Source organism: Streptomyces sp. B8-7 (assembly GCF_058833805.1).
This window is the reverse complement of record NZ_JBYRRL010000005.1, coordinates 1-57,671: the sequence shown is the minus strand read 5'-3', so window position 1 is coordinate 57,671 and position 57,671 is coordinate 1. Positions and strand designations below refer to the sequence as shown.

Genomic DNA, 57,671 nt, shown 5'->3' with positions numbered 1-57,671 from the left:
TTGTCGATCTCCTCGCGGTGCAGCAGCAGCTTGCGCTTGCGGCGCGCGGAGTGGTTGGTCCAGCTGCCCTGGCTGTACTCGGGGATGTGGGCGTTGTGCAGCCAGGCCTCGCCCCCGTCGATCTGGACGAAGCCGTCGACCAGCGAGGCCCGGCCCTGGCGCAGCGACTTCACCTCGGTGCCGGAGAGCACCAGACCGGCCTCGTAGGTGTCGATGATCGCGTAGTCGTGCCGGGCCTTCTTGTTCTGCGCGACGATCTTGCGCTTGCCGCCCTTCTCGCCGTCCTTGGCCTTGGCGGCCGTCCCGCCCCGCTTGGGCTGGGACTCCTTCGGTACGTACATTCCCTTGCTCATAGTGCCGTCCATTTTCGCACTACGGAGGGGGTCGGCGGGAAGCCGTTTTCCCCGCGGGCGCCCCGCTCAGCGGCCGAGTCCGGTCAGCACCGTCTCCGCGCGCCGCAGGGCCTCCGCGTCGGCCTCCAGGTCCGGGGTGATGCCGCGCCCGTCGACGGCGCGTCCGGCGGGGGTGCGGTAGTGGCCGACGGTGAGTTCGGCGACGGAGCCGTCGGGCAGCCGGCTCGGCATCTGCACCGAGCCCTTGCCGAACGTGCGGGCGCCGACCACGACGGCCCGGCCGCGGTCCTGGAGCGCGCCGGTGACCAGTTCGGCCGCGCTCATGGTGCCGCCGTCGACGAGGGCGACCAGGGGGCGCTCGGTGTCGCCGCCGGTGCGGGCGTGCAGCGCGCGCTGCTCGCCCTCGACGTCGTAGGTGGCGACCAAGCCGCCGTCGAGGAACGCGGAGGCCGCGGTGACGGCCTCGGTGACCAGGCCCCCGGAGTTGCCGCGCAGGTCGAGGACGATCCCGGCGCCGTCCCGGGCCCGCCGCACGGCGTCGCGCACGCTCTGGCCGGAGCCCTTGGTGAACGCCGCGACCTTGATCATGGTGACGCCGCCGCGCAGGTCCCGCACGGTCACCGGTTCGGTGGACAGGCTCGCCCGGCGCAGGGTCACGGTCCACGCGCGCGCGCCGCGCTCCAGGCCGAGCCGTACGGGCGTGCCGACGGCCGTGTCACCGGCGTCGCCGCGCAGCAGCGAGAGGACCTCGGTGACGGGGCGGCCCGCCACGGTGCGGCCGTCGACGCTGCGCAGCCGGTCGCCCTCCCGGACCCCGGAGGCCTCCGCGGGCGAGCCGGGGCTCACCGCGGCGACCTCGATGCGCCCGTCCCGTCCGCGGCGCGCCGACAGTCCGACGCCGGTGTAGCGCCCGTCCAGTGCCTCGGTGAACTCCCGGTACTCGCCCTCGGAGTAGACGGCTCCCCACCGGTCGCCGCTGCGGCTCACGGCGCGTTCGGCGGCCTCCATGGGGGACTTGCCGTCGGCCATGGCCTCGGCGGCCGCCTCGGCGACCTCCTCGCGGTGCACGGACGCGGCGGTGGTGCGGGTGGCGTCGGGGGCGGGTTCGCGCGCCCCGGCGCCGGGCAGCGACCCGGTGGCCGCCCCGGCGGCGAGCACACCGGCGAACATCAACGTCAGGGCGGCCCCGCGGCCGATGCGGCGGGGCTGACAGAACAGGTCACGACCTGACATGGCGGTGAGTCTAGGACAACGGAAAGGGCCGTACGGCCGCTTGACCGTACGGCCCTCGGGGCGTGTGTCACACCTTCAGGTACTTGCGCAACGCGAAGAATGCGGCAAGGGACGGCATCAGGAGGCTGGTGACGAGGATGAGCGGGAGGGTGCCGATCACGGAGTCCCAGCCGATGAAGTTGATCAGGTCGAGCTTCTCGGACAGGGCCAGGCCGTGGTCGATGATGAAGTAGCGGGCGGCGACCAGGAAGCTGCAGGCGACGACGCCGCCGATCAGTCCGGCCACCGCGGCCTCGGCGATGAACGGCGCCTGGATGTAGAAGCCCGAGGCGCCGACCAGCCGCATGATCCCGGTCTCACGCCGGCGGCTGAACGCCGAGACGCGCACCGTGTTGACGATCAGCATCAGCGCCACCACCAGCATCAGCGCCATGATCGCCCGCGCGGCCCAGTTCATGCCGTTGAGCAGTCCGAAGAGGTTGTCGAGGATGCCCTTCTGGTCCTGCACGGACTGCACGCCGTCGCGTCCGTCGAAGGCGGTGGCGACGACCTCGTACTTCTCCGGGTCCTTGAGCTTGATGCGGTAGGACTCCTGCATCTGGTCCGGCGTGAGGGAGCTGGCCAGCGGCGAGTCGCCGAACTGCTCCTTGTAGTGCTTGTACGCCTCGTCCTGCGACTCGTACGCCACCTTCTCGACCACGGACATCTCGTCGAGGTCGGCGAGGATGGACTTCTTCTGGTCCTTGGTGACCGCGCCCTTGGCGCAGTTGGGGTCGGACTCGGCGTCGCTCTTGTTGCAGAGGAAGACGGAGACGTTGACCTTGTCGTACCAGTAGCCCTTCATGCTGGTGACCTGGTCGCTCATCAGCAGGGAGCAGCCGAACAGGGCCAGGGACAGGGCGACGGACACGACGACGGCGAAGGTCATCGTCAGATTGCGGCGGAGACCCACACCGATCTCCGACAGTACGAACTGGGCGCGCATGGCGTCTGGTCAAGCCTTTCCGTGGATCCGGTCGTCAGTGCTGGTAGCCGTAGACGCCGCGCGCCTGGTCGCGGACGAGGCGGCCCTTCTCCAGCTCGATGACGCGCTTGCGCATCTGGTCCACGATGTTCTGGTCGTGCGTCGCCATCACCACGGTGGTGCCGGTCCGGTTGATCCGGTCCAGCAGCTTCATGATGCCGACGGAGGTCTGCGGGTCGAGGTTGCCGGTGGGCTCGTCCGCGATGAGCAGCTTGGGCCGGTTCACGAAGGCGCGGGCGATGGCGACGCGCTGCTGCTCACCGCCGGACAGCTCGCCGGGCCGCCGGTCCTCCTTGCCGCCCAGCCCGACGAGTTCGAGCACCTGCGGCACGGACTTGCGGATCTCGCCGCGGGACTTGCCGATGACCTCCTGGGCGAAGGCGACGTTCTCCGCCACGGTCTTGTTCGGCAGCAGCCGGAAGTCCTGGAAGACCGTCCCCAGCTGGCGGCGCATGTGCGGCACCTTCCAGTTGGACAGGCGCGCGAGGTCCTTGCCCAGCACGTGCACGTGCCCGTGGCTGGCCCGCTCCTCGCGGAGGATCAGCCGCAGGAAGGTGGACTTGCCGGAGCCGGAGGAGCCGACGAGGAAGACGAACTCGCCCTTCTCCACTTCCAGGGACACATCCCTGAGTGCGGGGTGGCCCTGCTTGGGGTAGACCTTGGAGACGTTGTCGAATCGGATCACGGGTGCACCACGGGTCGCCGGGGGTAGATGTGCGTGACCATACGCGAACCGGGAGCGCACGCGCAGTCGCCGCCCGTGGAAGCGCGTAGCTTGTGCGGTTTTGCGCGTATCCCGGTGCCCCGTGGGCAGTCGCCCCGGGGACGGCCGCACGGCCGGGAGGCCTCCCGAGCAGGCGGCGGGCACGGCGGAACCGGCCGGCGGGCGCCGCGGGGGTGCCCGGCGCCGCGACCGGGAGGGCTCACCGGCTCACGCCGGCCCGGCCCGGCCCGGCACGGCACGGCACGACACCGGGGAACGGCCGGGCACGGGCGGGCAGCCGGCGGGCACGGGCGGGCAGCGGGCGGGCACGGACGGTAGCCGTGCGGGGCGGAAACGGCCCGGCCGGGCCGATCCGGCGCACCCCGGGACGGAACCTGGCACAGTGGAGGGGGAACGTTTCCCACCCCTCGGGGCGTTCTTGAGACAGCAACCGGCACGAGGAGGGCAAGCGCATGACGTACGACCGGCTGGTGTGCGCGAACTGTGCCGCCCCCGTCGCGGAGGGCCGCTGCCCGGTCTGCCGGGCCAACCGCCAACGTCTCCAGCAGGAGAACTTCCTCGCCGGTCTGAACCCGACGGCGCTGATCGCCCTGCTGGCCGTCCTGGTCGCGGCCGTGGCCCTGCTGGCCGCCCACCAGACCGCGTGACGGGCACGTGAGCACCCACCGCACCGCGTGAGGGCCCTGGGCACCGAGGCCCGTCGGCCCCCGCACCTCAGGCAGGGCGACGGAGACGACGGAGAGGCCCGGAGCAGTCGCTCCGGGCCTCTTCTCGTGCGTCGCGGGCTGCGGCCGCTCAGGCGGTGGCGCCGCCCCGGCCGCCGGCGAGGCGCGGCAGCACGCGGAAGCCGATGCCACCGGCGATCATCGTCGCGGCGCCGACCAGCAGGAACGTGATCTGCGCGGCACCCGCACCGGTCTCGGCGAGCTCGTCGCCGCCGCCCTGGGCTGCCGCACCGGAACCGCCGGTGCCGGACTCGCCCGTGTCGGTCAGCGCCGAGGTGCCCTCGTTCTGCGCCGACTCGCCGGAGCCGCCGTCGGGGTCGGTGACGTTGCCGCCGCCGGTGCCGTTGCCCGGCCCGTCCGTGGGGCCGTCGGTCTCGACGGGGTCCTCGGTCGGCTCCACCGGACCGCCGGTGGGCTCCGGGTCCGTCGTGGGGTCGGTGGGCTCCGGGTCCGTCGTCGGGTCCGTCGGCTCCGGGTCCGTCGTCGGGTCCGTCGGCTCCGGGTCCGTCGTCGGGTCGGTCGGCTCCGGATCGGTGGGGACACCGGTGTCGGTCGGCTCCGGGTCCGTCGGTTCCGTGCTCGGCGACTCCTCGGCGCACAGGACACCGAGGACGCAGTCGTCGCCCTCGGCGGCGGAAGCGGCGCCCGCGGCGGTCAGCGAGGCACCGGCGGCGATCACGGCGCCCGCGGCTATGCGCGCGACCCGGACCCGCGTCTTGTTGGTCATACTGCTGCTACCCCCAGTAGCTGATCGTCGGTGAGGCAGCGCGTTCGGGACCGTGATCGACGGAGGCGGACCGGACGAACGGGACCCCCGGATCACATGCGTCCCGTACGTACGCACGCCGCCCCTCACCCTTCCCATTTTTCACAGCAACGTCAAGGCCGTTGCGGGGGCAATGCCCCAACTCCGGCCCCTATGAGGGAAATTGAGCGCGCGGGCGAGCGACGGAACCCGTACAGAACGCAACCGCCCCTGCTTCCAGGGGCGGTTGAGGTCCGGCCGTCACGTCGGTCAGCGCGACCGGCTTTGTCGACAGGTCTACTTCTCCTGCTGCTTGCGCCAGCGAATGCCGGCCTCCAGGAACCCGTCGATCTCGCCGTTGAACACCGCTTCCGGGTTGCCGACCTCGTGCTCGGTGCGCAGGTCCTTGACCATCTGATAGGGGTGCAGGACGTACGAACGCATCTGGTTGCCCCAGGAGTTGCCGCCGTCGCCCTTGAGGGCGTCCATCTTGGCCTGCTCCTCCTGGCGGCGCCGCTCCAGCAGCTTCGCCTGGAGCACGTTCATCGCGGTGGCCTTGTTCTGGATCTGCGACCGCTCGTTCTGGCAGGAGACGACGATGCCGGTCGGGAGGTGGGTGATGCGCACGGCCGAGTCGGTCGTGTTGACGCCCTGGCCGCCGGGCCCGGAGGACCGGTAGACGTCGATGCGCAGGTCGGACTCGTCGATGTCGACGTGGTCGGACTGCTCCACGACGGGGAGCACCTCGACGCCGGCGAAGGACGTCTGCCGCCGCCCCTGGTTGTCGTAGGGCGAGATGCGCACGAGGCGGTGCGTGCCCTGCTCGACGGAGAGCGTGCCGTAGGCGTACGGCGCCTGCACGGCGAAGGTGGTCGACTTGATGCCGGCCTCCTCCGCGTACGACGTCTCGTAGACCTCGGTCTTGTAGCCGCGCTGCTCGGCCCAGCGCAGGTACATGCGCTGGAGCTTCTCGGCGAAGTCGGCCGCGTCGACACCGCCGGCCTCGGCGCGGATGTTCACGAGCGCCTCACGGGCGTCGTACTCGCCGCTGAGCAGCGTCCGGACCTCCATCTCGTCCAGCGCCTTGCGGACGGCGGCGAGCTCGGACTCGGCCTCGGCGCGGGTGTCCGGGTCGTCCTCCTCCTCGGCCATCTCGAACAGCACGGCAAGATCGTCGATCCGGCCGCGCAGCCCCTCGGCCTTCCTGACCTCGGCCTGGAGGTGGGACAGCTTGCTGGTGATCTTCTGCGCCTCGTCCGGGTTGTCCCACAGGGACGGCGCGGCCGCCTGCTCCTCGAGCACGGCGATGTCTGCCCTCATCGCGTCGAGGTCCAGGACGGCCTCGATCGACTCCATGGTCGAGGAGAGGGACTTGAGCTCTTCGGATACGTCGACGACTGCCACGCTCCCAGCGTAACGGCTCCGCCGGGTACCGAGAGCCGGTCGGTCCCGGGGACGCCGGAAGCGGGGCCCGAGCCGTCCCACGGGCCCCGGGGACGGGCCCCGCACCCGCCGGGGACGGGCCGAGGGGCGGTCGGGCCGGGCCGCCCCGGGAGCCCTGACGGACGGGACGGGGCATCGCCCACACCGCCACGGGAAGCCCTGGTGAGCGCCGGGGACGGGCCCGGATCACCGTCCGGGCGGCCCCGGCGAACCGCCGGGGACGGGGGCCCGGATCACCGTCCGGGCGGCCCCGGCGAACCGCCGGGGACGGGGCGGAGCCGCCGTCCGGGCGGCCTCACGGAGCTGCGGGGGACGAGCCGGGGCGGTCGTCGCGGGGTGCGTCGGAGCCGCTGCCGGAGGTCGCCGCCCAGGTGCCGGCCCCGACCGCGGCGACCAGGGCCACCGCGGCCGCCCCGAGCGTCAGCCGGCGCCGCCGCGTGACGGCCCGGTGCCGGGCGGAGCCGGGCCGCGGCGCGCCGGAGGCGCGGGGCGCGCGGGCCGTCCCGCGGGCCCCGCCGGCCAGCTCGTCGGGGCCGGGCACCCGCATCGAGGTGTGCGTGTCCCGGTTGGAGTCGGGCCTGGCTCCGGGGACGAGGGAGACCGCGCCCCGGCGTTCGCGGGTTCCGGACGCCGGACCGGCCGGCACCGGGGCGCCCGGCGCGGCGTGCTCCGGCTCGGCGGCCCGCTCCGGCTCCTGGTCCGGCTCGTCCACGTCCAGCGGCGGCATCCCGGCCAGGGCCGGCAGCTGCTCGCGCAGCCGGGCCGCGAGTTCGGAGGCGCGCAGCCGGGAGGCGGGCGCCTTGGCGAGGCACTGGACGAGCAGCTGCCACAGCTCCTCGGGGATGCCCGGCAGCGGCACCACGGTCTCGGTGACATGGCGGCGCAGCACCGCGCCCGGATGTCCCCCGCCGAACGGGGTGAAGCCGGCCAGCAGCTCGTACAGCACGGTCGCGAGGGCGTAGATGTCGACCGCGGCGCGCGGCGGGAGGCCCTCGACGATCTCCGGTGCGAGGTAGTCCGGCGTGCCGATGATCTTCGTGGCGCGGGTGCGGCGGGGCGAGTCGATCAGCTTGGCCACGCCGAAGTCGGTCAGCAGGGCCGGGTGGGCGCCGCCGGGGCCGAGCGGTGCCTGCATGTCCAGCAGGACGTTCTCCGGTTTGACGTCCCGGTGGACCACGCCGGCGGCGTGCGCGGCGGCGAGGCCCTCGGCGACGTCGGCGACGATCGCGACGGCCGCCTCGGGCGCGAGGCGGCGTTCGCGTTCGAGGCGGGTGCGCAGGTCGGTACCCCGGACCAGGTCCATCACGAGGGCGAGGTCGTTGCCGTCGACGACGAGGTCGCGCACGGAGACGATGTGCGGGTGCTCCAGGCCGAGCAGGGCGGTGCGCTCCCGCACGAAGCGCCCGACGAGCTCCTGGTCCGAGGCGAGGTCCTCGCGCAGCAGCTTGACGGCGACGGGTCCGTCGGGCCCCTCGCCGAGCCACACCGTGCCGGCGCTGCCCCGTCCCAGGATCTGGTTCGCGGTGTACCGGCTGCCGATCTTCCGTGCCAAGACTGCTCCTACAGACGCGTGTTGTCGCTTAAAGTACGCGCCCGACGAGCCGGCCTTCACCGTGGAGACGGAAATCACCCGCTGGGTGTCGACAAATCCACAGACTCGCCCGCGGGCCCGGCTGCCGGGCCCGGCGACGAGCCCGCTACGAGGAGGGGACGTTGTCGCCCAGCCGCCCGATCCAGTCGGTGACCGTGCCGAGCCAGTCGCCGAGCTGCTCCCAGTAGCCCTTGCCGGTGCCGAGCCAGCTCTGCAGCGGGCTCAGCTCCCAGACCAGCCAGCCCGCCACGACCAGGATGACCAGCGTGAACAGGCAGCCCTTGAGGCAGCCGAGGCCGGGGATGCGCATCGGGTTGGCGCTGCGCGGGCGCGGCTGACGGGGCTCACGTGCGGGCGGCTGGGGCGGCTGCGGCTGCTGGGGCTGCTGGGGCTGCGGAGCGGGGGCGGGCGGCGCGTACCGCTGCTGGTGCTGCGGCGGCGCGGGCGGGGCGTACCGCTGCGGCGGCTGCTGGTGCTGCGGCTGCTGCTGCGGGTATCCGTAGCCGGGCGGCGGGCCCTGCTGCCGGCGGTGCTGGGGCGGCTGGGCCGGGGGCTGCCCGGGCGGCTGGGCCGGGGGCTGCTGCTGGGGCCGGGCGACCTGCCGCTGGGGGCGGCGGCGCAGCGGGTCCTGGCTGGGGTCGAGGTACTGGACCTGGGTCTGCTCGTTGCGGTCGCGGGCCGCGCGCATCTGCGACTGCCAGGGGTGCGGGTCCTCGGGCGCGCCGGGCTGGTTCTGCGGCACGGGCGGCAGGACCGCGGTCGGATCGGCCGCCACGGCGTTCGGCAGCACGGTGGTGGGGTCGGCGGAACCCGCGGGGCCGGTCTGCGGCAGCACGCTGGTGGCGGCGTCGGGGGCGTAGCCGCCGAGCCCGCCCGGCGGCAGGACCTGGGTGGAGTCGGCGGACCCCGGCACGGCGGCGGGGGCCGGGTCGGGGGCGAGCAGGGCCGCGACGTTCTCGGCGGCGGCGATCTGGGCGGAGCTCGCGTGCACGCCGACGCCCGCGGCGACGACCCGCAGGCCCCCCGCCAGGCTCTCGGCGCTGGGCCGCTCCGCGGGGTTCTTGCGCAGGCAGCGCTCCATCACCGTCCACAGCGGTTCGGGCACGGTGGACGGACGGCGCGGCTCGGCGCTGAGGTGCTGGTGGAGGACTTCGAGGGCGGAGCCGCCGGAGAACGGCGGGCGGCCGGTGACCAGCTCGTACAGCAGGATGCCGGCGCCGTACACGTCGACGGCGGAGGTCTGCGGCCGGCCCTCGGCGGACTCGGGGGCCACGTACGCGGGGGTGCCGACGAACTCGTGGGTGCGGGTCAGGCCCGGGGAGTCGGCGAGGCGGGCGATGCCGAAGTCGGTCAGCATCGGGTGCATCCGGCCGTCGTCCTGGCGCAGCAGGACGTTCGCCGGCTTCAGGTCGCGGTGGACCACGCCGTCGGTGTGGCTGGCGGCGAGCGCGTCGGCGATCTGGGCGGTGAGCAGGGCGGCGCCGACCGGGCTGAACGGGCCGTTCTCCCGGAGGTAGCGGTGCAGGTCGGGGCCGTCCACGAGGTCCATGACGAGAGCCAGCAGCTCACCCTCGACGACCAGGTCGCGGACCCGGACGATGTTGGGGTGGGTGAGCCGGAGCAGGACGGAGCGCTCCCGCAGGAACCGCATGACGATGTCGGGGTCGCCGGCCAGCTCCTCCTTGAGGACCTTGATGGCGACGGTCTCGCCGGGCTGTCCGGGTACGGCCGCCTCGGCGCCGGCCGTCTGATGCTGGCGGGCTCGCCAGACGGTCCCTGTGGCGCCGCGGCCGAGCGGCTCCTCAAGGAAGTACTTGCTGCCTACCGGCCGCACGTCATGCGCTCCCTGTTGCTTGCGGTCTGCTTGCGGTCTGCTTGCGGTTCACCTGCGGTTGCCTGCTGTTTGCTCGGGGTCACCTGTGGCACGGGTGACCCCGGGTGACCCCGGGTGACCCCGGGTGACCCCGGGTGACCCCGGGTGGCCCCGGGTGACCACCTGTGGTCACCTGTGGCCACCCGTGATCTGCCTGCGGTCGCCTCGGGTGCCCGCAGCTGCCTGCGGTCGCCCGGCGGCCGCCGCCTGCCTGCTGCTGCCTGCCGCGCCTTGTCCCGGCCCGCTCACGATCGCTCGCGGGTGTTCCGACCCACTGTAGTGCCGCACCCTGGGGGTACCGCCTGTCGTCGCCCCGGGACCGAGCGGCGCCTCACGGCCCGGATGCGCAAAGGTTCGCAGGAAAGACGCTCCCCTCGGTCGCACGGTTGCCCCGGAGCGGACGTGACCGATCTCAACTGATCGCCAGTGGGGCACCGGTCAGGCACTTTTGCGGGCAGAGCCGACCAATCAAGATCACTTGTCGGCGGGCGGCGGGCGCGGTGCCGGTGGCAGGTGCGAGGATGCGTCCAGTTACTGGCCGATGTGCTCGTGCGGTGGTGGGGGGAGTCCGCGCCCGCGCGCGCAGAAGGGACCGCTGACGGCGATGCAGATCCGGCTGACCGTCGTAGACCCGCACGGCCCCGCCGAGGCGCGCGGCCGGGCCGTGAGCCGCGACGTGCTGGTCACCGCGCCCGCGGGGACGGCCCTGGCGGCGGTGGCGTCGGCACTGGCCGCGGCGGTCGCCGGGGACGGTGCCGCCGACCGCCCCGAGCGCGGCACGGCCGTGCTGTACGCGGGGACGCAGCGGCTGGACGTGCAGCGCTGCACCCTCGGCGAGCCGCCGCTGACGGACGGCGCGGTGCTGTCCGCGGGCGCCCCGACGGGACCGGAGCCGCACCCGGAGGTCGACACCGCCCCGGCCCGGCTGCACGTGGTCGCGGGCCCGGACGCGGGCGGGGTGCACCTGCTGCACGGCGGCCGGGTCCGGATCGGCCGCTCCGCCGAAGCCGACGTCCCGCTCGACGACCCGGACGTGTCGCGGCTGCACTGCGCGGTGACCCTGGCCGCCGACGGCCGGGTGTCGGTCGCGGACCTGGGCTCCACCAACGGCACCCGGCTGGACGGCACCCGCGTGGGTGCACGGCCGGTGCGGTTCGCGCCGGGCGCGCTGCTGAGGATCGGTGAGTCGGCGCTGCGGCTGTCCGCCCCGGCCGGCGGCCCGCCCGCCCGCCTCGCCGCCACCCCCGACGGCGAGGGGCACATCCGGGTGACGCCCCGCCTCGCGGAGCAGGCCGGGCCGCCCGGGGACGCCCCCGACGGACCCGAGCGGACCCCGGGGGCACCGCCCGTCGTGCCCGGCCAGGGCCGGGCGCCGCTCATCGAGCGCCGCGCCCCGTCCGACGCCGACACGCATGCCGGCCGGTCCGGGGCCGGCCGCTTCGGGGAGGGGGAGGCGGACGGCCTCCCGGACGGGCCGGCCCCGGCCGAGCCCCCGGCCGGCCCGGCGGAGCCCGGCCGGGACGGCCGCCGCCGCGGTGGGCTGTCCGCCTGGGCGCGCCGGCTCGCCGCCGGCCGCACCCAGGCGGCCCCGGACGACGCCACCGCTCCCGCGGCCCCCGTCACCCACGTCCCCGAGGGGCGCGGTCTCCCCGCCGCCGGCGCCCCGGACCGGCGCGCCGGCGGGGTGCCCGGTCCGCCGGAGACCTGGCCCGATCCGGCCGCGCTGCTGCTGACCGCGCTCGGCCCCGGCCTCCGGCTGTGGGAGCGCGGGCCGGGCCACCCGGAGGCCCTCACCGTGCGGCTCGGCACCGCCGACCGCACCGCGCCGGACGGCTCCGGCCTGCTCCCTGTCGTGCCCGTCACCGCCGGACTGCGGGAGGCGGGCGCCCTGGGCCTGGCCGGGCCGCGCCCGCGGCTGTCCGGCCTGGCCCGTGCGGTTCTGGCCCAGCTGGCCGCACTGCACTCCCCGGACACCCTGGACATCGTGCTGATCAGCACCGACCGGGCCCGGCCCGTCGCGGAGCGCACCGCCGAGTGGGCGTGGCTGGGCTGGCTGCCGCACCTGCGTCCGGGCCACGGCCAGGACTGCCGGCTGCTCGTCGCCTACGACCGCGAGCAGGCCGCGGCCCGCGCCGGGGAACTGCTGCGCCGCCTGGACGAGCATCAGGCGGAGGGCGTCCACGACACCCGCCGGCCGGCCTCGCCCGTGGGCCGGAGCGGCGCCACCGGGCCGGCCGCTCCCGCCCGGACGGGCACCGGCGCTCCGGCCGGCACCGGCACCACGGCACCGGGTGGCATCACGGCACCGGGTGGCGCGACGGCGCCGCCCGCGCGGAAGGCCGGCGCCCGCGCCGGCGCGACCGCGGCGGCAGGCACCCCGGCGTCCGCCACCGGGCCCGCGGCAGCGGACGCGCACACCGCCCTCCACGGGCCCGGCCCGACCGGTGCAGCCGGTGCAGCCGGAGCAGCCGGAGCAGCCGGAGCAGCCGGAGTGTCACCGGCCGCCGGGCCCTCCACCGCGCCCGGCGCCTCGGTCGCCGGAGCCTCCACGGCCCCGGCCGTCCCCGTGCCCGTGCCCGCTCCCCGGGCCCCCCGACGCCCCTCCTGGGCCGCGGAGGACGAGGGACCGGACCCGGTGGGCGGGTTCCCCGGCCCGTACACGGTCGTGGTCGTCGACGGCGACCCGGGCGCCGCCGGGCTGCGGGACGCGGTCGCCCGGCTGTCCGCGGACGGGCCGCAGGCCGGCATCCATGTGCTGTGCCTGGCCGAGACCTCCGCGGCCTCCCCCGCCTCACCGGTCGCCGACACCTACGAGGCGGCCTGCTCGGTGGTGCCGGCCTTCCGCGCGTGCGGCACCGTCGCCCTGCTCAGCGGCGACGTGGCAGGCGCCCTGCGGCTGCTGCGGGTGGCCGGCCCCGGTCAGGGCGGACGCCGGGCCCCCGTGGGCCACGGCACCCTCGGCACGGTGGACGCCGTCTCCGCGGCGTGGGCCGAGCGGTTCGCCCGCGCGCTGGCCCCGCTGCGCACGGAGAGCTCCCCCGAGGACCGGCCCCGCGCCTCCGCCCCGCTGCCGCACGCGGCGCGACTGCTGGACGAGCTGGGACTGGCCCGGGCCACCCCGGCCTCGCTGCGGGCGCGCTGGGCCGCCGACGACGGCGCCGCACCCGGCGGCCGGGCCGTCGCCGTGCTCGGGGCGGGCTCCCGCGGTCCCGTCACCGCCGACCTCGCGGCCGACGGCCCGCACCTGCTGATCGAGGGGCCGGCGGGCAGCGGCCGCACCGAACTGCTCCGCGCGGTCGTCGCCTCGCTGGCGGCGGCCGAGCGCCCGGACCGGCTGGGGATGGTGCTCGTGGACGGCCGCGACAGCGTGGGCGCGGGCAGCGGCCACGGCGACGGGCTGCACGTGTGCACGGACATCCCGCACGTCACCACCCACCTCCTCGCCAACGACCCGGTCCGCATGCGGGAGTTCGCCCAGTCGCTGAGCGCGGAGCTGAAGCGGCGCGCCGAGCTGCTCGGGCCCGGGGACTTCGCCGCCCGGCACACCCGGCGGGAGGTCTCCGGCCGCCTCGTGACCCAGCGCGCCGCGCCGGGGACCGCGCCCACGCCCGGTACGGCGTCCTCGCCCGGCGCCGACGACCTCGGCTCCCCGCCCAGTTCGACCCTGCGGCTGCGCCCCGCCGCGGCCCGGAACCGATCGGCTGCGGCGCCGCCCGAGCTGCCCCGCCTGGTGGTGGTCGTGGACGACCTCGACGCCCTGGTCTCCCCCGCGCTGGGCTCGCCCGGCCGGCCCGCGGCCGGGTCCGTGACACGGGCCCTGGAGGCGGTGGCCCGGGACGGCGGGCGGCTCGGGGTGCACCTGGTGGCGGCGACCGCGCAGGACGACCGTACGGCGGGGACGGAGCCGGCCCACCGGGCGACGCTGCGGGTCACGCTGGACGCGCCCGTGCCGGGCCCGGACGAACCGGCGCCCGGCCGGGGCGTGCTGACCGGCACGGACGGCCGCGGCACCGCGTTCCAGGGCGGCCGGGTCACCGGCCGGATCCCCCGGACGGCGACGCTGCGGCCGACGGTCGTACCGCTGGACTGGGAGCGCCTGGGCGACCCGCCGGCCCGCCGCCCGGTCCGCGAGCTGGGCAACGGCCCCACGGATCTGGCGCTGCTGGCCAGCGCCCTGCAGCGCGCGGCCCGCGAGGTCGCCGCCGCGGAGGTGCCCTCGCTCCTGTGACCGGCGGGCCCGCCCGCGCCCCCGCGCACACCGCCCCCGGCACCGCAGGCCGGGCCGCCGCAGGGGCGGACGACGGCCGCCGCACCGGTACCCGCACCCCGCGCCGGAGGCGGTGCGGGCCTCACCGCGTCCGGCCGCGTGCCGCGCCGCGTCCCGGGGTGCGCCGCGCCGGACCGGGCATCCGCGAGCCGGACCCCGGAACCCGGCTGATCCCCCGTCACGAGGCGGTCACGATCGCCCGGTTGACACACCACGCGCTCTTGCCGACCCCTCGGACCGGGCGTACACCAGAGCCCACGGGACAGCGTTCGAAACGTTCGACGAGGAACGAAGAGAACGGGGCAGTGATGCGCAGCAGCCACACGATCCGGACACGCAGGACCGCCAGGGCCGCCGCGGCCCTCCTCGCGGGAGCGCTCGCGTTCTCGCTCACCTCCTGCGGTGACGACGACGGCGACGACGACGGGGGCGGGGCGAAGGCGAGCGGGTCCGCCGCGGCCCTGGACCTGCCGAAGCTGGACGGCGAGACCCTGGAGGTCGCCGCCGTCTGGACCGGCCCGGAACAGGCCAACTTCAAGAAGGTCCTGGCGGAGTTCGAGAAACGCACCGGCGCGAAGGTGACCTTCGTGCCCGCGCAGGACCCGATCATCAACTTCCTCGGCTCGAAGATCGCGGGCGGCGCGCCGCCGGACATCGCGATGCTGCCGCAGGTGGGGGCCATCGTGCAGGCCGTGGAGAAGGGCTGGGCCAAACCGGTCGGGCCCGAGGCCCGGGAGCAGCTGACGAAGAACTACGCACAGGGCTGGCAGGATCTGGGGGCCGTCGACGGCACCCAGTACGGCGTCTACTACAAGGCCGCGAACAAGTCCCTGATCTGGTACAACGCGCAGGTCTTCGAGAACGCGGGCGCCCAGGAACCGACGACGTGGGACGAGTTGCTGGCGACGGCGCGGACGGTCTACGACTCCGGTGTCACCCCGTTCTCGGTCGGCGGTGCCGACGGCTGGACCCTGACCGACTGGTTCGAGAACGTCTACCTCTCCCAGGCGGGCCCGGAGAAGTACGACCGGCTCGCCCGGCACGAGATCAAGTGGACCGACCCGAGTGTGAAGGACGCCCTGACCACGCTCGCGGAGATCTGGGGCGCGAAGGACTATGTGGCGGGCGGCGCGTCCGGCGCGCTGCAGACGGAGTTCCCGGCGTCCGTGACGCAGACCTTCACCGGCGGCGACCAGCCGAAGGCCGCCATGGTCTACGAGGGCGACTTCGTGCAGGTCACCCTCGCGGAGACGGGTGCCGAGGTCGGCGAGCAGGCGAAGGTGTTCCCGTTCCCGGCGGTCGGCGACACCGCGCCCGTGGTGTCCGGCGGTGACGCGGCGGTGATCCTTCAGGACTCCCGGGCGGCGCAGGCGCTGGCCACGTTCCTGGCCTCGCCGGACGCGGCGACCATCCAGGCCGGGCTGGGCGGCTACCTCTCGCCGAACAGGAACGTCGACCCCTCGGCGTACCCGAACGAGGTGCAGCGGGCGATGGCCGAGGCACTCGTCGGGGCCGGGGACGACTTCCGGTTCGACATGTCCGACCAGGCCCCGCAGGCGTTCGGCGGCACCCCCGGCAAGGGCGAGTGGAAGGCGCTCCAGGACTTCCTGGCGAACCCCGAGGACGTCGCGGGCACCCAGGCCACCTTGGAGGCGGACGCGGCCAAGGCCTACGGAAGCTGAGCGGCGGCCATGGCATCGGCACCGGCGCCCGGGGCCGCCGCCCCGGGCGCGGGCAGGTCGCGCAGGGGCGTGACCGGCACGCGCAGGACCGTGGCGGCGCTGTTCCTGCTGCCCGCCCTGGTGCTGCTGGGCGCGCTCGTGGTGTACCCGATCGGGTACTCGGTGGTCCGCAGCTTCTCCGACGACTCCGGGGAGGGCTTCGCCGGACTCGGCAACTACCGGGTCCTGTTCACCGACGACGGCATCCGCACCGCCCTCCGCAACAACGTCGTCTGGGTGGTGTTCGCGCCGGCCGTCGCCACCGCGCTCGGCCTGGTCTTCGCGGTGCTCACCGAACGGGTGCGCTGGGGCACGGCGTTCAAGCTGGTCGTCTTCATGCCGATGGCGATCTCGATGCTCGCGGCGGGCATCATCTTCCGCCTGGTGTACGACCAGGACCCGGACAAGGGCGTGGCGAACGCCGTCTGGGTGGGGGTGCACGACACGTTCGCCGAGTCCTCGGCGTTCCCCAGGGCCCATCCGGGACGGCAGTCGCCGCTGAAGGCGGAGGGCGGCGGGTTCGTCACCAGGGAACCGGTGCGCGCGGGAACACCGGTCGCGCTGCCGCTGGTCGGCGTCGCACCGGACGTGCTGCCGGACGACGCGGCACGGGCCGGCGCGCCGCGCGCCGTGCCCGGCAGGGTGACGGGCACCACCTGGCAGGACTTCACCCGCGGCAAGGGGGTCGGCACGCTCAACGCGCCCGACCCGGGCGAGGTCGGCTATCCGGGGATGCGGATCGAGGCGGTCAGGGACGGCAGGGTGGTGGCGTCGACGAAGGCCGCCGACGACGGCACGTTCACCCTGCCCCCGGCCGCGGACGGGGCCGTGCTGCGGCTCCCCGCGGGCAACTTCGCGGCACCGTACAACGGGCTGGACTGGCTGGGCCCGTCCCTGGTGACGCCCGCGATCATCGGGTCGTACGTGTGGATGTGGGCCGGGTTCGCCATGGTGCTGATCGCCGCGGGCCTGGCGGGCATCCCGCGGGAGCTGCTGGAGGCGGCCCGCGTGGACGGCGCCGGAGAGTGGCAGGTGTTCCGCCGGATCACGGTGCCGCTGCTGGCGCCGGTCCTGGCGGTGGTCGCCGTCACCCTGATGATCAACGTCCTCAAGGTGTTCGACCTGGTCTTCGTCATCGCCCCCGGCTCCTCCCAGGACGACGCGAACGTGCTGGCGCTGGAGCTGTACCGCAAGGGCTTCTCCGAGGACCGGCCGGGCGTGGCCAGCGCCATCGCGGTGTTCCTGCTGGTGCTGGTGGTCCCGGTGATGTGGTTCAACGTGCGCAGGCTGCGGCGGGAGGTCAGGCGATGACGTCGTCCACGGACGGACTCCCCGCCCGCGTCGGGCCCGGGGCGGGCACGGCCGCACCCCCGCGCCGCCTCGGCGCCCGGCTCGCCGAGGGGGCCGGGGGCGGCCTGGTCAGGGCGTTCCTCCTCGTGGTCGGGGTGTTCTGGCTGGTGCCGACGATCGGGCTGCTGGTGTCCTCGCTGCGGTCGCCGGAGGACATCAACGCGGGCGGCTGGTGGACGGTGTTCACCGAGCCGGCGCAGCTCACCGTCGACAGCTACGACCAGCTCCTCGCGAACGGCGACATCACCGACTCGCTCGTCAACACCGTGCTCATCACCGTTCCGGCGACGGTCCTGGTCGTGGTGATCGCCGCGCTCGCGGCCTACGCCTTCGCCTGGATGGAGTTCCCGGGCCGCGACTGGTGGTTCCTCGCGGTGGTGGGCCTGCTGGTGGTGCCCGTGCAGGTGGCGCTGATCCCGATCGCGGAACTCTTCGGCAGCATCGGCCTGTTCGGCTCGCTGCTCGGTGTGGTCCTGTTCCACGTCGGCTTCGGACTGCCCTTCGCGGTGTTCCTGCTGCGGAACTTCTTCGCGGAGATCCCGCGCGAGCTGCTGGAGGCGGCCCGGCTGGACGGTGCCGGTGAACTCCGGCTGTTCGTACGGGTCGTGCTGCCGCTGGGCGGCCCGGCGATCGCCAGCCTGGGCATCTTCCAGTTTCTGTGGGTGTGGAACGACATGCTGGTCGCGCTGGTGTTCAGCGACGCCGGCAGCCAGCCCGTCACGGTCGCGCTGCAGACGCAGGTACGGCAGTTCGGCAGCAACATCGACGTGCTGGCGCCCGGCGCGTTCATCTCGATGGTGATCCCGCTGGCCGTGTTCTTCGCGTTCCAGCGGCAGTTCGTGTCGGGGGTGATGGCGGGCGCCGTGAAGTAGCCCGAGCGCCGACGGCCACCGGCGGCGCGACCGGCGCGGGGCGCGTCCCGCACGGGGCGCGCCAAAGACGGCGCGGGCGCGGGGCGGACGCCGGAGGGTTCGCCCCTCGTCCGGATGTTCCGTCCCCCGGATGCCGTACACGGCGTAACCGTGTCACTCCATCGGCCGTTCCCGGGCAGAACGCCCGCGCCGACCCCTGGATGATCCCGTGCCCCGGTTCAGTGTCATTGTCCCCGCACACCAGGTGCAGGCGTGTCTGCCCGCGTGCCTGGAGTCGGTCCTGTCCCAGTCGTACGCCGACCTGGAGCTGATCGTGGTCGACGACTGCTCGCCGGACGCCTGCGGGGAGATCGCCGGGCGGTTCGCCGCGCGCGACGCGCGGGTACGGCCGCTGCGCCTGGCGGAGAACCTGGGCGCGGGCGGCGCCCGCACGGCGGGGCTGGGCCGGGCGAGGGGCGACTACCTGCTGTTCCTGGACGGCGACGACCTTCTCGCCGCCGACGCGCTGCGGGCGGTCGCCGACCGGCTGAAGGAGACCGGCGACCCGGACGTGCTGGTGCACGGCTTCGCCCCCACCGACTGGGCGGGCCGGCCGGAGCGCGGGCAACAGGGCGGGCAGCTCACCGAGCGGGGCCCGGCCCCGTTCCGGCTGGAGGACAGGCCGGGGCTGCTGCGGGTTCCGGCGGCGGCCTGGAACACGGCCTGCCGCCGGGAGTTCACCGAGACACACGGCCTGACCTTCGGGACGGGCCGCCGCGAGGCGGTTCCCTGGACGTATCCGGCGCTGATGGCCGCGGAGTCGATCGCGACCCTGGACCGGGTGTGCGTGCTGCGCCGGCGCCGTCCCGGCGGCACACGGCAGGACGGCGGCCGGGCCGCGGCCGACGGCTCCCGGCGGCTCCCGGCCACCGCCGGCTCCGGGCGGCCGAGGACCACCGGCCGCGGTGCCCCGGCCACCGCCGCGGGCGCGGCCACGACCGCCCGGGACTCCGCCCCGCCCCCCGCCGCGCGCGACGACGTCTTCGGCTCCTACGAGCGGGTGTTCGCCTTCGTCGACGAGCGGCCGGCGCTCGCCGCGTGGCGGCCGGCGTTGTTCGGCCGGATGGTGGCGGACGCGGCCGCGGAGTTCACCGGCGCGGGAGCGGCGTGGGGGCGGGCCGGGCGCGCCGCGTTCCTGCGCCGGGCCCGCGACCACTACCGCCGCCACCGCCCTCCGGGCGTGCCGGTCCCGCTCCGCGCACGGCCGCGGCACGCCCTGGTCCGCTTCGGCGCGCACCGCACGTACCGGGTGCTGCGCCGGGCGCGGAGCCTCGCCGGACGGGGCGGCGCTCGCACGGTGCGACTGGCGCGGGGACTGCGGACGGCCGGGCTGCGGCTGCACTACCGCGTCCAGCGGCTGCTTCCCGTGCGGGACGACCGGGCGGTGTTCGCCGCGTACGAGGGCGAGGGGCACTGCTGCAACCCGGGTGCGCTGGAGGCGGCCTTCCGGGGTCTGGCCCCGCACATCCGCACGGCGTGGATCACCCGGCCGGAGCACCGGCACACGGTTCCGCCGGGCACCCGCGGGCTCGCCCCGGGTACGGCGGCGTACTGGACGGCGCTGGCCCGTTCCCGGTACCTGGTGGACAACGCGGGCCTGGACCGGCACTTCGTCAAGCGGCGCGGCCAGGTGCGGGTGCGGACCCAGACGGGCACCCCGCTCAAGCAGATGGGCCTGGACCTGTGCGACCGGCCGGCGGCGGGGCGGGACACGGACCCCGCGGAGCTGGTGCGGGACGCCGGGAGCTGGGACTACGTGCTGTCGGCGAACCGCCACACCACGCTCACCTGGGAGCGGGTGTACCCGGGCGGCTACAGGACACTGGAGTACGGCCAGCCGCGCAACGACGTCTTCCAGCGGGCGACGTCGGCGGACGTGAGCCGGCTGCGGGAGGCGCTGGGCGTTCCGGAGGGCTCGGTGGCGATCCTGTACGCGCCCACGTTCCGCGACTACCGCCGCTCGCAGGTCAGGGCGCTGGACCTGGAGCGGGTGGTGCGGCGTCTCGGCCCCCGGTTCGTGGTGCTGGCCCGCGCGCACCGCACGCAGCCGGGTCCGCTCGGCGCGGGTGCCCGGATCATCGACGTCAGCGGCCATCCGAGTGTGGAGAAGCTGTGCCTGGCGTCGGACGCCCTGGTCACGGACTACTCGTCGATCATGTTCGACTATGCGGCTCTGGACCGGCCGATCGTGATCCACGCCGACGACTGGGAGGCCTACGAGGCGGCCCGCGGCACCTACTTCGACCTGCGGGCGTTCCCGCCGGGCGCGGTGGCGCGCAGCGAGGACGAGCTGATCGACATCTTCGCGACCGGGCACTGGCGCGGCTCGCGGTCGGCACAGGTGCGGGCGGCGTTCCGGGAGCGGTTCAGCCCGTGGGACGACGGGCGGGCGGCGGAGCGGGTGGTCCGGCATGTCGTGCTGGGCGAGCGGGGGGTGCCGCCGGTGGAACCGCTCGCGGCGCGGCACCCCGTTCCGTCCGCCGTGGCGGCCCTCGGGCGTTTCCCGACGGCCGGTGTGCCGGAGCCGACCGCGCCACTGTCCGCGCCGCCGTCCGCGGCCGGCGTCCGGTGAGCGGCGCAGAGCGGCGTCCGGTGGGCGGCGGCCGTACCCGAGGGGCGGGGACCCGCGGTTCGTCGCGCCCGGCTCCGTCGCGGCCGCCGACCTGGCGGCCGTCCGGCCGGCCGCCGACCTGGCGGCCGTCCGGCCGGCCGGCGGGCCGGGGCGGGTGAGCCGGGCCGTCCCGCGCCGTGCGGGGCAGCCGGGCGACCGGTTCACTCGATGAGGTGAGCGAAGGCCGGCCGGTGGACGGGACCGGGAATACCGACGAAATGCCCCTTCCGTTCTCTGTGCCCGCCGCGCTCGCCACGCTCCTTTCGCCCCTTCCTCCGCTGTCCGCCGGCGTCCGGTGAGCGCCGGGGTCGCGACCCGCAGGCCGGCCCGCGGCGCCTCGGCGCTGCGCGGCGGCCGGCTGTGGCGCCCGAGCCCGTACCAGGTGTACGGGTTCGCCTTCTGGCTGGTGATGGCGCTGGCCTGCTGGCGGGTGCCGCTGTGCTGCGAGGCGGGCCAGCACGCGGCGGTCGTCGAACGGCTGAGGGCCGACCTGCTGCACCCGGGCCATCCGACCGTCCCGGCACCGGGGGCGGGCAGCCCGTACTACTCGCCGTACGCGGTGGCGCAGGGGGTGTTCGCACGGCTCACGGGGTTGTCGGGGTGGGAGGTGGTGCGGCTGGCGGGTCCGCTGAACCTGCTGGTGCTGCTGACCGGTCTGGGCCGGTTCGTGCGGGTGCTGACGCCGCGGCCGTGGGCGCCGGTGCTGGCGCTGGCGGCGATGACGCTGCTGTGGGGCACGGGGCGGGCCGGGGCGGAGGGCGGCCTGGGCCTGCTGGCGATGACGAGCGGCCTGGCCTATCCGTCCGCGGTTGCGCTGGGCCTGGCGCTCTGGGCGTGGGCGCTGACGGGGAGGCGGGCCCGGGACACGGCGCGGGTGCGGTTCGTGGGGCCGGGCGGGCTGCCGGGTCCGGCGGGCTACGCGGCGCTGGGCGCGCTGTACGCGGTGGTGCTGCTGGTGCATCCGGCGACCGGGGTGGCCGCGGTGGCGGGCGGGGCGGCGATGGTGGCGGGCCGGCAGTCGGGCCGGCGGGCCGCGGTGGCCGGCCGCTGGGCGCTGACCTGCGCGACGACGGTGCTGGTCGCGGTGGTGTGGCCGTACTTCGACGTGTTCGCGTCGGTCGGCGGCGCGGGCGAGGTGCACTCCGGGAGCCTGCTGGGCGGGGTGTGGCTGGCGGCCCTGGTGGGGCTGCCCGCGCTGGGGCTGCGCGCACGCCGGTACGGGCGGCGGGATCCGCTGGTGCTGATGTTCGTGCTGGACTGCCTGCTGATGGCGTACGGCTGGGTGGACGGCCGGTCCGCCTGGGGCGGGACGGTGGCGGCGGCGGTGCTGCCGTTGCAGGTGGCGGCGGCGGTGGAGCTGGCGGTGCCGCGGCCGTGGCCGGTGCGGCGGCGGCTGCTGGCCGCGGTGGCGGCGGTGGCGGCCGGAGCGGGCTTGCTGACCGCGCAGGCGGGGGCGGTGGTGCCGCGCTCGCTGGACCCGGTCGGCTTCCCGCAGCCGCCGCGCTGGCCCTCGTACGACTGGGCCGCGCGGTACATCCGCCCCGGGGAGGTGGTGCTGGCCGACGGTCCGCGCGCGGCGGCGTCCCTGGCCGGGTACGGCGCCGTCCTGGCCGCCCCGGCCCGCCCCGACCCCGCGCTGGGCGAACGGGAGCGGGAGCGGCGGCTGGCGGACGTGCGGGCGTATCTGGCGCCGGGGTCGACCCCGGCCGGGCGCGCCGCGGTCGTCCGCCGCCTCGGGGTGCGGTGGCTGCTGCTCACCCGCCGGCGCACGGTGCCCGAGGAGGCGGTGGTGGTGACGTGGAGCGAGCGGACCGGGGACGTGCTGGCACGGGTCGGCCGGCCGGACGGGGCGGGGCGCCCGGCGAGCGGGACTACTCGATGACGATGTCGACGTCGATGTTTCCGCGGGTGGCGTTGGAGTAGGGGCAGACCTGGTGGGCCGTCTCGACGAGCTTGCGCCCGGTGGGCTCGTCCAGGTGCTCGGGCAGTTCGACCCGGAGGACGACGGTGAGGCCGAAGCCGTCGCCCTGCTTGCCGATGCCGACCTCGGCGGTGACGGCGGCGTCGCTGACGTCCACCTTGGCCTGGCGGCCGACGAGGCCGAGGGCGCTGCCGAAGCAGGCCGCGTACCCGGCGGCGAAGAGCTGCTCGGGGTTGGTGCCCTGACCGCTGCCGCCCATCTGCACCGGCAGGGCGAGGGCGAGGTCGACGGCGCCGTCGGAGGAGACGGCGCGGCCCTCACGGCCGTGGGTGGCGGTGGCGACGGCGGTGTACAGCACGTCCATGGATGAACCATTCCTCTCGGAAGTGATCGCGGGCAGCCGCGACGCATCAGGCTCCGGCGGCCCGTTCCGGGCCACCGGCGACCCCAAGTAGAGCACACAATTAAATTGTCCACAACTCAATTGCTGGCAAGAGCTACCCTGGGGCCATGACCCCGACACCGCCCGCCGCCGCCCAGGACGACTGGCTGCGCCTGGACCGCCAGATCTGCTTCTCCCTGCACGCCGCCTCGCGCGCCTTCAACGGCGTCTACCGGGTGCTCCTCAAGGACCTGGGCCTGACGTATCCGCAGTACCTGGTGATGCTGGTGCTCTGGGAGCAGGGCGAGCAGCCCGTCAAGCGGCTCGGCGAGGCCCTGCGCCTGGACTCCGGCACGCTCTCCCCGCTGCTCAAGCGGCTGGAGTCGGCGGGGCTCGTCCACCGGGAGCGCAGCACGCGCGACGAGCGCTCGGTACAGGTCCGCCTCACCGCGGAGGGCGAGGCCCTGCGGGAGCGGGCCCTGGCCGTGCCGCGCCGGATCGCCACCGCCACCGGCTTCGACCTGGACGAGATCCGCGACCTGCGCACCCGCCTGGACCGGCTGACCACCGCCCTGGACGCGGCCGCGGGCAACGCGTAGGTCACCGCACCGGGCGGCCGGAGCCCGCGCCTGCCCGCCCCACCGGCGGGCACGGGACGACGGCAAGGGCGACGAGCCCGGCCCGCGCACCGCACCGGAAGAGGCACGAACCGGGGGCCGCGGACGGCGGGAAGGGGACGGGCCGGGGGGTGCCCGCCCGCAGTGGCCGGCGACAACCCCGCCCACCCCACAACGCTCCGCAGCGCCGGCCCGAGGACGGACACCCCCCGGCCCGGCCCCGCCCCACCCTCCGGCAGAAGGCGCGACGCGCACCCCCACCGACATGCCACAGGCCGCCGCAGGCACCCGCAGCCCCACAACGAGCAGCCCACCCGACCAGGACCCGGACGGCCCGACCGCGCGACCAGCCACAACGACGAGCCACCGGCCAACCGACACCAGACCGGCAGACAACCCCGCCAGAAGACGCAACGCGCACCACACACCACCCACCCGCAACCCCACACGAGCAGCCCACCCGACCAGCACCCCGACGGCCCGACAGCACCCCGACAAGGGCGCAGGGAACCGCGCGACCAGCCACAACGACGAGCCACCGGCCGACCGACGCCAGACCACGGCACCTCCCGCGAGCGGCCGACCCCCGCCGCGCGGGATCACAACGCCTTGAGCGCCCCCGTGGTGGCCCGCGCCAGCGACGGCAGGTACCCCTGGGACAGCTGGGGGCTCCGGATGACCACGGACCGCCAGTAGAGCGGTCCGGAGATGAGGTCCAGCGCGAGATCCCCGTCGATGCCCGGCCGGAGCTCCCCCCGCCGCTGCGCGGCCGCCACGATCCCGCTGGCCACCCCGTCCTGCCCTTCCCGCAGCGCCTTCTGCAGCGCTTCGGCGATCTCGGGGTTGCGGGCCGCCTCCGCCTGGAGGTCGGGAATCACCTGGGAGGCGACGGGATGGCGCAGCGCCCGGGAGGTGACCTCGTACAGCAGCCGGAGATCGCCTTCGAGCGACCCGGTGTCGGGTGCCGGCAGCCCCTGCACGGCGAGGGCGGAGACGACGTCGAGAACGAGGTGCAGCTTGGAGCGCCAGCGCCGGTACACGGCCGTCTTCCCGACCCCGGCTCTGCGGGCGATGCCCTCGATGGACATCCGGGCGTAGCCGACGGCGGCGAGTTCCTCGAAGACGGCACCCCGGATCGCCTGCGTGACGTCCTCGCGGAGGACGGCGGCGCCCGCGGGCGTCCGGCGGCGCGGACGCGGCTGGGATCCGTCGGCGTTGGTCATGCGGACAGCATAGGCGCGTCACGACGATACGGTTGCGTCCCGACGCGCACTCGGCCTACGCTCACGTTGCGACGATACGGTCCCGTCCCGACGGGGGTAAGAGAGCGGTAAGGACCCGCCGCACCAGCCCCGAGCGAACCCGAGCGAAAGCAGCCGATGTGAGCCAGGTCCTCCACGCATCGCCCCCCACGGCGCCGCCCCCGGCCCCCGCCCCGGCCGACGGCGACCTCGCGGCGCTCGCCGCACGGCACGGACTCTCGGTCAGCGGCGCCCGTGCCACCCTCCCGGAGTATGTACGGCAGCTGTGGGCACGGCGCCACTTCATCGCCTCGTTCTCCACGGCGCGGCTGACCGCGCAGTACAGCCAGGCGAAGCTGGGCCAGCTGTGGCAGGTGATGACGCCGCTGCTGAACGCGGCGGTGTACTACCTGATCTTCGGTGTGCTGCTGCAGACGAAGCGCGGCGTGCCGGACTACGTGCCGTTCCTGGTGACGGGCGTGTTCGTGTGGACGTTCACGCAGAGCTCGATCCTGGCGGGCACCCGCGCGATCTCCGGGAACCTCGGCCTGGTGCGGGCGCTGCACTTCCCGCGGGCCGCGCTGCCGATCTCGTTCTGTCTGCAGCAGCTGCAGCAGCTGCTGTTCTCGATGGCGGCCCTGTCGGTGATCCTGGTCGCCTTCGGTGTGCCGCCGGCCGCGTCGTGGCTGCTCGCGGTCCCGGCGCTGGTGCTGCAGTTCGTGTTCAACGCGGGTGTGTCGATGGTGCTGGCCCGGCTGGGCGCGAAGACGCCCGACCTGGCGCAGCTGATGCCGTTCGTGCTGCGGACGTGGATGTACGCGTCGGGGGTGATGTTCAGCCTGGACCACATCCTGAAGTCGCACGGCGACCTGCCGTCGTGGGTGGGTACGGCACTGCAGGCGAACCCGGCGGCCGTCTACATCGACCTGATGCGGTTCGCGTTGATCGACAGCTTCCACAGCAGCCAGCTCCCGCCGCACGTGTGGATGCTGGCGACGGGCTGGGCGCTGCTCGCCGGCATCGGCGGTTTCATCTACTTCTGGAAGGCTGAGGAGACCTACGGCCGTGGCTGAGCACACCCCTGAGGGCGTCCCGACCGTCATCGCGGACCACGTGGACATCGTGTACCGGGTCAACGGTACGGGCGGCGGACGCGGTTCGGCCACGGCGGCACTGAACCGGATCATGCGCCGCAAGCAGAGCGAGAAGGCGTCGGGTGTGCGGACGGTGCACGCGGTGCGGAACGTCTCGTTCGTGGCCTACAAGGGCGAGGCGATCGGCCTGATCGGCTCCAACGGCTCCGGAAAGTCCACCCTGCTCAAGGCGGTCGCCGGACTGCTGCCGGTGGAGAACGGCCGGATCTACACCAACGGCCAGCCCTCCCTGCTGGGCGTCAACGCGGCGCTGATGAACGACCTCACCGGAGAGCGCAACGTCCATCTGGGCGGGCTCGCGATGGGCATGTCCCGCGAGCAGATCAGGGAGCGCTACCAGGAGATCGTCGACTTCTCCGGCATCAACGAGAAGGGCGACTTCATCACGCTGCCGATGCGGACGTACTCCTCGGGCATGGCCGCGCGGCTGCGGTTCTCCATCGCGGCGGCCAAGGACCACGACGTGCTGCTGATCGACGAGGCGCTCGCCACCGGCGACCGGTCGTTCCAGAAGCGCTCGGAGGCCCGCATCCGGGAGCTGCGGCAGCACGCGGGCACGGTGTTCCTGGTCAGCCACAACAACAAGTCGATCCGGGACACGTGCGAGCGCGTGCTGTGGCTGGAGCGCGGCGAGCTGCGCCTGGACGGCCCCACGGACGAGGTCATGCGGGAGTACGAGAAGTTCACCGGTGACGGGAAGCCGAAACCGAAGCCGAAACCGAAGCCGGCCCCGAAGGCACCGGCCCCGGCCTGACAGCCCGGCGCCCGCGGGGGCGGGAACGAGGAGACGGGAACGGGGAGACAGAACGGGGAGACGCGTACGGGAGACGCGTACGGGAGACGCGTACGGGAGACGGGAACGGGAACGGGAGACAGAACGGGGAGACGGGAACGGGAGGACTGCCCCCGTCCCACCCGCGCCCCGCCCGCCCCCGCACGACAGCGCACGACAGCGCACGACAGGCAGGCCCCGCCCCGCGGTGCCGAATCCGCCGCGAGGGTCCCGGACGACACGGGCGCCCCGGGCCACCCGGCCCGGGGCGCCTGCGCGTTCGGCCGCTACGAGTGGGTGCGCAGCAGGGTCCGCATGGTGCGCATCGCCACGGAGAGGTTGGCGAGGTCGAAGGCGTCCGAGCCCTGGATCTCGTCCAGGGTGGTGCGGGCGCGGCCCAGGATCGCCTGGTTCTGCCGCTCCCACAGCCCGAAGCGCTGCTCCGGGGTCGAGGAGCCGTTGCCGACGGCGAGCACCTCCGCGGTGACCGACGCGTGCGCCGCGTACAGGTCCTCGCGGATGGCGGCGCGCGCCATGGACTGCCAGCGGTCCTCGCGGGGCAGCTCGATGATGCGGTCCATGAGCTGGGTGATGCCGAGCCGGTCGGCGACGTCGTAGTAGACCTCGGCCACGTCGAGCGGCTCGCGGCCCATGCGGTCGGCGACCGACACGATGTCCAGCGCCGGGAAGGCGGAGGAGAACCCGGCGACCCGGCCGGCGAGTCCGTCGGGGACGCCGACCGCGGTCAGCTCGTCGTAGATCCGCTGCCACCACTCCTGGTCGGCGCCCTTCAGCAGCTTCGGCAGCTGCTGCCACACCTCCTCCACCCGCTCGGCGAAGAAGGCGACGGTCTCGGCGAGCTCCAGCGGCTGGGGCCGGTTGTTGAGCAGCCAGCGCGTGCCGCGCTCGACGAGGCGGCGCGAGTGCAGCCGGATGCGGGTCTGCACCGCGGCCTCGGCCTGGTTGTCGAGGGCTTCGACACCGTCCCAGACCTCCGCCGAACGGAAGATGACCCGCGCGGCGGTCTGCGCCCGGACGATCTCCTCCAGCGACGCGCCGGTCTCCTCGCGGAGCCGGTGCAGGTAGGTCGTACCGCCGGTGTTGACGGTGTCGTTGACCAGGACGGTGGTGGTGATCTCGCGGCGCAGCGGGTGGTGGTCGATCTGCTCGGTGAACTTCTCGCGCAGCGCGGTCGGGAAGTAGGCGTGCAGCAGGCCGCGCAGGTAGGGGTCGTCGGGCAGTGAGGTGGCGAGGAGCTCCTCGGCGACGGTGATCTTCGTGTAGGCGAGGAGGACCGCGGTCTCGGCGCCGGTGAGGCCCTGCCCGCCGGTGAGGCGCTCGCGGATCTGCCGGTCGGTGGGCAGGAACTCCAGGGCCCGGTCGAGGTGGCCCGCGCGCACCAGGTGGCGCAGGAAGCGCTGCTGGGCGTGGAGCATGTCGCGGGACTGGGCGAGGGCGTTGGCGATGGCGGTGTTCTGCGCGTAGTTGTTGCGCAGCACCAGGCTGCCGACCTCGTCGGTCATCTCGGCGAGGAGCTTGTTGCGCTGCTTGACGGTCATGTCGCCCTCGGCGACGAGTCCGTTGAGCAGGATCTTGATGTTCACCTCGTGGTCGGAGGTGTCGACGCCCGCGCTGTTGTCGATGGCGTCGGTGTTGATGCGGCCGCCGTGCCGGGCGAACTCGATGCGGCCGAGCTGGGTCAGGCCCAGGTTGCCGCCCTCGCCGACGACCTTGACCCGCAGGTCGCTGCCGTCCACGCGGATGGCGTCGTTGGCCTTGTCGCCGACGTCGGCGTCGGACTCCTGGGACGACTTGACGTAGGTGCCGATACCGCCGTTCCACAGCAGGTCGACGGGCGCCTTGAGGATCGCCTTCATCAGGTCGGCCGGCGTCATCTTGGAGATCTTCTCCTCGATGCCCAGGGCCTGGCGGATGTGGCTGTTGAGCTGGATCGCCTTGGCGCTGCGCGGGAAGACGCCGCCGCCGGCGGAGATCAGCGAGGTGTCGTAGTCGGCCCAGCTGGAGCGGGGCAGGTCGAACAGGCGGCGGCGCTCGGCGTAGGAGACGGCGGCGTCGGGCCGGGGGTCGATGAAGATGTGCCGGTGGTCGAAGGCGGCGACCAGGCGGATGTGCTCGCTGAGCAGCATGCCGTTGCCGAACACGTCGCCGGACATGTCGCCGATCCCGACGACGGTGAAGTCCTCGCTCTGGGTGTCGACGTCGAGCTCGCGGAAGTGCCGCTTGACGGACTCCCAGGCACCGCGGGCGGTGATGCCCATGCCCTTGTGGTCGTATCCGGCGGAGCCGCCGGAGGCGAAGGCGTCGCCGAGCCAGAAGTCGTACTGCTGGGCGACCTCGTTGGCGATGTCGGAGAAGGTCGCGGTGCCCTTGTCGGCGGCGACGACGAGGTAGGTGTCGTCCTCGTCGTGGCGGACCACGCCCTCCGGGGGGACGACCTCGCCGGCGGCCAGGTTGTCGGTGATGTCGAGGAGCGCCGAGATGAACGTCCGGTAGCTGGCGATGCCCTCGGCGAGCCAGGCGTCGCGGTCGGCGGCCGGATCGGGCAGCTGCTTGGCGACGAAGCCGCCCTTGGCGCCGACCGGCACGATGACGGTGTTCTTCACCATCTGCGCCTTGACCAGGCCGAGGATCTCGGTGCGGAAGTCCTCGCGCCGGTCGGACCAGCGCAGACCGCCGCGGGCGACCTTGCCGAACCGCAGGTGCACGCCTTCGACGCGCGGCGAGTAGACCCAGATCTCGTACGCCGGGCGCGGCGCGGGCAGGTCGGGGATGGCCTGCGGGTCGAACTTCATGGAGACGTAGTCGTGCGGCGCGCCGTCCGCGGTCAGCTGGAAGAAGTTGGTGCGCAGCGTCGCCTTGATCACGGTCAGGAACGACCGGAGGATGCGGTCCTCGTCGAGGGAGGCGACCTGGTCCAGGGCGGCGGCGAGCTCCTCCAGGAGGGCGTCGACCAGCTCGTGTCCGGCGCGCTGCCGCTCCGGCGCCATCCGGGCCTCGAACAGCGACACCAGCAGCCGGGTGGTGTGGACGTTGTTGCGGAGGGTGTCCTCCATGTAGTCCTGGCTGAAGGTGGAGCCGGCCTGGCGCAGGTACTTGGCGTAGGCGCGCAGGACCGTGGCCTGCCGCCAGGTGAGGCCGGCGGCCAGGACGAGGGAGTTGAAGCCGTCGTTCTCCGCCTTGCCGGTCCAGGTGGCGGCGAAGGCCTCCTGGAACCGCTCGCGGGCGTCGTCGGCGAGGTAGTCGCCGTTGCCGCCGCCCTGCGTCTTGGGCACGCGCATGCCGAAGTCGTAGATCCAGGCGACGCTGCGGTCGGCGCAGCGCAGCTCGTAGGGGCGCTCGTCGATCACTTCGACGCCGAGCCGGTTGAGCACCGGCAGGACCGCGGACAGGGAGATCGCGTCGCCGGTGCGGTAGATCTTGAAGCGTCGCTCGTCCGGGGCGGCGCCGACCGGCTCGTACAGGCTGAGCGCGAAGTTCTCCGTCTCGCTGAGCCGCTCCAGGTGGACGAGGTCGGCGACGGCGGCGCGGGGGTTGTGGTCGGCCTTGTACCCCTCGGGGAAGGCGCTGCCGTAGCGGCGCAGGAGTTCCGCGGCGCGTTCCTCGCCGAGTTCGGCGTTGAGCGCGTCGGCGAAGCCGTCGGCCCAGGAGCGGGCGGCCTCGACCAGGCGGGCCTCGATGCGCTCCCGGTCGAGGTCGGACAGCTCGGGCAGTTCGGTGCCCGGCGGGACGCGGACGACGAAGTGCAGCCGGGACAGGATCGACTCGGTGTTCCAGGCGGTGAAGTCGACGCTGAGGCCGCCGAGCTCCTCCTTGAGGATGTCGATGATCCGCAGGCGCACACCGGTGGTGTAGCGGTCGCGCGGGAGGTAGACCAGCGCCGAGTAGTAGCGGCCGTACTCGTCCTGCCGCAGGTACAGGCGCAGCCGGCGCCGCTCCTGCAGGTACAGCACCGAGGTGGCGATGGCCCGGAGCTCGTCGGCGGGCGTCTGGAACAGCTCGTCGCGCGGGTAGGTCTCCAGGATCTGCAGCAGGTCGCGGCCGTCGTGGCTGGCGGGCGAGAACCCGGCGCCCCTGAGGACCTCGTCGACCTTGCGGCGGATGACGGGCACGCGCAGCACGGACTCGGTGTAGGCGGCCGAGGAGAACAGGCCGAGGAAGCGGCGCTCGCCGACGACCTCGCCGTTCTCGTCGAACTTCTTCACGCCCACGTAGTCGAGGTACGAGGGGCGGTGGACGGTGGCGCGGCTGTTGGCCTTGGTGAGGACGAGCAGCTTGTGCTCGCGGGCCTTGGCGCGGGCGTCGGCGGGCAGCCGCTCGAAGGAGGGGCTGACCGGGTGGCTGTCCTCCCCGGCGTGCTGCGGGTCGGAGCGCAGGATGCCGAGGCCGGTGCCGGGCACGGCGGCCAGGGAGTCGTCGCCGCGCAGCTCGTACTCGCGGTAGCCGAGGAAGGTGAAGTGGTCGGCGGCGAGCCAGCGCAGCAGTTCGCGGGCCTCGTCGACCTCCTGGGTGCGCAGGTCGTCGGCGACCGGCTCGGCGGGCAGGGCGTCGGCGATGCGGAGGGCCGCGTCGCGCATCTTCTCCCAGTCCTCGACGGCCTCACGGACGTCGGACAGGACGCGCAGCAGGTCGGCGGTGATCTGCTTGAGGTCGGCGCGGTCGGTCTCGCGGTCCATCTCGACGTGGATCCAGGACTCGACGTGCGCGTCGTGCGGGAGGTCCCCGGTGTGCGGTGCGGGGAGGATCTCGATGAGCTTGCCGGTGACGTCGCGGCGGACGACGACCTGGGGGTGGATCACGACATGGATGCCGCGGCCCTGGCGGGTGAGCTCGTTGGTGACGGAGTCCACGAGGAACGGCATGTCGTCGGTGACGACCTCGACCACGGAGTGGCTGCACATCCAGCCGTTCTCCTCGACGGTCGGCGTGTGCACGCGCACGTTCGCCGTGCCCTGGGGGCGGTTCTCGGCCAGTCGGTAGTGCGAGTAGGCGGCTCCGAAGACGTCGACCGGGTCGCGGTCGGTGATGTCCTCCGGGGCGGTGTGCAGGTAGTAGCGCTGGAGGAACGCGAGCACGGCCGCCCGGTCGGGGGTGCCGCGGTCCGTCGTCCCGGTCGGTAGGTGCCCCCCGACCGGGCTGTTCTCAGCTACCCGGGCGGCCCTGTCGAGCAGCTCGGCCTTGGCTTCGTCCAGCTTGGTCTGCATTGTCCTCTGACTCCTGTCGCGCGCCGTTGCGTGACGTTGAAGGAAGTGCGGTCTCTCCCCACCCGGTCCGGCGCCGGGCAGACCCGGGGTGTCCGGTCTGTGCGGGCGCTGTGCCACCGGGGGAGAGGAACGGTCGGTTCTCAGCCGGTACCGATGCCGCCGGGAGGGCGGACACCGTCGTCGGCGCCGCCGGGATCCGGGATGTGTCCGGCGTCCTCGGGGCCGTCATGACCCCGTCCCGCCCGTGAAGACCAGCGACCGGCGCCCGGTCACGGATGTACTCCGTGCTCTCCGGGCGCGGGGCAGGGGCGTGTGCGCCCCCGCGAGGTATCGCGCTGATCACGCCATAAGGCTATCGCTCCTTCCCGGGGGCACGTCATGAGCCGTATGTGTACAAAACTGGGGCGCGAACTTTGACGTTCTGCACAGAGACGAACGGCTGATGTGAGGTCTTCCGGCCTCCGGACGGGGATATTTCCGGCAGGATGCGTACAAAGAGTCGACGCCCGCTTGGGGCGCGCGCAGGCTGAGAACGGGCGCGCCTCCCGGCAGGCGGCGCCCGGGCGGCAGCTTGCCCGTGAACCCACGGCCCCGAGGGGAGCGCACGGTCATGACAGCGAAGATCCTCATCCTCACCGGAGACGCGGCGGAGTCTCTGGAGGTCCTCTACCCCTACCAGCGTCTGCGCGAGGAGGGCTACGAGGTCCATATCGCCGCCCCCAGCCGCAAGAAGCTCCGGTTCGTCGTCCACGACTTCGAGGACGGCTTCGACACCTACACCGAGAAGCCCGGCTACACCTGGCCCGCCGACCTGGCGTTCTCCGAGGTGGAGCCGGGTGACTACGCGGCCGTGGTGGTCCCCGGCGGCCGTGCGCCCGAGTACCTGCGCAACGACCCGGAGCTGCGCAAGATCCTCAAGTCGTTCTTCGACGCGGACAAGCCCGTCGCCCAGATCTGCCACGGTCCCCTCCTCACCGCCGCCGTGGACGGCCTGCGCGGGCGGCGCGTCACCGCGTACCCGGCGCTGGAACTCGACATGCAGGCCGCCGGGGCGGCCTTCCAGGACTCCGAAGCGGTCGTCGACGGCACCCTGGTCTCCTCCCGGGCGTGGCCGGACCACTCCGCGTGGATGCGCGAGTTCCTCACGGTGCTCAGGGCGAAGGCGCCGGCGACCTGAGCGCCCCGCCCGGGCCGGAGGAGCGGCGCCGGGGCCCGCGCACCCGCGCACCCCGGCATCGCACGGTGGCGGCCGCCTGCACGGTGGCGGCCGCCTGCACGGTGGCGGCCGCCTGCACGGTGGCGGCCGCCACGCGTCCGGGAGACGCAGGGCACGCGGCCCGACGGCGCGGGACGCCCGTCACACGGCCATGAGCATGAAGCCCCCGGGCCCGGGGTCCCCGGGCGCGGGGTCCCCGGGCGCGGGGTCCCCGGGCGCGGGGTCCCCGGGCGCGGGGTCCCCGAGCACGTGACCGTGACGTACGGGGCCATGACGTACCCAGCCGTGACGTACCCAGCCGTGACATACGGAGCCGTGGAGCACACGGGGTTACGGAGCCACGCGACGCGGCCCGGGGCGGGGAGCCGGCCTCTACGGCACCGGCGCGGGTGACACGGGTTCTCGGGCACGGTGGGGCGGGCGGCGTGCAGCCGCCCGGCGTGCAGCCGCCCGGCGTGCAGCCCTGCGGCTCGGCTGCCCGGGTGGGAGGCCGGCCGCGGCCCGGGCCGTCAGGCGGCGAGCCGCTCCGCCTCGGCGACGGCCTCCCGCAGGGTGTCGACCACCGGCACGCCCACCCCCTCCAGGCTGCTCCGGCTGTGCGAGCCGCCGGTGTACAGCACGGCCCGCGCCCCCACGTGCAGGGCCGCCACCGCGTCGTCGGCGGCGTCCCCGATCACCACGGTGCGGCCGGCCTCCACGCCCGGCAGCGACCGAAGGTGCCGCACCATGTGCTCGGCCTTGCTCCCGCCGGACGGCCCGGTCCGCCCGTCGACACGCAGGAAGTGCCCCTCGATCCCGAAGCCCCGGACCAGCGGCACCAGGTCCTCGTGCCCGTACATGCTCAGCAGCGACTGGCTGCGTCCGGCGGCCCCCCAGTCCGTGAGCAGCTGGGGGGCGCCCTCGGTGAGCGCGCAGGCCGGCCGGTGCTCGGCGTAGTACCGGTGGAACGTGTCGTCCATGACCTGCCACTCCGCGTCGGTGGGCAGGCGGCCCATGAGCCGCTCGTAGAACTTCGGCACCGGCACGCAGTACAGCGCCCGGTAGCGCTCCAGAGTGATCGGCTCCAGTCCCAGTTCGGCGAAGGCCGCGTTCGTCGCCCCGATGATGGCGTCGTTGTCATGGAACAGGGTCCCGTTCCAGTCCCAGACGATGTGCGCCGCGCTGTGCATCCCCATGCAGAAGAACGTACCCGCCCGCACCGACAGTCGGCACGGCCGCCGGTGGACGGGGTGCGTCCGCGGGGCGGGCCCGCGAGGGGTGCCCGTGAGGAGCGGGCGGGGCGCGTGGGGGTTGCGACGGGCCGGGCGCGGGCCTGCGGACGGGTGCGGGAGCGCGCGGTGGCGCCGGGTCAGCCGGCCCGGCCCACCAGGTTCGGGATCTCCTGGGTGGCGTACCACAGCAGCTCGTGGTCCTCGGCGCCGTCCACCACGAACTGGGCGTCGTCGTCCCCGCCGTCGGCGGCGGGCAGCGCGTCGGCCGCCGCGGTCACGTCCGCCTCGGCGTCGTCGGCGTCGACGTGCACCGAGGCCGCGTCGGCCAGCCGCACCCCGGTGGTGACCCGCACCTCGCCCAGCGCGGCCGGGTCGAGCCCTCGGTCGGGGTCCGCCGCGCACCGGCCGTCGGGCACGTCCACGGCCACCACGACCCGCCGCCGCACGGCACCGGTGTCGGTGGCGAGCAGCCGCAGCGAGGCCAGCGCGGCGCGGTTCAGCGCGGCGTACTCCAGCTCCTCGATGTCGTCGGAGAGGTACCACTCGCGCAGGGCGGGGGTGACGGCGTACGCGACGAACGGCTCGGCACCCAGCTCACCCGTCTCGTACGCCTCGGCGAGACCGGGGAGGGTCAGAGGGACGTAGACGCGCATGCGCAGGCCGCTTTCGTGTCGGAGGACGGACGGAGCAGCCCGAGGGGCTCCGGGTTCCCGGAAGGGCCTTCAGGATACGGTCCGGGGTCCCCTTTCGAGTCCCCGCCGAGAGCGCCGACGGCGTCCACCCCGGGCCCGGAATTCACCCTGTGCCCCCGGTCCGGCACGGGCTCGTGGCCCCGCCCGTCACCCTGATAGGTGAACATCGCATGGCCCCGCCATGCGGTTCGCCGCCGCTTGCCGCGTCCGACCGGCGCCCCGTACAAGATCCCCACCGCGAAGTTACCGCCCGGTACCGCCGGGTCCGTCGAACGGGGACCTTCATGGACATCGCCACCCTCACCACCGCCGCGGCAGGCCTGCGCGCCATGGACAAGGTCATGACCAGAACCCGCCCCCACCGCCCCGGCACCGGCACCGCCCCGGGAGTGGCCCCGGGCACCCCGACAGGACCGGACACGGGGCCGGGTACGGGGCCGCCCACCGCAGGGCCGGGCGCGGATCCGGACACGGGGCCAGGCGCAGAGCCCGACGCGGGACCGGGCGCGGAGCCCGACGCGGAGCCGGGCGCGGAGCCCGACGCGGAGCCGGGCGCGGAGCCCGACGCGGAGCCGGGCGCGGAGCCCGACGCGGGACCGGGCGCGGAGCCCGGCACGAGGCCGGACACGAGGCCAGGCGCAGAGCCCGACGCGGGACCGGGCGCACAGCCCGGCACAAGGCCGGACACGAGGCCAGGCGCAGAGCCCGACGCGGGACCGGGTGCACAGCCCGGCACAAGGCCGGACACGGGGCCGGGTGCAGAGCCCGACGCGGAGCCGGGTGCAGAGCCGGACGCGGGGCCGGACACGGAACCCGACGCAGGGCCGGGCGCAGGACGCACCCCGTGCGCCGCGGCCTCGTCGGCGCCGCAACCGCTGCCGGGTGCGAGGAGGCCCGGACCGGCGGGTACGGGGCCCGACTCCGGCGAACGGTCCGGAGCGGGCGCGAGCGCCTCCACGGCCGCGGCGGCACGCCCCGCCCGCCCGCCGGCCCGCCCGGGCACCCGGCCGCCGAACCGACGCGACCCACGCCGTCCGGGCGGCCCCTCACCCCGAGCCGCCGCGCCACCGTCCCGCCCGCCCGGCGGCGCCGGAACGCTCCCCGGCACCGCCGGCAGGCCCGCGGCCGAGCCCGGCGCGTCCGAGGGCGCCGTCGGCCGGCCCGCCGGCCCCGGCCGCGCTCCCCGCACCTCCGGCGCGCCTGGGTCCCGCGGCGCATCCCGCGGCGGGGCGGACCGGACCGTGAGGCCCACTCGGCCGGGCCGGGCCGCCGGTGAGCCGGAAAGGGCCGGGAACGGGCCCCGCACCGAGGACGCTCCCGGCCGGACTGCGGGCGCCGTCGGGCGCACGGGGACGGCCGGCGCGCCCGACGCCCCGGCGACTTGCCCCGCCGCGGCCCCGGGCGGGCTCTCCACGGGCCGCCCAGCCGGTACCCGCCCGGTAGGGCCCGGCGCCACCGGCAGGCCGTCGCACGCCCTGCCAGGGCCTCTCGGCCCCGCCCCGCGGACCACGGCGTCCAGGCGCTCCGCGAGGTCCGGCACCGCCTCGGCCTCCCGTGTACTCGCCCCCGCCGCGGTGCCGGCGCCCTCCCCCGGCACCGCGTCCCCGCCCCGCCGCCCGGCCGCCGTCCCCGCCCGGGTTCCCCGCCGCCCCGTTCCGCAGCCCCGTCCGACCGACCTCTTCGCCGACCGGCTCCTGCTCGTCCTGAGCGGCCAGCGCCCGGTGCACTGGATGCTGCGGCACACCGCCGGGCAGGCCTACGACGAGCTGGCCCGGCTCGCCGAACGCGGCCCGCTGCGCACGCGGGGGGTGCGGCCCGTGGTCCGCGACATCGGCTACTACGTGCCGCGCGACGGCGCCGTCGAGGCACTTCGCCCGCATCGCGGCGGGCGACCGGCTCCGTGCCATGGCCTTCCGCCTGGAGCTGGGCCGCGACCGGCGCTGGCGCTGCACGGCGGTGGAACTGGGCGCCCGCGTCGGCGCGTCCCGCACCGGCACCCGCTGAGCCGGCCGTCACCGCCAGGCGGTCACCTCCAGGCCGTCGCCTCCAGGCCGTCGCCTCCAGGCCGTCACCTCCAGGCCGTCGGCCCTCCGGCCGAGCGCCGGGCCGGTTCCGCGGGGCCTGGACCACGGAGCGGCCGGCACGCCGAGGGGCCGGCCCTCCCGGAGGAAGAACCGGCCCCTCGGCACGGTGCGGGGCTACCGCGCCCCGCCCGGTGTCACTTCTTGCGGCGGCGGCCGCCCGCGGTGCGCGCCTGCTTGCGGCGCTCCGCGCGGGTGAGGCCGTCGGCCTGGGAGCGGACCGGCTCACCGTCGTCGGAGAAGTCGCCCTCGACGGTGCCGCCCTCCCCGTCCACGGTCGGCGCGGAGAAGTGGAGGTTGCGCCGCTGCGGGGCGTCCAGGCCCTTGGCGCGGATCTCGGGACGCCCGCCCGACTGCGCCGGCACGGCGTCCTGCTTCTCCAGGTCGGCCACCGGCTTGGCGTCCTCGACCGGGACCTCCTCGACCTGCTGCTCGACCTGGACCTCCAGGTTGAACAGGTAGCCGACGGACTCCTCCTTGATGCCCTCCATCATGGCGGTGAACATGTCGAAGCCCTCGCGCTGGTACTCCACCAGCGGGTCCTTCTGCGCCATCGCGCGCAGGCCGATGCCCTCCTGGAGGTAGTCCATCTCGTAGAGGTGCTCGCGCCACTTGCGGTCCAGGACCGACAGCACGACCCGCCGCTCCAGCTCACGCATGATCTCGGAGCCGAGCTGCTCCTCGCGCGACTCGTACTGGTCACGGATGTCGTCCTTGATGGACTCCGCGATGAACTCGGCGGTCAGGCCGGCCCGGTCCCCGGCGGCCTCCTCCAGCTCCTCGATCGTGACCTTCACCGGGTAGAGCTGCCGGAAGGCGCCCCACAGCCGGTCCAGGTCCCAGTCCTCGGCGAAGCCCTCGGCCGTCTCGGCGCCGACATAGGCGTCGATGGTGTCGTTCATGAAGTGCTGCACCTGCTCGTGCAGGTCCTCGCCCTCCAGGACGCGGCGCCGCTCGCCGTAGATGACCTCGCGCTGGCGGTTGAGGACCTCGTCGTACTTCAGAACGTTCTTACGGGTCTCGAAGTTCTGCTGCTCGACCTGCGACTGGGCGGACGCGATCGCGCGGGTGACCATCTTGTTCTCGATCGGCACGTCGTCCGGCACGTTCGCCATGGCCATCACCCGCTCGACCATCTGGGCCTTGAACAGCCGCATGAGGTCGTCGCCCAGCGAGAGGTAGAAGCGGGACTCGCCGGGGTCGCCCTGACGGCCGGAACGGCCGCGCAGCTGGTTGTCGATCCGGCGCGACTCGTGCCGCTCGGTGCCCAGCACGTACAGGCCGCCGAGGGACTCGACCTCCTCCTTCTCGGCCTTGACCGCGTCCTCGGCGCGCTCCAGCGCGGCGGGCAGCGCCTGCGCCCACTCCTCGATGTGCTCCTCGGGGTCGAGGCCGCGCTGGCGCAGCTCCGCCTCGGCGAGGTCCTCGGGGTTGCCGCCGAGCTTGATGTCGGTACCGCGCCCGGCCATGTTGGTGGCGACGGTCACGGCGCCCTTGCGGCCGGCCTGCGCGACGATCGTCGCCTCGCGGTCGTGCTGCTTGGCGTTGAGCACCTCGTGCTGCACGCCCCGCTTGCTGAGCTGCTGCGAGAGGTACTCGGACTTCTCGACCGAGGTGGTGCCGACCAGGATCGGCTGGCCCAGCTCGTGCTTCTCGGCGATGTCGTCGACGACCGCCTCGAACTTGGCGACCTCGGTGCGGTAGATCAGGTCCGACTGGTCCTTGCGGACCATGGGCCGGTTCGTGGGGATCGGGACCACACCGAGCTTGTAGATCTGGTGGAACTCGGCGGCCTCGGTCATCGCCGTGCCGGTCATGCCGGACAGCTTGTTGTAGAGGCGGAAGAAGTTCTGCAGGGTGATCGTGGCGAGGGTCTGGTTCTCGTCCTTGATCGGCACCCCTTCCTTCGCCTCGATCGCCTGGTGCATGCCCTCGTTGTAGCGGCGGCCGGCGAGGATACGGCCGGTGTGCTCGTCGACGATCATGACCTCGCCGTCGATGACGACGTAGTCCTTGTCGTTCTTGAAGAGCTCCTTGGCCTTGATGGCGTTGTTCAGGTAGCCCACCAGCGGGGTGTTCACCGACTCGTAGAGGTTGTCGATGCCCAGCCAGTCCTCGACCTTGGAGACACCGGTCTCGTGGATGGCGACGGTGCGCTTCTTCTCGTCGACGTCGTAGTCGCCGGACTCCTCGATGCCCTTCAGCGGCTGGCCGGCCTCGCCGCGCTTGAGGCGGGTGACCAGCTTGGCGAAGTCGCCGTACCACTTGGTGGCCTGGTCGGCCGGGCCGGAGATGATCAGCGGGGTGCGTGCCTCGTCGACGAGGATGGAGTCGACCTCGTCGACGATGGCGAAGTTGTGGCCGCGCTGGACGAGCTCGTCCTTGGACCAGGCCATGTTGTCGCGCAGGTAGTCGAAGCCGAACTCGTTGTTCGTGCCGTAGGTGATGTCGCAGGAGTACTGCTCGCGGCGCTGGACCGGCGTCATGTTGGCCAGGATGCAGCCGACGTTCAGCCCCAGGAACTTGTGGACGCGGCCCATCATCTCGGAGTCGCGCTCGGCCAGGTAGTCGTTGACCGTGATGAGGTGCACGCCCTCGCCCGAGAGGGCGTTCAGGTAGGCGGGCAGGGTACCGACCAGGGTCTTGCCCTCGCCGGTCTTCATCTCGGCCACATAGCCGAGATGCAGGGCGGCGCCACCCATCAGCTGCACGTCGTAGTGCCGCTGGCCGAGGACGCGCTTGGCGGCCTCGCGGACGGTGGCGAACGCCTCGGGCAGCAGGTCGTCCAGGCTCTCACCGTCGGCGTAGCGCTGCTTGTACTCATCGGTGAGGGCCCGCAGCTCGGCGTCGGAGAGGTCGACGAAGTCCTCTTCGATGGAGTTGACCTGGTCCGCGATGCGGTGCAGCTTGCGCAGGATCTTGCCTTCGCCTGCACGCATGATCTTCGAGAGGACGGACACGGGGGTTGGTCTCCTTGCCGGTCGGGCCTGGGACGGTCGGGTTCGGTTCGGTGGGCAACGGCCATCGTATGCGAGGACCCGGCTGGGCCGGGAGGCCTGCCGCCGCCGCGCACCCTCGCTTCCGCCGTCCTCCGGAATTCTCCTTCACCCTGGACAACGGACGGGGCCCGGGGATGGTGCCGGATCGCCCCGGCGAATAGCGCGAAAGGTGACCGCGCGCTCACACACGGCAAAGACTTGGCGGCCGGGACCGGACACCGCGCAGAATCGGCCGATGGAACCCGTCACCCTCACCACCGAGCGGCTGCTGCTGCGCGCGGTGGGCTCCCAGGACACCGACGCGGTGCACGCCGCCGCACAGGACCCCGAGATCCAGCGCTGGATCGCCCAGTTCCCCTCCCCCTATCTGCCCGAGCACGCGCGCGCCTTCACCGAGCAGGCCGTCCCGGACGGCTGGGCCGGCGACACGATGTTCACCTTCGGCGTCTTCCCCGCCCCGGACGCCCTCGCGGGCATGCTCAGCATCACCATGCGCTCGCTGGCCACGGCGGAGGTCGGCTTCTGGGCCGCCAGGGAGCACCGCGGCCGGGGATACGTCACCGAGGCCGCCGCGGCGGCCTGCCGCTGGGCGTTCACCGAGCGGTCGGTCGACCGCGTGGAGTGGCGGGCCGAGGTCGGCAACCACGCCTCGCGCGCGGTCGCCGAGCGGGTCGGCTTCACCGTGGAGGGGACCCTCCGCTCGGCCGTGAACAACCGGGGGGTGCGCCGCGACTGCTGGGTGGGCTCACTGCTCCCCTCCGACCTGGGCCTGCCCTCCACCGCGCCCTACCTGCCGGCGCCCGCACAGCGGGCATAGCGCGCGGCGGGCGGGACCCGCGGCGCCCGCGGACGCCGCGCCTCACGAACCCGGCGCCCGGAGGTCCGCGCCCCTCACGAACCCGGCGCCCGGGGGTCCGTACCCCTCGCGGGCCCGGGTACGTGCGAGGCGGAACACCAGGCCGGCGCCGGTTGTCGGTGGCAGCGCCTATGGTGCGGGCATGACGACCCCGCGCCCGATCGCAGAGCTCTCCGCCGACGAAGCCCGCCGACTGGTCCTGCGTGCCCAGGGCTTCCTCGGCGCCCCCGACCGCAGGGCGGGCGTCCGCGGGGTGCTGCGGCACCTCGGCGCGGTCCAGCTCGACACCATCTCGGTCCTGGCCCGGTCGCACGAGCTGATCCCCTACGCCCGTCTCGGTGCGGTCGGCCGCCGGGCCGTGGAGGAGGCGTACTGGACGGGCCGGCACGCGTTCGAGTACTGGTCGCACGCGGCGTGCATCCTGCCGATCGAGGAGTGGCCGCACTTCGCGTTCCGGCGCCGCGCCTACCGCGACCGTCCGCACTGGAACCACGCGCTGCCGGACGGGGTCTACGAGCAGGTCATCGCGCAGCTGCGGGCCGAGGGCCCGCTGACCGCCACCGAGCTGGGCGGCGCGAAGCGCACCAGCGAGTGGTGGGACTGGTCGGGCACGAAGGTCGCCGTGGAGCGCGCCCTGATGTACGGCGAGGTGGTGTGCGTGGAGCGGCGCGGCTGGAAGCGGGTGTACGACCTGGCCGAGCGCGCCGTGCCGAAGGAGGTGCTGCACGACGACCTGGACGACGCCGAGTGTCTGCGCCGCCTGGTGCGCCTGGCCGGTGAGGCGCTGGGCGTGGGCACCCGCGCGGACATCGCCGACTACCACCGTCTCAGGGGCGAGCAGGTGGACGCGGTGATCGCGGACTCCGGTCTGGTGCCGGTGACGGTGGCGGGCTGGGGCAGACCGGCCTGGGCGGACCCGGCGGCCCTGGCGACGCCGCCGCGCGGGCGGCACCGCACGACGCTGCTGTCGCCGTTCGACTCGCTGGTCTGGGAGCGGGCCCGCACCGAGCGGATCTTCGGCTTCACGCACCGGCTGGAGGCGTACGTCCCCAGGCCGAAGCGGGTCCACGGCTACTTCGCGATGCCCGTCCTCGCCGGGGGCCGGCTGGTCGGCCGGGTGGACCCGGGACGTGAGGGCAGCACCCTGGTCGCCCGTCAGGTCGGCCTGGCCGGCCCGAAGGCGGTGCCCTCGGTGGCTCAGGCGCTGGTGGAGGCGGCGTCCTGGGTGGACTGCACGGACATACGGGTGGAGCGCGTGGCCGTACCCGAGCTGCGCGGCCCCCTCACGGCGGAGCTGGCCCGGCTGCTGGGCTGAGTCCCGGCGGACGTCGCGGGTCCGGCGGACGTCGCGGGTCCGGCGGACGCCGCTGGCCGTGCGGACTCGGCGGACGTCGGAGGGACCCCGGAGGCGGCGGGCTCAGGGGACTCGGCGGCGCCGCGGAAGCCGCAGAGGCCACAGAGGCCGCAGAGGCCACAGAGGCCGCGGAGGGGTCGCTGCCGCGGGCTCGGCGCCGGGCTCAGCGGATCTCGAGGATCTTCTCCCGCATCGCGTAGACCACGGCTTCCATCCGGGAGTGCAGCTGGAGCTTCTCCAGGATGTTGCGCACGTGGTTCTTCACGGTGTTCTCGGAGATGAACAGCTCCTTGGCGATGTCGCGGTTGTTCATCCCCGTGGCGACGAGCTTGAGCACCTCCAGTTCCCGGTCCGTGAGCCGGGGCGCGGGCACCAGGCGGCGCTCGTCCGTGCGCTGGATCATCGACTTGAACTCGGTGAGCAGCTTCGACGCCATGGACGGGCTGATCTGGGACTGCCCGTCGGCCACCGCGCGAATGGCGGTGGCCACTTCGTCCGTGGAGATCTCCTTGAGGAGGTAGCCGGTCGCGCCCGCCTTGATGGCCTCGTACAGGTCGGCTTCCTCGTCGCTGATCGTCAACATGATGATCTTGGCGCTGGGGGCCACCTCCTTGATGGAGGTGCAGGCCTCGATACCGCCCCGCCTGGGCATCCGTACGTCCATCAGGACGATGTCGGGCAGCAGGTCCGCGGCCTTGTCGACGGCCTCGGCGCCGTCCCCGGCCTCTCCGACGACCTGGATGTCCTCCTCGGCCGCCAGCACGATCTCCAGGCCGCGGCGGAAGAGGGCGTGGTCGTCGACGACCAGGACTCGGATCGGCTCCGCGCGCGACGATCCTCTGTCCGGGCCCATGCCGATGGGGCCGTCGTCGGCGTCGTTCTGCATCGGTCCGAAGCTGTCCGCCATCGTTCCTCCCCCTGAAGGCTGTGGCCTGTGGTTCTGTGCCATCGCCAACCCAAGGCAACGGCCCACCGGTTGAGCCGTTGCGGCCATGATTTCATGCCCGGACGGCACCTCGGTGACAACAGGGGGCGCACGCCGGTGCCCCTGGGGGCGCACATGCGCTCCAGGGGCACCGGACCAGCTGTCATCCGGGTGGGTCAGCCGCCGATGGAACCGCCTGCGTCAGCGGAGGACGGCTGCGTGACCATGGTGTCCGTCTGCAGATGGATCACGCCGTAGTCGTAGGCGTGCCTGCGGTAGACGACGCTCGGCTCCTTCGTCTCGGAGTCGACGAACAGGTAGAAGTCGTGCCCGACCAGTTCCATCTCGTAGAGGGCCTGGTCCAGGGTCATCGGAGCGGCGACGTGGGTCTTCTCGCGGACGACGAGCGGGCCCTCGCCCTGCACCTCGAGCGAGCCGATCTTCTTCGTGGGCACACCGCCCGGCTCGTCCGCCGGGACGGGGTGGCCGTTGCCGTTGAGCGTCGCCGCGCCCGGAACGTGGTCGGGGACCTCGGCGGCGGTCAGCCGGCGGACGCCCCGGCGGGTGTGACGCTTGTCGTGCTGCCTGCGCAGCCGGGCGTCCAGCTTCTCGGCAGCGAGGTCGAGTGCCGCGTACGGGTCGCTGGCTGCCGCCTCCGCCCTGATCACCGGACCGCGGGAGCGGAGCGTGATCTCCACCCGGTCGCAGCGGTCGGCCTGTCGGGGGTTGGGCTCCTTGGACACCTCGACGTCGAGGCTGATCACCTTGCCGTCGAGCTTCTGGATCTTCTCCAGCTTCAGCTTCTCGGCCACGTGCTTGCGGAACCGCTCGGGCACCTCGGTCTTGCGGCCCTTGACGACGATGTCCACGCAGAACTCCGTTCCCGGATCGCTCCGCCCTCAGCGGCGGAGCATCTCCCTTGTGCACCTGGTTCCGGTCGGTTCCGGAACCGCGGACTCGGTGACGTCCACCTCCTCCTCCCCCGGGGACAAGATCTCCACTCCGCCGGCTCGGGCGAGTGCCGATAACCCGCAGCACGGCATTCGGTTTTTCGGGGGATGGCCTGCGGCTTTCCCTCACAACCGAACATATCTCGCCCGGAGGGATGTCGTCACCCTCTCTTGCGCCGTACCTCCGTTCAGGTGAATTGGCGCTCTCGTTACCTGCAACGATGCAAGTTCTCAGTCAGTTCCGGTTTATTCCGAAAGAATCCGGCGGGGCGGCGACCACCGCCGCCCGGACCGGCCCCGGGCCGGTCCCCGTGGTGGCCATTCCCGGTGGGTCCGCCCGCGCTTGCGTGGTCCCCGTGTTCCCTTCCGTCTCCGCTGTCATGCGTTCCTCCGTCCTTTCCCGGCTCACTCCGGCGTACACGGGAAGCCGGGAATCCCCGTACACGGCACCGAGGGCCAGTGCCTCACGAACCGCGCGTGCCGCCTCCGTCAGGGAGGCGCCCGTCGTCATCACGTCGTCGACGAGCACCACCCCGCCGCCCCGCAGCAGCCCGGCCCCGCCTCGCGCCACGGCCAGCGCTCCGGCGAGGTTCTCCCGGCGCCGGCGGGCGTCGAGCCCCGCCTGGTCGGCCACGGGACGGCACTGCCGGAGCACGGACAGCACCCTCGCCGCGGTACCGGTCCGCCGCAGCTCGGCCGCCGCGGCGAGCGCGATCCGCCGCGCGGGGTCGTGTCCCCGCGCGCGCACCGCGGAGCGCGCGGACGGCACGGGCACGAGCAGCACGGACCCCGCCGGAAGAGGTGGCCACGCCTCCGGGACCGGTGGCGGTGCCACCGCGCCGGGCCGACGGCCGGACCGGACACCCGGCCGTCCGGAGCCGCCGGGCTTCCCGGCAGCGGGCCGTCCGGCAGCGGCATGCCCGGTCCCGGTCCCGGTCCCGGTCGCGACGGCACCGGCTCCCGTACCGGCGGGCCGGGTCGGACCCGGCCCGGACCCGTCCAGGCCGGCCCGCACCGCGCCGGCCAGGGCGGCGCCCAGCGGGCGGGCCAGGGACAGGGCCCCGCGCTCCTTGTGGGCCAGCAGCACGGCCCGCACCGCGTCCTCGTACCGTGCGGCCGCGTACACCGCGGGCAGGCCCGCGGGCTCCGGCACCGGGCGCACCCGGCGCGGTGCGCCGCCGCTCAGCTCGGCACGGCACCCGGGACAGAGCACCGTCCGCGGCCTGCCGCAGCCTCCGCACTCGCCCGGCAGCACCAGGTCGGTGAGGTCCTGCCACCAGCCCCGCATGTCCTTCACTGTGCCCCCGCCCGTGCCGCCCCGCCACCCCTGTGGAAAACCACCTGTGGAAAACCGTCTGCTCCAGGTCTACCGGTCCGGGCGCCCCGGCCGGCAGGGCCGTCGCGCCCAGCCCGGAGCCCCTGTTCCCAGGGCCTCTCGGCCGCCTGGGACACGGCCCCCCGGCCCTTCCGGTACGCAGCCCGCGCACCCTCCGCACCTGCCGGTTCCGCCTGGCCTCCGCCGAGCGCCCCCCACGCCTGCCGGTTCCGTCCCCGCCCCGCACGCCCGGCGGCCTGCGGCACTGCCCTCGGGCCCGCCGCACCCGCTCCTGGTCCGGTCCCCGCGCGGCCCGGCGCTCGTCCGGGCGCCCGCACGCGACGCCGCGGACCCCCGGCGCCGCGGACCCGCACCCCGCCGCCGCACCGCCCGGACACACGCATGCGGCACGCTCGGCGCCTCACCCCGGATACACCGGCGCGGTCCCCTCCTTCACGACCTTCTGCCACTGCTCCCCGGTCGGCATGCGCACGATCCCGTCGCCGGAGTGCGCCACCAGCGGAACACCGCCGTCCTCGGTGCCCGCGATCTCCTGCACACCGGTCAGGGCGGCGGGCGGCGGCGCCTCGGGGACGGAGCCGTCGACCCCGACGTACTGCATCTGCTGCACGCCCTCCTGCTCGGTGCCCACCACCACGAGCCGGCTCTCGCCGACCCAGGCCATGGTGGTGATCTCCTCCAGTTCCTGGGTGGCGGAGCGCAGTTCCAGCACCGCCACCCCGCTCTGCTCGCCGTCGCCCGGCGGCCGCTCCCCGCGTTCGGTGCGCTCGATGCGCCCGACCAGCAGCGACTGCCGGCCGTTCTTCTCGACCACGAGGGCGATGCGCACCCCGTCCGCGGCCACCCGCACCGAGTCGATCCGGCCGTCCAGCCCCGGCGTCTCCACCTCGACGGGCGCGCCCTTGCCGCCGTCGAACAGCAGCAGCCTCGGCCGTTTCGGGTCGCGGTCGGCCACCCACAGGTCACCGGCGGAGTCCCAGCTGGGTGCCGTCAGCCGGTCGCGCTCCGCGGTGCCCCGGCTGACCAGCAGAGGCTGCCCGAGCGAACCGCCCGAAGCCATCGCCGCGACGTAGAGCGCCTGCCGGTCCAGGCTCACCCCGGCGGCGAGGTCCTCGCGCCGCGACACCGCGGCGGACCAGAACTGCTTGGTGCCGTCGCCGAGCGGCCCCGGCACCGCGAGCGCCTCCTTGTCCTTGCTGCGCGCCGGCATGCGCACCAGACGGTGCTTGCCGTCGAGGAAGTACAGGAAGTCGGGGTGTTCCGTCGATCCCCGCGCCGCCACCGAGTCGGCGCCGTCCGAGGTGACCAGGCACAACTGCGCGCCGCCCGCCTCCAGCTCGATCCGGTCCACCGCGGAGGTGAGGTTCTCCAGCGTGAACAGCAGCTGCGCCGCCATCTCCCGGCACTTGGCCGGACCGACGCGCGCGGCGCTGTCGTTGAGCGGCACGGTCAGGGTGTTGCGGCTGTCCGGGGAGAGCGACTCCACGCCCGGCCTGAGCTTCGTACCGGTGGGGAAGCTGGACCGGACGACCGGGTCGAGCCAGACCGTCGGGCCGCTCAGCAGCGAGCGCACCATCTGCGTCATGGGGTCGACGCGCTCACGGACGTACACCGGGTCGGCGACCGCCATCGGCCGCGACGCCGTGCCCGCCACGCCGTTGGAGGCGAAGTAGAACTTGCTGGCGGACATGTAGTTGCGCTGGAAGTCCGACTGGCCGAGCACGACGCCCTGCGGAGGGCTGCTGATGCGCCACTGGCCGTTCTTCTCGTTGCGGGTCAGCCGGATCTGCTGGCGGTAGTCGCCGGCCGCGGAGTGGAACGCCTGCTGCGCGTCGAGCATGCCGAGCCTGGTGCCGCTGAGGGTGACGTAGTGCGAGGACGGGTCCTCGGAACTCTCCGGCGGGTCGTCGTAGCTCTCCATCCCGTTCGCCAGGACGGTGGTGGAGCTCTCCGGCTCCCACTGCTTCGCCGCCTCGGGCGTCAGATACAGCTTCGCCGTCTCGTAGTGCGGATCGTCGCTGGTCAGGGCCTCCAGGAAGCCGTCCACGACGTCCGCCGGGGTGGCGTCCTCGCCCGGCGGCACGGCGAACACCCGCACCTGCGAGTCCTGTCGCGGCGTGTAGTCCACCCCGCGCAGCTCGCCGTCGTCGGGCATCGACGCGCACCCGGCCAGCAGTACGACACCGCAGGCGGCGTACGCCACCGCCCGCCGCGGCATCCGCCGGCCGCTCCCCTCGCGGTCAGCGCCCACGAGATGCCTCCCCTTGCTCGTCCTGCCCGGCCGGAACCCGCCCCGCCGGTGCCTTCCCGCCCGGGGCCACCTCTGCCGGAGGCCGGTCGTCGGCCCCGGGCCCGTCCGCCGGCACACGATCCGCCGGTGCACGATCCGCCGGTGCGCGATCCGCCGGTGCGCGGTCCGCCGGTGCGTCGCCCTCGCCGTCCTGTCCCGGCCCGGTCGCGGACGGGCCGTCCGGGCGTGGTGCCCCTCCGGTGGGCCGCGGCACCACGCGCGCGCCGCTGCCGGGCATCGCGGTGGGGTCGGCCGCGGGGGTGGCCGTCGCCACGGGCCGGGCCGCCATCTCGTCCAGCGGGGCCCGGCCGTCGGTCCGGCGGGCGGGCGCGGTGGCGCTCTTCTCGCCGCGGGGCGGTCCCGCCCCGTCCGGACCGCGGTTGCGGCGCGAGTCCTTCGGCTCCAGCGGTATCGGAGAGCCCCGCAGCGGCTCGTCCGCCGTGCGCGGCAGGGTCAGCCGGAACTGCGAGCCGCCGCCCGGCTCGCCCCACGCCTGGAGCCAGCCCCCGTGCAGCCGGGCGTCCTCCAGGGCGATGGACAGGCCCAGGCCCGTCCCGCCCGTGGTACGCGCGCGTGCCGGGTCGGCCCGCCAGAAACGGTTGAACACGCGCGTGGCCTCACCGGGCTTGAGCCCGACACCGTAGTCGCGTACGGCCACCGCGACGGCCCCGCCCGCCGCGGCCAGCCTGACGACGACGTCCCGGCCCTCGCCGTGCTCCACGGCGTTGACCACGAGGTTGCGCAGCACCCGCTCCACGCGCCGGGCGTCCGCCTCGGCCACGACCGGCTGCTGGTCGCCCACGACACGGATCTCCGTGCCCTTGCGCTCCGCCAGGGGCACCGCCCCGCCGACGACCCGCCGCACGACCTCGCGCAGGTCGATCGGCTCGGCCTCCAGCGCCGCGGCGCCCGCGTCGAAGCGGCTGATCTCCAGCAGGTCCGCGAGCAGCGACTCGAACCGGTCCAGCTGGTCGGCCAGCAGTTCCGCCGAGCGCGCGGTCACCGGGTCGAAGTCCTCGCGTGCCTCGTGGATCACGTCGGCGGCCATCCGGACGGTCGTCAGCGGCGTCCGCAGTTCGTGGGACACGTCGGACACGAAGCGCCGCTGCATCCGCGACAGGTCCTCCAGCTGCTGGATCTTCAGCTGGAGGTTCTGGGCCATCTTGTTGAAGGCCTCGCCGAGGCGGGCGATGTCGTCCTCGCCGGTGACCTTCATGCGTTCCTGCAGGCGCCCGGCCGACAGCCGCTCGGCGACCCCGGCGGCCATCCGTACGGGTGTGACGACCTGGCGCACCACGAGCCAGGCGATCGCCCCGAGGAGGATGACGACGAAGACCCCGGCGGTCGCCAGGGTGCCCTTGACCAGGCTGAGGGACTTCTCCTCCTGGGTGAGGGGGAAGAGGTAGTACAGCTGGTAGGGGTCGCCGTTGGGGTCGTTGACCTCCTTGCCGATGACGAGCGCGGGCTGGGACTGCTTGCCGCGCTCGCCGTAGACGACCCGGGTGTACTTCTGTGCCGCCTCGCCGTCGCCGATGCGTTCGCGCAGGTCCGCGGGGATGCTCTTGTCCGGGTTCACGCCGCCGGAGGCGCGCGGGCTGCGCCCGCTGCCGCTGGCGTCGCCGACGGGCAGCGTCACCACGTCGAAGGCGCCCTGACCGCCGCTGGAGAGCGAGCCGACGAGGTCGCTCATCCACTGGATCACGTTCTGCGCCGAGCCGCCGTCCGCGCCGGGCGCCTCGTCGGCGGATCCGCTGGCGGCCTCGTCGGCCTTCTGCTTGGCCACCGTGAACCCGCCCGTGGCCTGGCTCTGGGCGGCCTTGACCTTGGCGTCCAGCAGCCCGTTGCGGACCTGCCCGATCACGACGAAGCCGAGCAGCAGGACGACGCCCAGCGACATCAGCAGGGTCGTGACCACGACCTTGAGCTGGATGTTGCGCCGCCACAACCGTATGACCGGCAGCAGCGGCCGGCGCACCCAGCGCATGAGCAGCCGAAGCACCGGGCTGCCCTGCACCCCGCCGTGCAGCAGCCCGCCCGCGAGGAACCGGCTCCAGCGCGAGGGCGCCGTCCGGCCGACAGGCCGCCCGGGACGGGCCCCGGACCCGCCGGGCGCCGAGGCGGCGCTGTCGCCGGACATGTCAGCTCGGTCCGGCCTTGTACCCGACACCACGGACGGTCACCACGATCTCCGGCCGCTCGGGGTCCTTCTCGACCTTCGAGCGGAGCCTCTGCACATGCACATTCACCAGCCGGGTGTCGGCCGCGTGCCGGTAGCCCCACACCTGCTCCAGGAGCACCTCGCGGGTGAACACCTGCCACGGCTTGCGGGCCAGCGCGACCAGCAGGTCGAACTCCAGCGGGGTCAGCGCGATCGACTGCCCGTCCCGCTTCACGGAGTGCCCCGCCACGTCGATGACCAGGTCACCGATGGCGAGCTGCTCCGGCGCCGGCTCCTCCGACCTGCGGAGCCTGGCCCGGATCCGGGCCACCAGTTCCTTCGGCTTGAACGGCTTGACGATGTAGTCGTCGGCTCCGGACTCCAGCCCGACCACCACGTCGACGGTGTCGCTCTTGGCCGTCAGCATCACGATCGGCACGCCCGACTCCGCCCTGATCAGGCGGCACACCTCGATGCCGTCCCGGCCGGGCAGCATCAGGTCCAGCAGCACCAGATCGGGCTTGGTCTCACGGAAGGCGGCCAGCGCCTTGTCGCCGTCGGCCACGAAAGACGGCTCGAAACCTTCACCGCGCAACACGATGCCGAGCATCTCGGCCAGTGCGCTGTCGTCGTCGACGACAAGGACTCGTCCCTTCATAAACGACATCATCCCATTAGCTAATCGTTACCTGGCGTGACCTGGCACACAGCTCGGCAAGCCCTTCGCCGGTCACAGGCGAAACGGCACCCTCTTCGGTGACGATCGCCGTCACCAGTTCCGGCGGTGTCACGTCGAACGCCGGGTTGTACGCCTGCGTCCCCAGCGGCGCCACCGCGATCCCGCCTCCCGCGCCGGCCATCGCCACCTGCGGCGATGTGAGCTCCGTCACTTCGAAGCCGGGGCGCTGCTCGATCTCGACGGACGCACCGTCGGGCGTCCCCTGATCCACCGTGGTGACCGGCGCCACCACGATGAACGGCACATGGTGGTAGCGGGCGAGCACCGCGAGCGGATAGCTCCCCACCTTGTTCGCCACCGAACCGTCGGCCGCGATCCGGTCCGCGCCGACCAGCACCGCGTCCACCTCACCCGCCGCGAAGAGCGAACCCGCCGCGTTGTCGGTGAGCAAGGTGTACGCCATGCCGCTGCGGGCCGCCTCGTACGCCGTCAGGCGAGCACCTTGCAGCAACGGCCGCGTTTCGTCCACCCACAGGCGCCGCAGCCGGCCCTGCCGGTGCGCGGCGAGCGCCACCGCGAACGCGGTGCCCTCACCGCCCGACACCAGCGACCCGGTGTTGCAGTGCGTGAGGATACGGTGCCCGCCGCCCGGCAGCAGCTCCTCCAGCAGCGCCAGCCCGTGCCCGGCCATCCGGGCGCTGGCCTCGGCGTCCTCCCGGTGCAACTGCCGTGCCGCGGCCAGCGCCGCCCCGGCCGCCTCGGTGTCGCCGCCGCCGCGGGCGAGCACGGCCTGGTGCGCGGCGACCGCCCGGCGCACGCCGACGGACAGGTTCACCGCGGTGGGCCGGGCGGCGGCCAGCGCGGTCCCGGCCTCCGCCACGTCGAAGCCGCGGGCGGCGGCGAGCGCGACACCGTAGGCGCCCGCGATCCCCAGCACCGGCGCCCCGCGCACGGCGAGCGAGCGGATCGCCTCCACCAGCGCGGGCGCGTCCGTGCACACCAGCTCGACCTCCTCGGCGGGCAACCGCGTCTGGTCCAGCAGGACCACCATGGGCCCCTCGGGCGGCTCCTCCCAGCGGATGACGGGTATTCCGGTCGGCCGGCCGTCCTCGCCGGATTGCGCGTACTGATCAGCCATGCGGCCAGTCTGCCCCCAACCCGCCGGACAACTGAAGGTGCGCAGCTCCCACCTCGGCCGGTCACTCCAGGACGGCCCCATGGCACGATGTTGGCCAACCCGCCGCCGCGACCGCGGTCGGGCACCGTGAAGGAGCGACGATGAACGACACTCCGGGCTGGGCCTCGCCCGGATCCGCACCGTCCGACGAGCAGCCGTCCGGCGCCGGCGAGCCGGGCGACGGCACGGCCGCGGCACCGGAGACCGGCCGGCCGTCGGAACCCGGCACGCAGCCGACGGCACCCGGCGCCAAGTGGTCGCAGCAGCAACCGCCGGCCGGTCGGTGGTCCGCGCCCGCCGGCCCCGGCCGGACGCCGCCCGCCCGGCCCGGCCCGCCGCCCGGCGGCTGGGGAGGTCCCGGAGGGCCCGGCGGCAACGGGGGCCCCGGCGGCCCCGCGGGCCCCGGCGGCTGGGGCGGTCACGGCGGCCAGGGCGGCTGGGGAAGCCCCTGGGGTGGCCCGCCGCCCGCGGCCAAGCCCGGAGTGATCCCGCTGCGGCCCCTGGCCATCGGCGAGATCCTGGACGGCGCGGTCTCCACCATGCGCACCTACTGGCGCACGGTGCTCGGCATCTCGCTGACCGTCGCCGTCCTCACCGAGATCGTCACCATCCTCGTCCAGGGCCTCGTGCTCGCCGACACCGTCGGCACCACCGACGGCCTCGGCGACCCGGACGCCGACCTGGGGGAGGCCGCCCGCACCGCGGTCGGGGCGCTGCTCGGCTCCGTCGCGCTGCTCGCCATCACCCTGCTCGGCACGGTCGTGGTGACCGCCCTGCTCACCGCCGTCACCAGCCGCGCCGTACTCGGCAGGTCCGTCACCACCAAGGAGGCCTGGCACGACGCCCGCCCCCAGGTGCTCAAGCTGCTCGGCCTGATCATGCTGCTGCCGCTGATCGCCGCCGGCGTCCTCGCCGCCGGCGCCCTGCCGGGTTTCCTCGTCCTCCTCTCCGGATCGAGTGCCGGCGGCGCGGCCCTGACCGTCGTCGGTCTGATCGTCGCGTGCGTCGTCACCCTCTGGCTGCTGGTCCGCTTCTCCCTGGCCCCGCCGGCCCTGATGCTGGAGAAGCAGGGCATCAAGCGCGCGCTGAGCCGCTCCGCCAAGCTCGTCAGCGGCTCGTGGTGGCGGGTGCTCGGCATCCAGGTGCTGGCCACGATGATCGCCAACCTGATCGCCGTGGTCATCGTCGTGCCGTTCGGTCTGCTCGCCGTGGCCGTCAGCGGGGACGACATGAGCGGCTTCGTCGTCGGCGAGGGCGGCTTCGGATGGACGTACCTGATCATCACCGGCATCGGCTCGGTCCTCGGCTCCATGATCACCTTCCCGGTCACGGCCGGCGTGACCGTGCTGCTCTACATCGACCAGCGCATCCGCCGCGAGGCCCTCGACCTCGATCTGGCCCGCGCCGCCGGCGTACAGACCTACGGCACCACCGCCGGGAGCTGATCGGGTGAGCCTCTCGGGGGGAGTTGTCACCGCTCTGCCGGGCCTGCCGGGCGGCGCCGGCCCGGGACCGGCTGCCGTGCTGCGCGCGTTCGGCGACCACGGCACGTTGGTGCCGGCGCTCGTGCAGGCCCGCACGGGCGACACCGAGCCGCCCTTGACCGTCCCGCGCGACCCCGCCCGGGAGGCGGCCCGCCGCGAGCTGGCCAAGCGCATGTACCACGAGGGCGAACCGAGCCTGCTGGAGCGCGCGCTCGACGCCTTCTGGGACTGGCTCGGCCGCGCCTTCGAAGCCGCCGAGGGGGTCGCTCCCGGCGGCACGGCCGGGCTGGTCGTCATCGTGCTGGCGGTGCTCGCCGTCCTCGGCGCGCTGTGGTGGCGGCTGGGCACGCCGCGCCGCGGCCCCCGCTCCGCGCCCGCCCTGTTCGACGAGCGTGCCCGCAGTGCCGCGGAGCACCGCGCGGCCGCCGAGGCGCACGCCGCCCAGGGCCACTTCAGCCAGGCCGTGCAGGAACGGATGCGGGCCATCGTGCGCGCCCTGGAGGAGCGGGCCCTGCTCGACGTCCGCCCCGGCCGCACCGCCGACGAGGCGGCCGCCGCCGCGGGACGGGCGCTGCCCGAACACACGGACCGGCTCCGCGCCGCGGCCCGCGACTTCGACGACGTCACATACGGCGGCCGGACCGGGAGCGAGGACGCGTACCGCCGCATCACCGCGCTCGACCAGGTCCTGGCCCGCACCAGGCCCCGGCTGACCGAGAGCGGCACCGCCACCCCCGCGGCCGACGCCACGGCCGGCGCCACGGCCGGCGCCACGACCGGCACCACGACCGGCGCCGCCGGCGTCGACAACGACCGCCGGGGAGCCGCCGGATGACCACCGAGGCCACCCGCCCGACCACGTCGGCCTCGCCCACCGCCCGCCAGGTGTGGACCCGCTCGCGGGGCATCGCCCTGGCCCTGGCGGTCCTCGCGGCCGGCGCCGTCGTCCTCGCCCTGGTGCGCTCCGAGACCCGGCACGGCGCCCTCGACCCGCGCTCCGCCGACCCCCGGGGCAGCCGGGCCGTCGCCGAACTCCTCGCCGACCGGGGCGTCGACACCCGCACCGTCACCACCCTCGCCGAGGCCCGGAACGCCGCCGCACCCGACACGACCCTCCTCGTCGCCGTTCCCGACCTGCTGACCGACCGTCAGCAGGCCTCGCTGCGGGCCGCGACCGAGGCAGGCGGCGGCCGCACCGTCCTCGTCGCTCCCGGCCAGGCCTCCGTGGAGGGCCTCGCCACCGGCGTCACCGCCGACCCGGCAGCAGGCCGCGACACCACGCTCACTCCCGCGTGCTCCCTGCCCGCCGCCCGGCGCGCGGGCGACGCCGCCACCGGAGGCACCCGCTACACGGTCACCCGACCCGGAGCGGACGAGTGCTACCCCAGCAGCCGCCTGCCCACGCTCGTCCGGATCCCCGACCCGTCCGGGGGCGGCGACACCGTCGTCCTGGGCGGCTCCGACGTCCTCGTCAACGACCACCTCGACGAGCACGGCAACGCCTCGCTCGCACTGCAACTCCTCGGCTCGCGGCCCCATCTGGTCTGGTACCTCCCCTCGCTGGCCGACGACTCGGCCGCCGAAGACGACGAGCGCGGCTTCCTCGACCTGCTGCCCCCGGGCTGGCTCTGGGGCACCCTGCAACTGTTCTTCGCGGCCGTCCTCACCGCGCTGTGGCGGGCCCGCCGCCTGGGCCCCCTCGTGCCCGAACGGCTGCCCGTGGTGATCCACGCCTCCGAGACCGTCGAAGGCCGCGCCCGCCTCTACCGGAAGGCCGCCGCCCGCGACCGCGCGGCTGCCGCTCTGCGCTCCACCACCCGCACCCGCCTCGCCCCTCTCGCCGGCGTCCCCGCCTCCCAGGCGCACTCGCCCGAGGCCCTGCTCCCCGCGCTGTCCGCCCACCTCCACCGGGACGGGCAGCACCTGAACTCCCTGCTCTTCGGGGCGCCGCCCGGCGACGACGCGGCCCTGCTCGCCCTCACCGACCAACTCGACGCCCTCGAAAGAGAGGTACGCCGTCCATGATGGACCCGACCACTGACAACGCCGGGCAGACCGGGCACCCGGGTGATCCCCGGGCCTCCCTGGAGGCTCTGCGCGCCGAGATCGCCAAGGCCGTGGTCGGGCAGGACCCCGCCGTCACCGGACTCGTCGTCGCCCTGCTGTGCCGCGGACACGTCCTGCTCGAAGGCGTGCCCGGAGTCGCGAAGACGCTTCTCGTCCGCGCCCTCGCCTCGGCACTCGAACTGGACACCAAGCGGGTCCAGTTCACCCCCGACCTGATGCCGAGCGACGTCACGGGGTCCCTGGTCTACGACACCCGCAGCGCCGAGTTCTCCTTCCAGCCCGGCCCGGTCTTCACCAACCTCCTCCTCGCGGACGAGATCAACCGCACCCCGCCGAAGACGCAGTCGTCGCTGCTGGAGGCGATGGAGGAGCGTCAGGTCACGGTCGACGGCAGCCCCCGTCCGCTCCCCGAGCCGTTCCTGGTCGCCGCGACCCAGAACCCCGTCGAGTACGAGGGCACCTATCCGCTGCCGGAGGCACAACTCGACCGCTTCCTGCTGAAGCTGACGATCCCTCTGCCGACCCGCCAGGACGAGATCGACGTCCTGACCCGCCACGCGGCCGGATTCAATCCGCGTGATCTGCGCTCCGCGGGCGTACGCCCGGTCGCCGGCGCCACCGACCTGGAGGCGGCCCGGGCCGCCGTCGCCAAGACGACGGTCTCCCCCGAGATCACCGCGTACGTCGTCGACATCTGCCGCGCCACCCGTGAATCGCCCTCCCTCACGCTGGGCGTTTCCCCGCGCGGCGCGACGGCCCTGCTGGCCACCGCGCGCGCGTGGGCCTGGCTCACCGGCCGCGACTACGTCACTCCCGACGACGTCAAGGCACTCGCCCTGCCCACGCTCCGACACCGCGTCCAGCTGCGCCCCGAGGCGGAGATGGAGGGCGTGACCGCGGACTCCGTGATCAGCGCGATCCTGTCCCACGTCCCCGTACCGCGCTGATGGCACTCACCGGACGCGCCGCGCTCCTCGCGGCTCTCGGCTCCCTCCCCGTCGGTCTCTGGGAACCCGGCTGGGCGGGCATCCTCGCCGTGAACGCCCCGCTGGCCGCGGCCTGCGCCTGCGACTTCGCCCTGGCCGCCCCGGTCCGCCGGCTGACTCTGACACGTTCCGGGGACACGTCGGTGCGCCTGGGCGAGTCCGCCGAGGTGACGCTCACGGTCACCAACCCCTCGCGACGCCGCCTGCGCGCCCAGCTGCGCGACGCGTGGCCGCCCAGCAGCTGGCGGCCGGACACCGAGGCCGACGCCTCGCGGCACCGTGTGGACGTGCCGCCCGGGGAGCGACGGCGGGTGACCACCCGGCTGCGCCCGACTCGCCGCGGGGACCGCCGGGCGGACCGGGTCACGATCCGCTCGTCCGGGCCACTCGGCCTGTTCACCCGGCAGGGCTCCCATGTGGTGCCCTGGACGGTGCGGGTGCTGCCGCCGTTCACCAGCCGCAGGCATCTGCCGTCGAAGCTGGCCCGGCTGCGCGAGCTGGACGGCCGCACCAGCGTCCTGCAGCGCGGTGAGGGTACCGAGTTCGACTCCTTGCGCGAGTACGTGCCGGGGGACGACACCCGTTCCATCGACTGGCGCGCCTCCGCCCGGCAGTCCGCGGTCGCGGTACGGACCTGGCGTCCGGAACGCGACCGCCACATCCTGCTGGTCCTGGACACCGGCCGTACCTCGGCGGGCCGTGTCGGTGACGCGCCGCGCCTGGACGCCTCCATGGACGCAGCGCTGCTGCTGGCCGCGCTCGCGTCCCGGGCGGGTGACCGCGTGGACCTGCTCGCCTACGACCGCCGGGTGCGGGCCCTGGTCCAGGGCCGCACGGCGCGCAACGTCCTGCCGTCCCTGGTCGAGGCGATGGCGACGCTGGAGCCGGAGCTGGTGGAGACCGACGCGCGGGGTCTGACGGCGACGGCGCTGCGGTCCGCTCCGCGCCGCTCCCTGATCGTGCTGCTGACCACGCTCGACGCCGCTCCGGTCGAGGAGGGCCTGCTGCCGGTGCTCACCCAGCTCACCCGGCGCCACACGGTTGTGCTGGCCTCGGTGGCGGATCCCCGCATCGCCGGCATGGCGAAGGCCCGGGGCAGGGTGGACGCGGTCTACGAGGCCGCGGCCGCCGCGCAGGCCCAGGCCGAGCGGGACCGCACCACGGAGCAACTCCGCCGTCACGGCGTCACCGTCGTCGACGCGACCCCGGACGAGCTGGCCCCGTCGCTGGCGGACACCTACCTCGCCCTGAAGACGGCCGGCCGTCTCTAGCGCTGCGTACCGGGGGGGCTCTCCGCAGGAGACCCCCCGCGCGCATGTAGCCGCCCCTG

Annotated in this window: 40 protein-coding genes (1 of these 40 running past the window's edge); 19 read left to right on the top strand and 21 right to left on the bottom strand. The window is 74.3% G+C overall.

All coding sequences use genetic code 11. The features are described 5' to 3' along the window. The 4 genes from smpB to ftsE form a co-directional block, all read right to left on the bottom strand. Positions 1–341 carry the 5' portion of an SsrA-binding protein SmpB gene (smpB, locus tag AC5K6T_RS24540; RefSeq protein ID WP_493213445.1) on the bottom strand. Its footprint begins 199 nt before the window's first position, so 341 of the gene's 540 nt are visible here — the first part of the coding sequence; its start codon is at positions 339–341; the stop codon falls past the left edge of the window. A gap of 78 nt (positions 342–419) precedes the next feature. Beyond that, positions 420–1,586 (bottom strand): S41 family peptidase, encoded by a 1,167-nt coding sequence (locus AC5K6T_RS24535; protein ID WP_493212294.1) that lies wholly within the window; start codon positions 1,584–1,586, stop codon positions 420–422. Between the two features lie 67 nt (positions 1,587–1,653). Then, positions 1,654–2,571, bottom strand: a complete 918-nt coding sequence (gene ftsX / locus AC5K6T_RS24530) for a permease-like cell division protein FtsX (protein WP_493212292.1) — start codon at positions 2,569–2,571, stop codon at positions 1,654–1,656. Positions 2,572–2,605: 34 nt separating this feature from the next. Then, positions 2,606–3,295 (bottom strand): cell division ATP-binding protein FtsE, encoded by a 690-nt coding sequence (gene ftsE / locus AC5K6T_RS24525; RefSeq protein ID WP_493212290.1) that lies wholly within the window; start codon positions 3,293–3,295, stop codon positions 2,606–2,608. A gap of 491 nt (positions 3,296–3,786) precedes the next feature. Between ftsE and AC5K6T_RS24520 the strand changes: the two genes are divergently transcribed. Further along, positions 3,787–3,981, top strand: coding sequence for a hypothetical protein (locus AC5K6T_RS24520; RefSeq protein WP_493212288.1), 195 nt, complete (start codon positions 3,787–3,789; stop codon positions 3,979–3,981). A 148-nt stretch (positions 3,982–4,129) separates the two neighbouring features. Here AC5K6T_RS24520 and AC5K6T_RS24515 read toward each other — a convergent pair whose 3' ends face one another. The 4 genes from AC5K6T_RS24515 to AC5K6T_RS24500 all read right to left on the bottom strand — a co-directional run bounded on the left by AC5K6T_RS24515 (position 4,130) and on the right by AC5K6T_RS24500 (position 9,672). Continuing rightward, positions 4,130–4,786, bottom strand: coding sequence for a hypothetical protein (locus AC5K6T_RS24515; protein ID WP_493212286.1), 657 nt, complete (start codon positions 4,784–4,786; stop codon positions 4,130–4,132). 315 nt (positions 4,787–5,101) lie between these two features. Next, positions 5,102–6,208, bottom strand: a complete 1,107-nt coding sequence (gene prfB, locus AC5K6T_RS24510) for a peptide chain release factor 2 (RefSeq protein ID WP_493212284.1) — start codon at positions 6,206–6,208, stop codon at positions 5,102–5,104. Between the two features lie 334 nt (positions 6,209–6,542). Next, entirely contained in the window at positions 6,543–7,799 is a 1,257-nt protein-coding gene (locus tag AC5K6T_RS24505) for a serine/threonine-protein kinase (protein WP_493212282.1), read from the bottom strand. A gap of 145 nt (positions 7,800–7,944) precedes the next feature. Beyond that, positions 7,945–9,672, bottom strand: coding sequence for a serine/threonine-protein kinase (locus tag AC5K6T_RS24500; protein ID WP_493212281.1), 1,728 nt, complete (start codon positions 9,670–9,672; stop codon positions 7,945–7,947). Between the two features lie 643 nt (positions 9,673–10,315). Here AC5K6T_RS24500 and AC5K6T_RS24495 point away from each other — a divergent pair. The 6 genes from AC5K6T_RS24495 to AC5K6T_RS24470 all read left to right on the top strand — a co-directional run bounded on the left by AC5K6T_RS24495 (position 10,316) and on the right by AC5K6T_RS24470 (position 22,453). Further along, positions 10,316–13,939: an FHA domain-containing protein gene (locus AC5K6T_RS24495; RefSeq protein ID WP_493212279.1), complete on the top strand. Its 3,624-nt coding sequence runs from the start codon at positions 10,316–10,318 to the stop codon at positions 13,937–13,939. Positions 13,940–14,286: 347 nt separating this feature from the next. Beyond that, positions 14,287–15,660: an ABC transporter substrate-binding protein gene (locus AC5K6T_RS24490; protein WP_493212278.1), complete on the top strand. Its 1,374-nt coding sequence runs from the start codon at positions 14,287–14,289 to the stop codon at positions 15,658–15,660. A gap of 9 nt (positions 15,661–15,669) precedes the next feature. Continuing rightward, positions 15,670–17,010: a carbohydrate ABC transporter permease gene (locus AC5K6T_RS24485; protein ID WP_493212277.1), complete on the top strand. Its 1,341-nt coding sequence runs from the start codon at positions 15,670–15,672 to the stop codon at positions 17,008–17,010. Beyond that, positions 17,007–17,921, top strand: coding sequence for a carbohydrate ABC transporter permease (locus AC5K6T_RS24480; RefSeq protein WP_493212275.1), 915 nt, complete (start codon positions 17,007–17,009; stop codon positions 17,919–17,921). Before AC5K6T_RS24485 ends, AC5K6T_RS24480 begins: the two co-directional genes overlap by 4 nt. A 208-nt stretch (positions 17,922–18,129) precedes the next feature. Then, complete coding sequence (locus tag AC5K6T_RS24475) at positions 18,130–20,532, top strand: bifunctional glycosyltransferase/CDP-glycerol:glycerophosphate glycerophosphotransferase (RefSeq protein ID WP_493212274.1); 2,403 nt, start codon at positions 18,130–18,132, stop codon at positions 20,530–20,532. Between the two features lie 334 nt (positions 20,533–20,866). Further along, positions 20,867–22,453, top strand: coding sequence for a hypothetical protein (locus AC5K6T_RS24470; RefSeq protein WP_493212272.1), 1,587 nt, complete (start codon positions 20,867–20,869; stop codon positions 22,451–22,453). Here the strand turns inward: AC5K6T_RS24470 and AC5K6T_RS24465 are convergent. Then, entirely contained in the window at positions 22,443–22,856 is a 414-nt protein-coding gene (locus tag AC5K6T_RS24465; RefSeq protein ID WP_493212271.1) for an organic hydroperoxide resistance protein, read from the bottom strand. The genes AC5K6T_RS24470 and AC5K6T_RS24465 overlap by 11 nt on opposite strands. A 146-nt stretch (positions 22,857–23,002) precedes the next feature. On the opposite strand from AC5K6T_RS24465, the gene AC5K6T_RS24460 reads away from it, so the two are divergent. Continuing rightward, positions 23,003–23,473, top strand: coding sequence for a MarR family winged helix-turn-helix transcriptional regulator (locus tag AC5K6T_RS24460; protein ID WP_493212270.1), 471 nt, complete (start codon positions 23,003–23,005; stop codon positions 23,471–23,473). A 617-nt stretch (positions 23,474–24,090) separates the two neighbouring features. On the opposite strand, the gene AC5K6T_RS24455 is transcribed toward AC5K6T_RS24460, so the two are convergent. After that, a complete protein-coding gene (locus AC5K6T_RS24455) occupies positions 24,091–24,714 on the bottom strand; it encodes a TetR/AcrR family transcriptional regulator (protein ID WP_493212268.1) in 624 nt (207 codons plus the stop codon). A gap of 158 nt (positions 24,715–24,872) precedes the next feature. Between AC5K6T_RS24455 and AC5K6T_RS24450 the strand changes: the two genes are divergently transcribed. Continuing rightward, positions 24,873–25,805 carry an ABC transporter permease gene (locus AC5K6T_RS24450; RefSeq protein ID WP_493212267.1) on the top strand — a complete coding sequence of 311 codons (933 nt, stop codon included), beginning with the start codon at positions 24,873–24,875 and terminating at the stop codon, positions 25,803–25,805. Beyond that, positions 25,798–26,640, top strand: a complete 843-nt coding sequence (locus AC5K6T_RS24445; RefSeq protein WP_493212265.1) for an ABC transporter ATP-binding protein — start codon at positions 25,798–25,800, stop codon at positions 26,638–26,640. The genes AC5K6T_RS24450 and AC5K6T_RS24445 overlap by 8 nt, the downstream gene beginning before the upstream one ends. Before the next feature lie 305 nt (positions 26,641–26,945). Here AC5K6T_RS24445 and AC5K6T_RS24440 read toward each other — a convergent pair whose 3' ends face one another. After that, positions 26,946–31,880 (bottom strand): NAD-glutamate dehydrogenase, encoded by a 4,935-nt coding sequence (locus AC5K6T_RS24440; protein WP_493212264.1) that lies wholly within the window; start codon positions 31,878–31,880, stop codon positions 26,946–26,948. A 610-nt stretch (positions 31,881–32,490) separates the two neighbouring features. On the opposite strand from AC5K6T_RS24440, the gene AC5K6T_RS24435 reads away from it, so the two are divergent. After that, entirely contained in the window at positions 32,491–33,057 is a 567-nt protein-coding gene (locus tag AC5K6T_RS24435) for a DJ-1/PfpI family protein (RefSeq protein WP_493212262.1), read from the top strand. Between the two features lie 548 nt (positions 33,058–33,605). Here AC5K6T_RS24435 and AC5K6T_RS24430 read toward each other — a convergent pair. Both AC5K6T_RS24430 and AC5K6T_RS24425 read right to left on the bottom strand, forming a co-directional pair. After that, positions 33,606–34,271, bottom strand: coding sequence for an HAD family hydrolase (locus AC5K6T_RS24430; protein WP_493212260.1), 666 nt, complete (start codon positions 34,269–34,271; stop codon positions 33,606–33,608). A 173-nt stretch (positions 34,272–34,444) separates the two neighbouring features. Continuing rightward, the gene (locus tag AC5K6T_RS24425) at positions 34,445–34,960 is read right to left on the bottom strand and encodes a DUF6912 family protein (protein WP_493212259.1); all 516 of its coding nucleotides are present in this window, start codon (positions 34,958–34,960) and stop codon (positions 34,445–34,447) included. Positions 34,961–36,904: 1,944 nt separating this feature from the next. Between AC5K6T_RS24425 and AC5K6T_RS24420 the strand changes: the two genes are divergently transcribed. Beyond that, entirely contained in the window at positions 36,905–37,003 is a 99-nt protein-coding gene (locus AC5K6T_RS24420) for a hypothetical protein (RefSeq protein ID WP_493212257.1), read from the top strand. 214 nt (positions 37,004–37,217) lie between these two features. On the opposite strand, the gene secA is transcribed toward AC5K6T_RS24420, so the two are convergent. Then, a complete protein-coding gene (gene secA / locus AC5K6T_RS24415) occupies positions 37,218–40,040 on the bottom strand; it encodes a preprotein translocase subunit SecA (RefSeq protein ID WP_493212255.1) in 2,823 nt (940 codons plus the stop codon). Between the two features lie 274 nt (positions 40,041–40,314). On the opposite strand from secA, the gene AC5K6T_RS24410 reads away from it, so the two are divergent. Both AC5K6T_RS24410 and AC5K6T_RS24405 read left to right on the top strand, forming a co-directional pair. Next, positions 40,315–40,896 (top strand): GNAT family N-acetyltransferase, encoded by a 582-nt coding sequence (locus AC5K6T_RS24410; protein WP_493212253.1) that lies wholly within the window; start codon positions 40,315–40,317, stop codon positions 40,894–40,896. A 181-nt stretch (positions 40,897–41,077) separates the two neighbouring features. Continuing rightward, on the top strand, positions 41,078–42,250 hold the full coding sequence (locus AC5K6T_RS24405; RefSeq protein ID WP_493212251.1) for a winged helix-turn-helix domain-containing protein: 1,173 nt from the start codon (positions 41,078–41,080) through the stop codon (positions 42,248–42,250). 202 nt (positions 42,251–42,452) lie between these two features. Here AC5K6T_RS24405 and AC5K6T_RS24400 read toward each other — a convergent pair whose 3' ends face one another. The 7 genes from AC5K6T_RS24400 to mtnA form a co-directional block, all read right to left on the bottom strand. Further along, on the bottom strand, positions 42,453–43,196 hold the full coding sequence (locus AC5K6T_RS24400; RefSeq protein ID WP_493212249.1) for a response regulator: 744 nt from the start codon (positions 43,194–43,196) through the stop codon (positions 42,453–42,455). Between the two features lie 194 nt (positions 43,197–43,390). After that, positions 43,391–44,083: a ribosome hibernation-promoting factor, HPF/YfiA family gene (hpf, locus tag AC5K6T_RS24395; protein WP_493212248.1), complete on the bottom strand. Its 693-nt coding sequence runs from the start codon at positions 44,081–44,083 to the stop codon at positions 43,391–43,393. Between the two features lie 316 nt (positions 44,084–44,399). Further along, positions 44,400–45,452 (bottom strand): ComF family protein, encoded by a 1,053-nt coding sequence (locus AC5K6T_RS24390; RefSeq protein ID WP_493212246.1) that lies wholly within the window; start codon positions 45,450–45,452, stop codon positions 44,400–44,402. A gap of 448 nt (positions 45,453–45,900) precedes the next feature. Then, positions 45,901–47,751 (bottom strand): LpqB family beta-propeller domain-containing protein, encoded by a 1,851-nt coding sequence (locus tag AC5K6T_RS24385; protein WP_493212244.1) that lies wholly within the window; start codon positions 47,749–47,751, stop codon positions 45,901–45,903. Further along, on the bottom strand, positions 47,741–49,927 hold the full coding sequence (gene mtrB, locus AC5K6T_RS24380; RefSeq protein ID WP_493212242.1) for an MtrAB system histidine kinase MtrB: 2,187 nt from the start codon (positions 49,925–49,927) through the stop codon (positions 47,741–47,743). The genes AC5K6T_RS24385 and mtrB overlap by 11 nt, the downstream gene beginning before the upstream one ends. 1 nt (position 49,928) lies before the next feature. Further along, positions 49,929–50,618, bottom strand: a complete 690-nt coding sequence (mtrA, locus tag AC5K6T_RS24375) for a two-component system response regulator MtrA (RefSeq protein WP_198948386.1) — start codon at positions 50,616–50,618, stop codon at positions 49,929–49,931. Positions 50,619–50,622: 4 nt separating this feature from the next. Further along, positions 50,623–51,765, bottom strand: a complete 1,143-nt coding sequence (gene mtnA, locus AC5K6T_RS24370) for an S-methyl-5-thioribose-1-phosphate isomerase (protein WP_493212241.1) — start codon at positions 51,763–51,765, stop codon at positions 50,623–50,625. Between the two features lie 140 nt (positions 51,766–51,905). Here mtnA and AC5K6T_RS24365 point away from each other — a divergent pair, with 140 nt between their 5' ends. From AC5K6T_RS24365 to AC5K6T_RS24345, 5 genes are read left to right on the top strand one after another with little or no spacing between them, the layout of a single operon-like run. Further along, positions 51,906–53,249, top strand: coding sequence for a DUF7847 domain-containing protein (locus AC5K6T_RS24365; protein WP_493212240.1), 1,344 nt, complete (start codon positions 51,906–51,908; stop codon positions 53,247–53,249). Between the two features lie 4 nt (positions 53,250–53,253). Continuing rightward, a complete protein-coding gene (locus AC5K6T_RS24360) occupies positions 53,254–54,123 on the top strand; it encodes a DUF4129 domain-containing protein (protein ID WP_493212238.1) in 870 nt (289 codons plus the stop codon). Further along, a complete protein-coding gene (locus AC5K6T_RS24355; RefSeq protein ID WP_493212236.1) occupies positions 54,120–55,313 on the top strand; it encodes a DUF4350 domain-containing protein in 1,194 nt (397 codons plus the stop codon). Before AC5K6T_RS24360 ends, AC5K6T_RS24355 begins: the two co-directional genes overlap by 4 nt. Beyond that, the gene (locus AC5K6T_RS24350) at positions 55,313–56,302 is read left to right on the top strand and encodes an AAA family ATPase (protein ID WP_493212235.1); all 990 of its coding nucleotides are present in this window, start codon (positions 55,313–55,315) and stop codon (positions 56,300–56,302) included. Before AC5K6T_RS24355 ends, AC5K6T_RS24350 begins: the two co-directional genes overlap by 1 nt. Continuing rightward, the gene (locus AC5K6T_RS24345; protein WP_493212234.1) at positions 56,302–57,612 is read left to right on the top strand and encodes a DUF58 domain-containing protein; all 1,311 of its coding nucleotides are present in this window, start codon (positions 56,302–56,304) and stop codon (positions 57,610–57,612) included. Before AC5K6T_RS24350 ends, AC5K6T_RS24345 begins: the two co-directional genes overlap by 1 nt. The last annotated feature ends 59 nt before the right edge of the window (positions 57,613–57,671 follow it).

Bases quoted from the DNA above. Each gene is read 5' to 3' on its own strand.
- AC5K6T_RS24535 (WP_493212294.1), bottom strand. From the start codon at position 1,586: ATGTCAGGTCGTGACCTGTTCTGTCAGCCCCGCCGCATCGGCCGCGGG.
- ftsX (WP_493212292.1), bottom strand. From the start codon at position 2,571: ATGCGCGCCCAGTTCGTACTGTCGGAGATCGGTGTGGGTCTCCGCCGC.
- AC5K6T_RS24520 (WP_493212288.1), top strand. From the start codon at position 3,787: ATGACGTACGACCGGCTGGTGTGCGCGAACTGTGCCGCCCCCGTCGCG.
- AC5K6T_RS24515 (WP_493212286.1), bottom strand. From the start codon at position 4,786: ATGACCAACAAGACGCGGGTCCGGGTCGCGCGCATAGCCGCGGGCGCC.
- AC5K6T_RS24495 (WP_493212279.1), top strand. From the start codon at position 10,316: ATGCAGATCCGGCTGACCGTCGTAGACCCGCACGGCCCCGCCGAGGCG.
- AC5K6T_RS24490 (WP_493212278.1), top strand. From the start codon at position 14,287: ATGCGCAGCAGCCACACGATCCGGACACGCAGGACCGCCAGGGCCGCC.
- AC5K6T_RS24485 (WP_493212277.1), top strand. From the start codon at position 15,670: ATGGCATCGGCACCGGCGCCCGGGGCCGCCGCCCCGGGCGCGGGCAGG.
- AC5K6T_RS24480 (WP_493212275.1), top strand. From the start codon at position 17,007: ATGACGTCGTCCACGGACGGACTCCCCGCCCGCGTCGGGCCCGGGGCG.
- AC5K6T_RS24465 (WP_493212271.1), bottom strand. From the start codon at position 22,856: ATGGACGTGCTGTACACCGCCGTCGCCACCGCCACCCACGGCCGTGAG.
- AC5K6T_RS24460 (WP_493212270.1), top strand. From the start codon at position 23,003: ATGACCCCGACACCGCCCGCCGCCGCCCAGGACGACTGGCTGCGCCTG.
- AC5K6T_RS24455 (WP_493212268.1), bottom strand. From the start codon at position 24,714: ATGACCAACGCCGACGGATCCCAGCCGCGTCCGCGCCGCCGGACGCCC.
- AC5K6T_RS24440 (WP_493212264.1), bottom strand. From the start codon at position 31,880: ATGCAGACCAAGCTGGACGAAGCCAAGGCCGAGCTGCTCGACAGGGCC.
- AC5K6T_RS24435 (WP_493212262.1), top strand. From the start codon at position 32,491: ATGACAGCGAAGATCCTCATCCTCACCGGAGACGCGGCGGAGTCTCTG.
- AC5K6T_RS24430 (WP_493212260.1), bottom strand. From the start codon at position 34,271: ATGGGGATGCACAGCGCGGCGCACATCGTCTGGGACTGGAACGGGACC.
- AC5K6T_RS24425 (WP_493212259.1), bottom strand. From the start codon at position 34,960: ATGCGCGTCTACGTCCCTCTGACCCTCCCCGGTCTCGCCGAGGCGTAC.
- AC5K6T_RS24420 (WP_493212257.1), top strand. From the start codon at position 36,905: ATGGCCTTCCGCCTGGAGCTGGGCCGCGACCGGCGCTGGCGCTGCACG.
- AC5K6T_RS24410 (WP_493212253.1), top strand. From the start codon at position 40,315: ATGGAACCCGTCACCCTCACCACCGAGCGGCTGCTGCTGCGCGCGGTG.
- AC5K6T_RS24405 (WP_493212251.1), top strand. From the start codon at position 41,078: ATGACGACCCCGCGCCCGATCGCAGAGCTCTCCGCCGACGAAGCCCGC.
- AC5K6T_RS24400 (WP_493212249.1), bottom strand. From the start codon at position 43,196: ATGGCGGACAGCTTCGGACCGATGCAGAACGACGCCGACGACGGCCCC.
- AC5K6T_RS24390 (WP_493212246.1), bottom strand. From the start codon at position 45,452: ATGCGGGGCTGGTGGCAGGACCTCACCGACCTGGTGCTGCCGGGCGAG.
- mtrB (WP_493212242.1), bottom strand. From the start codon at position 49,927: ATGTCCGGCGACAGCGCCGCCTCGGCGCCCGGCGGGTCCGGGGCCCGT.
- mtrA (WP_198948386.1), bottom strand. From the start codon at position 50,618: ATGATGTCGTTTATGAAGGGACGAGTCCTTGTCGTCGACGACGACAGC.
- mtnA (WP_493212241.1), bottom strand. From the start codon at position 51,765: ATGGCTGATCAGTACGCGCAATCCGGCGAGGACGGCCGGCCGACCGGA.
- AC5K6T_RS24365 (WP_493212240.1), top strand. From the start codon at position 51,906: ATGAACGACACTCCGGGCTGGGCCTCGCCCGGATCCGCACCGTCCGAC.
- AC5K6T_RS24355 (WP_493212236.1), top strand. From the start codon at position 54,120: ATGACCACCGAGGCCACCCGCCCGACCACGTCGGCCTCGCCCACCGCC.
- AC5K6T_RS24350 (WP_493212235.1), top strand. From the start codon at position 55,313: ATGGACCCGACCACTGACAACGCCGGGCAGACCGGGCACCCGGGTGAT.
- AC5K6T_RS24345 (WP_493212234.1), top strand. From the start codon at position 56,302: ATGGCACTCACCGGACGCGCCGCGCTCCTCGCGGCTCTCGGCTCCCTC.